Consider the following 57,306-nt stretch of genomic DNA (forward strand, 5'->3'; position numbering starts at 1 on the left):
CATTAATTGAAGAGTTAGCTCCATGGTTTATACCTGAAACCACTAAATCTGGTTTTCGAGTGAGAATCTGGTTCAATGCGAATTTTATGCAGTCTACAGGCGTACCGCTAAGAGAATAATCCTTTTGTGGTCCTTCGAGATTAATTTCTTCAAATGTAAGGGTAGAGTTTATTGTAATGGCGTGACCTTTGCCACTTTGAGGAGAATTGGGTGCGACCACCACCACTTCGCCAATTTCGTTCATAAATTCAACCAGGTTGCGAATTCCAGGTGCTGTAATACCGTCATCATTGGTCACCAAAATGAGCGGTTTTTGAGTTGTCGTATTCATTTTCACAAAATTAATCAAAAATTAGATGACATTTTGTAAATAAGGTATTAAATTTGATTCCTTGTTTCGGTCATGTAACAAATGACAAGGCCATTCAACCAATTATACAAACGAACGTTCAATATGTTTAAAAATTTCAAGTTCAATACTTTACTTCTTTTCATCCCTTTGACTTCTTTGGTGTTTTGTTTTAACTCACCTAAGAATGACGATGAAAAGATGCAAACGATAATGGTCAGTGTAAAAAATACACTTAGCTATTTACATTATACACCTACGCCGATCAACGATGCATATTCTCAAAACGTTTTCGACACCTACATAGGTATGATTGACCCTGCAAAGCGGTACTTTTTGAAGTCCGATACGGAAGAGTTTGCAAAGCATCGAACTCTACTCGATGACTATTTGAATCAAGGGGATCTTACCTTCTATAATTTGACTTATAATCGATTGTTTCAACGCATTGACAAAATTGATCAAGCGACGCAGGAAATCTTCAAGAACCCTATTAACCTAAAAGAAGACGAGGTTCTGATCCTTGAACCTGAAAAGAAAGAATTTCCAGAAACGGAAAAAGAGCTCTATAACGAGTGGAAAAAGTACATCAAATACAATATTTTACAAGAAATAGAATCTCTTAATGCAAAAGAGGAGTCTCAGAAAAAGAAAAAAGATTCGGTGATCAAACACAAGTTAGTGGATACGATCAAAGTTGAGATTTTAACTCCGGAACAAAAGCAGGTAAAAGCGACTGAGGAGGTGAAAGACCTAGTGACCGAATCCTTTAAGCGATTTAAGAAAAGAAAAAAAATGGATTGGTTTACTGTATATATGAATGCATATACAGAAGTATTTGATCCTCATACGAACTATTACTCTCCAAAGGACAAGGACGATTTTGATCTGATGTTTAAAGGGAAAGTGATTGGAATTGGAGCTCTAATTCAAGAAAAGAAAGGCTATTTGTACCTTGGACAATTAACCATTGGTGCACCGGCTTGGAAATCTAAACAACTTAGTGACGGTGACAAAATTCTTAAGGTAAGATCCAAACCAAGCGAAGAGCCTGTTAATGTGGTTGGAATGCTCGCAGATGAAGCGGTACGCTTAATTCGCGGGGAGAAAGGAACGAAAGTGACCCTTACCGTGGAGAAGAAGGACAAAACAATTAGAGAAGTAACCATGGTTCGGGAAGAAGTCGCCATTGAAGATACATTTGCCCGTAGTATTCTTGTAGATGCACCGGACGGTAAGAAATATGGATTTATAAACTTACCAAGTTTCAATGCAGATTTCGAGGATGCGAAAGGACGAAATGCTTCTGATGACATCAAGAACGAGATCATAAAACTTAAGGCACAAGGCATCTCGGGGATTATTCTTGATTTAAGAAATAATGGGGGAGGATCGCTTACAGAAGTAGGGGATATCATGAGCTTATTTATGAATGAGGGAGCCTATGTTCAAGTGAAAAATAGCAATGGAAAAATTCAAACGCTAACCACCAAGGCAAACGATCCTCTTTGGACCGGTCCGCTAGTGATCATGCAAAATGAATTATCCGCTTCTGCTTCTGAAATTTTATCAGGTGTAATGCAAGATTACGGTAGAGCCGTACTTGTTGGTTCGCCACAAACCTATGGGAAAGGAACTGTACAAACCTTTGTCGATCTCAACCGATTTTTAAGTACGAACGATGATTTTGGATCTCTAAAGCTGACCATTCAGAAGTTTTATAGAGTGACAGGAGAGTCCACGCAGAAGAAAGGGATTGAATCCGACATCGTAATGAACGATTTCTTTACGCACGCTGAAATTGGGGAACGTTATGAAGATTTTGTTCTCGCTTGGGATAAGATTCCAGCGGCTCAAAACATTAAAAAAGAGAATCGATTTGACCTTGTGAAATTGAAGCAGAATAGTGCTTCGCGTTTAGCAAAGGATGACATTTACCAACTTGTTCAAGAATCCGCTAAGTGGAAAGAGAAGCTAGACAAGGAAGATACAATCACCTTAAATATTGATAAATTCAGTGCCCTTATGCAAGAGCGAAAAGCTCAGATTAAGCGTTTTGAAGCGCTCGAAAAAAGCGAAAATGGATTGAAATTTATTCGCTATGAAGACGAGCTAAAGCGTGAAAAAACAGACGAGGCATTTCAGAAGAAATCAGAAAACTGGATTAAGAACTTACAACGTGATATTTATCTAAAAGAAGCGGTTCATGTAATATCTGAACTGCCGTCCTAAATTCCCACACAAATTTCTAATTGTCATTGACAAAGCTAAATGCTCAGTTAATGACGATTTTTTTTAATGAAATAAGGATATGAAAACAATTTTTATAACGGGCGCAAGCTCTGGAATAGGCAAAGCAGTAGCCACTTATTTTGCACAGATGAAGCATCGATTAATCCTCTGTGGAAGACGAGAAGAGAAGCTACACGAACTACAAAAACAGTTCTCTGAGTGTGAAGTGCATGTTCTTGTTTTTGACGTTAGGGATCGTGAGAGTGTACAAAAAGCTGTAGACTCGATACCGGTCGCATTTCGCAAAATAGATGTCCTGGTGAACAATGCTGGGAATGCGCATGGAATAGACAGTCTACTAACGGCGAACCTAGATGATTGGGATGCCATGCTCGATGGAAATGTAAAGGGACTACTGTACGTTTCTAAAGCAATTCTACCTTTATTGACAGAGAAAGGACACATTGTGAATGTAAGTTCTGTAGCTGCAAGACAGACCTATGCGGGCGGAGTCGTTTACTGTGCAAGCAAGCGAGCAGTGGATGTGATTTCAGAAGGTATGCGCCTTGAATTAACCCAAATGGGTATCAAAGTAACGAATATTCAGCCAGGGGCAGTCGAGACTGAGTTCTCAGACGTCCGATTTAAAGGGGATAGAGAAAGGGCTAGCAAAGTTTATCAGGGTTTTCAGGCCCTAAAGGCCGAAGATGTCGCGGATGCGATTGGATACTGTGTGGAAGCTCCCGCGCATGTCACCATTTCTGATCTTACAATTTATCCGTCCGCTCAAAGCGAACCTAGGACTATTCATAAAAATGAGTAATTTTGCAGCATGACGATTTTACACATTGAGTCTTCTTCAAAAAATTGTTCCGTGGCCGTTTCCAAAGGGGAGGAACTGTTATGTTTATGTGAAGAGCGATCTGAGAATTATAAGCAAAGTGAAAACTTGCACCCATTCGTTTCTTGGGCGCTTGAAGGAGCGGGTCTTACACTGGAGGACATTGAGGCTGTTTGTCTGGGTATGGGACCGGGTTCCTACACAGGCCTACGTATAGGTGCATCTAGTGCAAAAGGATTTTGCTTTGCACTCAATATTCCCCTAATTGCAGTCAATTCAATGGATACCCTCGTAGAACCTTTTTTAAACAGAATTTACGAGGTTATAATCCCTTTAATCGATGCAAGACGAATGGAAGTATATACCGCAGCGTATGACGGTACTACTGGAGAACTGCTCGATACAAGTCAGAACCTTATTTTAGATGAGGACAGCTTTTCAAAATATGGGGGCAAGAAGATTCTTTTTGTCGGCGATGGTGCACTTAAAGCCCAATCCATCCTGAATTTATCCAATGCCAATTACAAGGATGAAATTCTTCCTTCTGCGCAGTACCTAATTCGGAAAGCAAAAGCAAAATTTGAAGCTAAAATGTTTGAAGACATTGCTTATTTTGAACCGTTCTATCTGAAAGATTTCCAGGGAGTCAAAAAATCGGAAACAAAAAAATAGCCTTCACGAATTGGAGGCTATTTTATCCTTTTTAAAAAGGCATTCTTATTTTTTCGAGACTTTAAAGAGTTTTCCACTATCGGTCACAGCATAAAGATGGCCGTCATGTCCACTGAGGACATCTCTAAATCTCTCATTGTATTCCGTGAGTAGCCATTCTTCTCCAATTACCTTATTATTTTCAATCAATAATCGGATGATTTTTTGTCCACTTAAGCTTCCAATAAATAGGTTGTTTTTCCATTCTTCGATCGAACCCGTGTAGAAATCAATTCCACTGGGAGAAATTGAAGGATCCCAATAATAGACAGGCTGCTCATACCCTTGTTTTTGCCCAATTCCTTCTCCAATGACAGCGCCGCTGTATTCTCTTCCGTAGGTAATAATAGGCCAGCCGTAATTAATTCCAGGTTTTATTAAATTGACTTCGTCTCCCCCTCGAGGTCCGAATTCCGTTTCCCAAAGTTCTTTTGTTTCAGGGTGAAATACGAGGCCTTGTGGATTCCGATGTCCGATGGAATAGATCTCAGGTTTCCAACCTAAGGTATTCGTGGAGGCGGCTTTCCCATCTTTCGTTAGTTTAAGAATTTTGCCAAGATAGGCATTGCCGTCTTGTGCGAGTGGCCGTGTAGGTAGATCAGATCGTTCACCGGTCGTTACATAAAGTGATCCACTCGAATCAAAGGCAAGACGACTCCCGTAATGCAGTTTGCCATCGTACACAGGAGTAGCCCTGAAAATGACTTGTATGTTTTCAATTGATTTTTCATCTGCGGAGAGTACTCCTTTGGCCACTGAGGTATGGTTTCCGCCTTTAACGGGTTCCGAATAAGACCAATACAGTGTTTTGTTGTTTTTAAAATCTGGATCCAGCGCCACATCTAATAGACCGCCTTGTGCCTTGGAATCCACAGACGGAAGTCCCTGAATTTTATGACTTGATTTACCATCCATACTCACGAGATTCATCCATCCGTTCTTATCTGTGGTTAAAAACCGAGAGTCAGGTAGTTGAATCACTGCCCAAGGGCTACCTAGGTTTTCATTGAGAATCTCAACGGAATAAGGAGTGGAAGTATGGACTCCTTTGATTCGGGTTTGGCCTTCAAAAGCAGCTGCAATATCTGTGTTGGGCTTTTCCGTTTCCGGATTCGCGCCCTCAGTGGCGGTCGTATTTGAAGTGCTCGAAGATGATGAAGTGCCGTTTTGGCAGGAAAATAAAAGTGTACCCAACAGAGGTAAACACAAAATCGCTAACTTTTTCATAAGATTTGGAGATTAAACACTCTAAATTTAAGAAAAAATATATTAGCAAATTACGTTCGCCCAGGGACCTATAAAAAGGGGCTGAGGTTGAATTTTACACGAGAACCTCACGGGGAATACTTCGTTCAAAACCTTACAATTTCTTGAGTCGAATCGAGATGATTACTTTTCGATCAATTGAAAAGGAACCTCTTTGAAAATTTCAGTAGAGTCCTTTTGGAACAGAATGCCGTTCGGCTTATCGACCATTTTAGGCCTAAATCCTAACAATGTACGGGATTCTGCTAGTATTCTTAGGTGGTAAACAAGACCTTTTTTATCGCTTGGAAGCACTTGGTGTTCTAGACTATTGATGACCACTGCACTCGGCAATGCGTTCTCGTTAGACAATTCAAAATCAACAAGATACCCCTTCTCAGTTCCTTCATTAAACGATTGATACGTCGGGTTTTTCACCTCTGGAATATCTGAGGTTTTACAAGCAATGCTCACGAGTGAGAGAATAATTAGTAGAAAAGACTTCTTTATTTTAGTTATTTTCATATTTTTACGATCTAGCTTTTGACATTTCACAAAACTAGTAAAAATTAGATATGAAAACTATGAGATTTAGCAAAATTGCATTGACCTCTTATATGGCACTTATTCTATTGGCAAGTTGTTCAAGAGAAGACGATCCGAAACCAGATCCAACGCCTGAACCTCCTGTGACCACCATTACTCCAGATAAAGTTAATGATTTTGTATGGAAGGCAATGAATTCCTGGTATTACTGGCAAAAGGAATCAACCAATCTGGGAGATGCGAAATTTGCGACCCCTAACGATTATGCAACTTTTATTAATGGAAAGAGTCCAGACAAACTCTTTTATGAGTTGCTTTTTGAATATGGGAAAACTGACTTTTTCTCTTGGATAGAAAACGATAATGAGATTGTTTCCAAGGCTCAGTATGTAGCAGAGGAACAATCGACCACAGGATTAGAGATTGCCGTGTTAGGAAAAGGAGACGGATCAGGACGATATGTTGCCTTAGTGAATTATATTATTCCAAATTCAAGTGCAGACAAAGCGGGTCTTAAAAGGGGTGATGTCATTACGAAAGTAAATGGACAGTTTTTAGTTGGGTCTAATTATTCGCAGCTATTCGGAGACTCGTTTAGCCTTACACGAGCGAATACAGCTTCTTACAATGATGAAAGCGGAGTGATTTCCACGACCGACAAAGTCGAATCGATTGCGATTGTCAAAACCATGGTGGAAGAGAATCCGATTGCGCACTACCAAGTCTTTAAAGAAGGGGGCAGAACAATCGGATATCTGGTATTCAATGGATTTAAAATTGATTATAATGATGAGTTAAACGCCCAATTTGCTCAAATGAAGGCAGACGGAGTGAATGAGCTAATTTTAGATTTGCGTTATAATGGAGGAGGTTCATTAGACACAGCCGTAGGACTTGCACAGATGATTAACGGTTCGTTTACAGGAGGAGATTATGTCTACTTAGATTTTAATGACAAGCACAATCAGTACGATGAGTTTGATAAGCTAAGTGACAAGATTGATATCTACAATATTGTGGACGGTCATCAGGAAAAAACAGGAGAAGTACAGCAAGTTAATAGCTTGACCCTACCAAAAATTTATGCGTTGGTTTCTTTCCAAACCGCATCCGCAAGTGAGCTTACTGTCACGAGTTTAAAGAAATACATCGACGTAGAGGTGATTGGATATCTTACTGTAGGGAAGTTTGTGGGATCGCATACGCTATACGATTCTCCTACCTCCGACTTCTTAAATTATGAGAACCGAAACAAAGACCACAAATGGCAATTGCAACCGATCACCTTTGCTTATTACAACAAAGATATGGATCCCCATCCAATGGTAAGACTAAACGACGGAAGCGTTGTGCCTGGAATCATTCCAAGCAAACAAGAAAATTTCATTTCTCCTTTTCAGTGGGTTGGAAAGGTCAAGGAGTTTGGCAATCCAAGCGATCCTGAATTAGGACGCGCTTTAGAGATTATCACGGGAAATACGGTAAGTACAACTGCAACGATGAGAAATCGTGCTATTTTAAGTAGTAGAGGCGGGGCTAAATTATTGTCCAAGCCGATGAGTGCAGCAAAAGGATTGTATATATCTGATGTGACACAATTCCGTAAACCTTCAAATTAAGGTTAAACCTATTTTTGGCGAAGAGGAGCTTACCTACCCGGGTTTGCTCCTCTTCGCCTTTTCAAAGGAGCTTTAGGGCAGTGCAAGGGTTCCTTTTTCACCTCTCAAAAATACAAAGCAGCCGCTTACTTTTTTCGTACTTTTGTAGGAAAGAGGGAGTATCAACTTCTATTTAAAATCGATAGCGAACCATTATATGAACTTTCAATTACAATCCGAATTTAAACCCACGGGCGATCAACCGCAAGCCATTGAGAAATTAACAAGGGGTATAGAGGAGGGTGAAAAATACCAAACGCTGCTTGGAGTTACCGGTTCTGGAAAAACGTTTACCATCGCCAATCTTGTGCAGAACGTCCAAAGACCGACCATCGTTCTTGCCCATAACAAAACTTTGGCTGCGCAGCTCTACATGGAGTTTAAGGAGTTTTTTCCTGAGAATGCAGTCGAATACTTTGTCTCTTACTATGACTACTACCAGCCCGAGGCTTATATCGCTAGAACAGGCACCTATATTGAGAAAGATTTAAGCATTAACGAAGAAGTGGAGAAACTTCGACTTGCGGCGACAGCGAGCCTGTTGTCGGGACGAAGGGATGTGCTCATCGTGGCTTCGGTTTCGTGTATCTACGGGATCGGAAATCCAAGTGAATTTCACAAATCCCTAATTACCCTTGCCGTCGGTGAGAAATTAACCCGTACTTCACTCCTTCATTCCTTAGTTAATGCACTTTATGCCAGAACGCTAAATGAGTTTCAAAGAGGAATGTTCCGTGTAAAAGGGGATGTAGTCGATGTGTTTCCCGCGTACGCTGACAACGGAATTCGAATTCAATTTTATGGAGATGAAATTGAGAAAATTCAAGCCTTTGATCCGGTAACAGGAAGTGTGACTTCAAATTTTGAAAAAGTCCAGATTTATCCAGCCAACTTATTTGTTACCTCAAAAGAAACGCTCAATGGAGCCGTGCGACAAATACAGGATGACCTTGTGGACCAAGTCAGTTTCTTTGAGAAAATTGATAAGCCTCTTGAGGCCAAAAGACTAAAAGAAAGAACCGAACTAGATCTCGAGATGATTAAAGAGCTCGGGTATTGCTCGGGTATTGAAAACTATTCTCGGTATTTAGACGGGAGGCTTCCGGGCACTCGGCCCTTCTGTTTGCTTGATTATTTCCCTGAGGACTATTTAATGGTCATTGATGAAAGTCACGCTACGATTCCCCAAGTGCATGCGATGTTTGGGGGAGACAGGAGCCGCAAAGAATCGCTTGTAGAATTCGGTTTTCGACTTCCTGCTGCCATGGACAATAGACCTCTAAAATTTGAAGAGTTTGAAGGCATGCAGAATCAGGTTGTGTATGTCTCGGCCACACCGGCGGATTACGAGCTAGAGAGAACCGGAGGAGAGTATATCGAACAAATTATTCGCCCTACGGGCCTTTTAGACCCCATTATTGAAGTGAGACCTACGGAGAATCAGATTGATGATTTGATGGAGGAAATTCACAAGAGAACGGAACTAGACGAACGAGTTTTGGTTACCACACTTACTAAGAAAATGGCGGAGGAGCTAAGTAAGTACTTTACGAAGTTTGGAGTGCGATGCCGCTACATTCATTCCGATGTGGAAACCTTAGAGAGAATTCAAATTATGCAGGACCTAAGAACAGGCGTTTTTGATGTGTTAATAGGCGTGAATTTGCTGAGAGAAGGTCTAGATCTACCTGAAGTATCGCTTGTGGCGATTTTGGATGCAGACAAAGAAGGAATGCTTCGTTCTCGTCGCTCCATGATTCAAACCGTAGGTAGGGCTGCCCGAAACTTAAATGGGATGGCGATTCTCTATGCCGATAAGATGACTAAGAGTATGCAAGCTACCATTGACGAGACGAATTACCGCCGTGAAAAACAAAGACACTACAATGAAATTAACGGTCTAGAGCCTAAACAAATCAACAAGAAGATTTCATCAGCACTTGTGGGTAGTGCCCGCGATTTCCCAGAGGAAAAATACACGCAACGTGAAGTGTTAAAGCAAGTCGATAAAATCAAGACGAACTTAACGAAGGAAGAATTAAGTGAATTACTCGATCGCAAACAAACGGAAATGGAAGCGGCAGCCAAGAATCTAGATTTCATTCTAGCAGCCTCGATTCGAGACGAGATTAAAGCATTGAAAGGGGAATAGTACTTAAGAAAACTCTCCTGACTTTAGTTTTGCCTTAATAGGAATTAATAATTCTGAGAGACCATTTAGCTTAATTTCATAAATGGTTGAGAGTTGCATCCCTAGTTTTCCAGCGGGCATTCCCTTGCGGTAAAACCATTCCAAATACGAGATAGGTAAATCGCAGATAAGGCTTTCTTTGTATTTGCCGAACGGCATCTTCGTGCGACAAATTTCAATAAGTATAGTAGGGTCCATAAAGGTCTAGATGCTTAAATCGATTTTCTTTTCAAGTTCTTCATCGTCCTCGAGGATGAGCTCGTTGTCATCTTCGCTAAATTCATTGTGGTAAACTTGGATCAGTAATACAGTCATGGAGACTAAGATAGGTCCAAAAACAAGACCCATAAATCCAAAAAGATTCATCCCCATGATGATTCCAAATACCGTGTTAAGTGGGTGAATGTTTTCAAGTTTTCGAAGCAGAGTAAAACGCAAAATGTTATCTGTGAGACCCACTGCGATCAAGCAGTACAAAAGAATTCCAATTCCTCCAGTACTATTGCCCTCGGCAATCATGAAAATTCCGACCGGTACATAGATAATAGCAGCGCCTACAATTGGGATCATCGAAGCAATGGCGGTTAGCGCAAAGAGCAAAATAGGACTTGGTGCCCCGAAAATAATGTACCCTATTAAGGCCACGATCCCTTGACCTAATGCTACCACAGGAATTCCAACTGCATTCGCAACGACTAGTTTTCTGAATTTTTCGCCGATTAAGTCAATGTTAGCACGCTTTAGAGGTACTGCATTTCGCACGATTTTTTCAAATCGACGGGGCTGTTCTAGCATGAAATAGAGCATGAAAAAGAGTGAAGCTACCACTGAAAGGGTATTAAATGTACCACTTAATGCGGAGGTTGAAAACTTCGCCGCACTGGCTTTAATTCCATCTAAATTGGTGGAACTGAGTAAATCAATCTTGGTTTTAGATAAAACAAATGTGTGAATTTTGTCAATAAACACATTGAATTTTTCCAAATATACTTCTGAATCCCCAAGCTTAGCAATCAGCATATCCCCAAGCAAGTAAATGGGGATTATAAGAATAATTAACGACAAAAAGATAATCAAAAAGGATGACCACATCGGTTTCCATCCTCTTTTTTCTTGAAGGTAGAAATTAAACTCTCTGCAGACGATATACAAAGTCAGTGCCCCTAATAGAGCAGGAATAAAAAGAGCAAGATTAAAAACGATGAGGGCAACTAAGGCCGTGATAATCAGAATTAAAAATACCTGCTTAATTTTGACTCCGCTAATGATTTGATTGCGATTCGGCATAGTAAACAATTTAAAATCCTCCCGATAGGACTATCGAGAGTTGTAAATTAGAAATTAATTCTCGATTAATTCTCTTGGCTTCCCTAAATAAGCACAGTAAGCGCAGTACATGACCACATAAATAAAAGGCAACGTAATTAAAATACCTACACCACAAAAGATAATACCCGCAAAGCTAATGAGTCCTCCTAGAAGAGTGGTTCCTAAGAAAGTGCCATAATTATCTTTTGCAATCGAATAGCTTTTTTTGATAGCCTGAATCGCATTTGCATTTTCAAAGAGCAAAATTGGATATCCTAGTAAAAATAAGGGCGCAACAAAAAGACCCGGTAGAAAACAAAGTGCAAATGCAATCCCAACGATAAGAGAAGATAGGATTGAGTATAAAAATATATTTAGGAAATTCTGTCTGTACGCGATGAAAAGATCGTTGAAGCGAAGAGGTTTTTGGTTGTCGTACCGGCTAGTGATGTAGATTAACCCTACAAAGAGTGGCCCTGCGAGCCAACTAAAAAGGCCTGAGAATGCATAATAGGACTTTACTCCTTCAATTTCTAATAGGTCTTGGGTTTTAAAATCATCGCCAGCATTCATGATTTCCGAGTAAAGAGCTTCAGAATCAAAATTAAAAATGGCTTCAAGCAAAAGAGTTCCTGCAATATAAACTGCCATGGCGAGCAAGGCAAACCAAAAGACACCTTTATACATATCAAATGCATAGGAGATAAGACTACTTGTGTTTTTTTCGGGAGGTGTTGAATTTCTGAATTCGCTTAAATTTTCCATAGTTTAATGTATAAATCAAAAATAGCTTATTTTACCGACACTATCATTAATTAATTGATAAATTTAATGAACTTCATTGAAAACTCGACGATATAGAGCATAAATCATTGCATTCCAAAAAGGATAAGTGAATACTGCTCCGACGATCGTAAAAAGCCCTATGTATTTAAAAAGGAGGGCCACAATACAGCATACAAAGATCTCGAGGGGGTATCGCTTTAATCCCTTAAAATTCAAAGGGATGGTTTCAAAGAGCTTTCGGCTCATGAAAAACATCAGTGGTGCGGTAAATAGAGTTAGTAGCACCCAGGCAAACCCTAAGATCACGGTTGGAATAGTATAGAGATAAATTAGAATCCAAAATAGAAAATAACTCGTGAAAATAAAGAAATTGATACCCTGGTAGCCTGCAAATAAATCTTGCAGTGCCGGTTTTTCTCCCAAGTCCATTTTTCGGTACATTTTGAAAAATCCGAGGTTTAAGGGATATAAGAAAACTGCCGTGGCAATCATAATCCAATAAAAAGTCATGAAATTCGGAAGTAGAGTCATTTCTTGAACCCCTTGTTGATAGGACTCCATGCTTTCAGAAAGTCGAGCAGAAAGAGAAAGGTAATGATCCATGATACCGTACTTAACGGCAAAATAATATCCAACAACAATATAGACGCTAAAAGTAATCAAACTGAAAAGCACCTGGTATAAAAGAGTGCGGCTCCAGTAGGAAAATGCTTGTTTTAAGATCGATTCAATCCCTGGTTTTTGAGGATACAATTGGGGCATTTAAAATGTTTTTGCAAAAATAGGGTTAAATAATTTACTTTTGTGAAATGAGTCAAGATTTCGACGCGAAATTCAATAGGATGGATATTCTATCTCTACGAAAGGAGCCTTTTTTCTTTATGGTCGATTTCGAAGGGACAGAGCTCGTGGTATATTCTTTAGAGGAAGTTGTAGAGGGTGGAATTTACTTTGATTTCCCCACTTTGAAATTGGAGAAAGTTCAAAAGGAGGTTTTGAAGGATCTCTCCATCAAAGCAATGCCAGAATCGATTCATTCCTACAAAGAGGGTTTCGATCATGTTCACAGAAATTTGATGCTTGGGAACTCTTACTTAGCTAATTACACGTGCAGAACCCGCATTGAGAGTTCTTCGACTTTGGAAGATTTCTACTACGGTTCGAAAGCGAAATATAAAGTGTATTTCCAGAATCAGTTTTGCTCGTTCTCACCCGAAACCTTTGTAGAGATCTCGGGAGATAAAATGTATACGTATCCCATGAAGGGGACGATTGAAGCCTCGGTAGAGAATGCGGAGGAAATACTTAGAGAAGATCCTAAGGAAAAAGCTGAGCATTACACAGTAGTAGATCTACTTCGCAATGACTTAAGTAGGGTTTGTGATGAAGTACAAGTGGATGAGTTCCAAAGAATTGATTATTTAAAAACAAACCAGAAGGATTTGCTGGCCATGAGTTCTCAAATATCGGGTCGGATCAAACCGGAGTTTTCTGGAAAAATTGGCAGTATACTGAAAACATTGCTGCCGGCCGGCTCCATTTTAGGTGCGCCTAAGGCAAAAACGATGGAAATTATTCTCGAGGCGGAAAAGCAGACTCGAGGTTGGTATACGGGAGTGGCCGGTGTCTTTGACGGTGAATCTCTCGACTCGTGCGTTTTAATTCGGTTTATTGAACAAGAGGAGAATTCACTTTTTTTCAGGAGCGGAGGAGGAATTACGCATCAGAGTGTGATGGAGCAGGAATACCAAGAAATGATAAATAAGATTTATGTCCCGATTCATTGAAAGTATAAAGATCACGGCCACAGGAGCCCATCTTCTCTCTTATCATCAAAAGAGGGTAGAAGACACTTTTCAATTTTTTGGCAAGACATGCCCTATAAATCTTGAGCAAATCGCTTCTTTTCATGGGAGCGTAGATTCAGGCGTACATAAATTAAGGGTAGTCTATGATTTAGAAGGTAGATTCGAATCGAGGATTACCACTTACTCTTCCCCGGTCATTCCTTCCTTTCAACTTGTTGAATGCCCAAAGATTTCCTATCGTTTCAAAAAAGAGGACCGCGCAGCATTAGAACAAACTCTTCAAAAGATCCATCCATCTCAAGCTCTAATCACACAAAATGGCCTTTTGACCGATTCGACGTTTTCCAATTTAGTATTTTTGAAAGAAGATTCCTGGTATACGCCAGAAAGCTATTTACTGAATGGAGTTCAACGCCAATATTTGTTGGAGCGTAAAAGAATACAAGAGGCTCACATTGGGGTAGGCGATCTTCAGAACTATAGTCATTTTGCACTAATCAACGCCTTGAACCCCTTAGAGGATTGCACTTGCTACCCGCTTGATCTTATTCAAAATATTCCGATTTAAATTTTAGCGTACTTTCTTAAAATCAATTAGTTGTGTCGGTCTTTAGGTCGCTCGCTAAGGAAGTGAAGTAATTTCTTAAGATCTGCGCATTTGCGATTTCTTTCGTGTTTACTTCTAAGATTTTAGGTTTTGTCGAAGAGGCAAAAAACAGATCTAGTACCCTCACGAGGGTTTGGTCGTCGTCCACTTCGGTATACTCCATTTCAAAATGAGCCGCAAGGTGCTCTGCGGTCTTGGTGTGGCGTGTAGAGATAAACTCCTCTAATATGTCGGTGTTTGCGCGGTCGGGCCCTGGAATGATCTTGAAAATGCTCCCTTCCCCATTATTAAAAATAATGATTCGGGTATAGGGAGGGATGTATTGGTTCCAAAGGGCATTAATGTCGTAGAAAAATCCTAAGTCTCCGGTCACGAGAAGGGTCGGGTTTTCAGACTTCATCGCGTATCCCATGGCGGTAGAAGTACAGCCGTCTATCCCACTGGTTCCCCGGTTGCAATGTACACGATGCGCACTGAAATCGAACAACTGCGCATAACGAATGGCTGAACTATTGGAAAAGTGTATGTCGTAATGGCTAGGCACTTTTTGTGCTAACAGCGAAAAAAGTCGAAAATCCGAGTAGCCGGTGGTAAGTTCATAGCTCTCATGTTTAATGTCTTTCTTCCTTCTTAAATGATCCCATAGATTGTAGTAGGCACTAGGTTCTAAGTTCACGACATTTAAAAGTTTTTGAAGGAATTTCTCAGGGGCTACTTTCAGAGACTGTGTAAGGGAGAAATAGGTGTCTGGATGCCAAAATTCATCTACGTGCCAATGGTGAGCTATGTTCGCTTGTCGAAGGAACTGTTTGACTCGTTTGGAAACGACATTTTGTCCAAGCGTAATAAGTAGATCCGGTGCAAACGTTTGGTAATCCTGCGCATCAAAATTGTAAAGATAGCGGTCGATATGGTGGAAGAATTTGGGATTTTCTAGATTTGAGTTCACTTCACAAAGAACCACAACCGAATGATTTTTAACCAATTGAGAAAGGCTACTCTCAAGCGATTCACTAAGAGGCTGCGTACCTACCAAGATCATAATTCGTTTGGAAGTGTTCCACTGGGCTACTAAAGGCGAAGACAATTCGAATTTTCGGGCAGGAGCAAGTTTCTCGACGGAAGGGAACACAGGGATTTCTCCCACGAGGTCGTATAGAGGCTCGTTTAAGGGAATGTTGAGGTGTACAGGACCTTGCTTTTCAAGACAGAGTTCAATGGCTGTTTTGATCGTGGCAAAATTTTGTTCCTCTGAGCCCTCGATTTCGTCTTCAAGAAGTTGAAAGTCACCATAAGAATGGGAAGAGAACAAATCCTTTTGTCGAATGGTTTGGCCGTCAAAAAGATCCACGTAATCTGAAGGACGGTCTGCAGAAAGGATTAGGAGGGGAACGTTTTGATAAAAGGCCTCCGTGACTGCAGGGTAGTAGTTGGCTGCGGCGGAGCCGGAGGTACATGTAATTGCTACGGGTTTTTGCTGCACTTTAGCCATGCCTAGCGCAACGAATGCAGCGCTTCGTTCGTCCACAATGCTATAGGAATTAAACTCCTCAATTTCTCCGAAATGAATAGCAAGGGGTGCGTTACGTGACCCTGGAGAGACCACTACGTCTAGGATTCCATATTCTTTTAGTAAATGGGCTAATAATTGAACACTGCGTTTCGAAGAATACTTTTTCATGGAGGCAAAGGTAGGCGTTTTTGTGAATTGAAAAAATTATTTTCCTTCCGTGGGTCTGCCTTTTCACGCTCGTTTCTATACAAATAGAGCTGCCTTTAAAAAGACAGCTCCATACTATTCCATGGAAACAAGGATTAAACTTTTTGCTTTTTCGATTTGGACTCGGGAAGCTTTTTGATTAATCCGTCGCCAGTTTCATTTAACTCTAAGACGAGAGTTTCCTTGTCTTTAATTTGCTTGTTTACCAGCAGATCCGCAAGCAGATCTTCAATATATTTTTGAATGGCTCTTTTCAGCGGTCTTGCGCCAAAGTCTTTGTCCCATCCCTTTTCGGCGATAAAATCTTTAGCCTCTTGGGTAAGTTCTACTTTATAACCAAGTTTTTCAATTCGCTCGTAAAGTTTTCCTAATTCAAGATCAATAATCTTCGCAATGTCTTCTTTTTGTAGAGAGTTGAACACTACGATGTCATCAATTCGGTTTAGGAATTCAGGGGCAAATGCTTTTTTGAGGGCACTTTCTATAGTAGATCGAGCTCTCGCATCCGAGTTGGACTTCTTCGCAGAGGTTCCAAACCCAACGCCATCACCAAAATCTTTAAGATCTCTTGTTCCAATATTGGAAGTGAGAATAATGATGGTATTTCTAAAGTCTATTTTCCGTCCTAAACTGTCCGTGACGTGTCCTTCGTCTAAAATTTGCAGTAAGATGTTGAACACATCGGGATGCGCTTTTTCAATTTCATCTAGAAGCAAAACCGCGTAAGGTTTACGACGAACGGCTTCGGTCAATTGACCCCCTTCTTCGTATCCTACGTAGCCTGGAGGCGCTCCCACAAGTCGAGAAACCGCGAATTTTTCCATGTATTCACTCATGTCAATTCGAATAAGCGCTTCGTCAGAATCAAATAGCTCACGAGCCATCACTTTAGCGAGTTCCGTTTTCCCAACTCCAGTGGTTCCTAAGAAAATAAAGGTTCCAATGGGTCTATTAGGGTCTTTTAGCCCTGTTCGGTTCCTTTGAATGGCTTTTACTACCTTTTGTACCGCCTCGTGTTGTCCAATTACTTTTCCATTGAGCTTCTCGTCCATATGAGCCAATTTGTCAAGCTCATTTTTTCCTACTTTGGTCACAGGAATGCCACTCATCATGGAGACTACTTCTGCAACATTTTCTTCGGTAACGACTTCTTTTTTCTCCTTGACATCTTTGTCCCATTGTTCCTGCGCAGCGGCAAGCTCCATGGCTAGGCGCTCTTCCTCGTCTTTCAATTTTCTTGCTTCAAGATAGTCCTGCGCTTGTACGGCCTTTTGTTTCAAAAGCTTAATCTCTTCGATTTTTTCTTCGTTTTGAATAATGGCAGTAGGCACTTTCATGTTTTTGATGTAAACCCTTGATCCCGCTTCGTCCATTGCATCGATGGCTTTGTCCGGTAAGAAACGATCGGTGATGTAGCGCGCACTTAAATTGACACAAGCATTAATGGCTTCGTCCGTATACGTTACGTTATGGTGGTCTTCGTATTTGTCTTTAATCTGATTTAAGATCAATATCGTCTCTTCAATTGAGGTAGGTTCCACCATTACTTTCTGGAATCTACGTTCCAGAGCACCATCTTTTTCAATGTATTGACGATACTCATCAAGTGTAGTGGCTCCAATGCATTGGATCTCTCCTCGAGCTAAGGCTGGTTTAAACATGTTAGAAGCATCCAAACTTCCAGTAGAACTTCCCGCACCTACAATGGTATGGAGTTCGTCAATGAATAAGATGACATCGCGATTCTTTTCCAGTTCGGTCATAATCGCTTTCATTCTTTCTTCAAATTGGCCACGGTATTTGGTTCCTGCAACTAAACTTGCAAGATCAAGCGTGATGACACGTTTTCCATAAAGAACTCGAGAAACTTTTTTCTGGTGGATACGAAGGGCAAGTCCTTCTGCAATTGCAGATTTACCCACTCCGGGCTCACCAATAAGCAAAGGGTTGTTCTTTTTGCGTCGAGAGAGAATCTGTGAAACTCTTTCAATTTCTTTTTCCCTTCCAATCACGGGGTCTAATTTCCCGTCTCTTGCCAAGGAGGTTAAATCCCGTCCAAAATTATCGAGAGTAGGCGTTTTGCTTTTGCCACTTCCTAGGTTTCCGGTAGGCTTACGCATTTGGCCGTATTCTTCTCTTTCTTCATCGTCTTCGTAAGCACTCATTTTGGGAGCCTGACCCGAGTTTTTCAATAGGGTTTGGTACTCACGCGATACTCTTTCATAGTCGACGTCGTATGCCTGCAAAATGTTACTAGTGGGGTCTTCGAATTTATAAAGGATGCCCAACAGTAAATGCACGGTGTTGATTTCTGCACTTTTGTACTGTCTACATTCTAGTTCCGCTCTTTTAAGAGCCTGATCTGCCATTTTTGTAAACGATATTTGCTTAACCTCTTCTGCAAGTGGACTTACAGAAGCTAAGTTCATTGTTTCAATCTTCCTTCTAATTTGCGCTAGATCGGCATCCAAATTCTGAAGAATTTGTCTCGCAGAACTATCTGTTTTTAGAATGCCAAGCAAAAGATGCTCGGTGTTGAGGAATTCACTTTTCAGTCTTCGTGTTTCACTTTTGCTCTGTTTGAACACTTTATCCAAACCGGCTGAAAATTTATAATCCATAATTTGGTCTCGTATTAATTTAAGGAGGTCTTTTCCTCCTAGGTTAAGTAAAGTTACAAATACTTTACCAAAAATGGTTTAATGACTTTCTGTCAGTGTTATAAATTTTTTACCAGGGAAAATATATACCTTTGTATACAGATTAAAAAAACTATGAGCCCAGAGATTGCAACTTATATCGGCTATGCCGCCTCCGTTTTCATTGTCCTTAGTTTTGTTTTAAAAGAGCTTCGAAAAATTCGGTTTGTAAACCTATTTGGTTGCATCTGTTTTGTAGTTTATGGCGTTTATAGCGGTATGCTATGGCCCATTATAATCCCTAATTTACTACTGTGTTTCATCCAAATTTACCATTTGGTAAAGAAGGATTAACCTATAGAGAAGAGAGAAAAGTTCCTATTTCTCAAACTTTGCTTAATTTTGCCATATGACCATTAAAGAGAAACAACAAGAAATTGTTAATGATTTCAATTTCCTAGAGGATTGGGAACAGAAATACGAGTATATAATTGATCTGGGAAAAGAATTAAGGGGCCTTTCGGAGGATAAAAAGACGCCTGAGAATTTAATTAAGGGTTGTCAGAGTCAGGTTTGGATCGATGCTAGCTACGAAAACGGGATTTTAACTTTTAATGCAGACAGTGACGGCATCCTTCCCAAGGGTATTGTTTCTTTGCTTGTCTCAATTTACAGTGGACACAGTACCCAAGAAATTTTAGACTCGGATTTTGACTTTATCTCTCAAATTGGTTTGCAAGAGTTTTTGTCACCCTCTCGAGCAAACGGTTTGATGGCAATGACCAAACAGATCAAATTTTATGCGGTGGCATTTCAATTAAAATCTTGATACGAATTCTCGCATATCGATTTTCTGCCTTCGGGGATGTTGCCATGTGCGTGCCTGTCGTCAGAGAATTTCTAGAACAGAATCCGGAAGTAGAGGTCATCTTTGTTTCAAGACAGAACTTTAAACCCTTGTTTTTTGATTTGCCGCGTTTCACTTTTGTGGGGGTGAATTTCGATGAATACAAAGGCGTATTCGGACTAAGGAAACTCGCAAAACAATTAAGACTAGACTATAGACCAGATTTTGTCGCGGATCTTCACGATGTACTGCGAAGTAAATTACTTGATCGGTACTTTCGGGCAAAGCGATTTAAAATTGCGGTATTGGACAAGGGGAAGGAGGAAAAAGAACGGTTAACGGACATTTGGCAGTTAGATAAAAAACCTTTAAAACGTACGGTGGAGAGGTATGCCGATGTTTTTAGAGCCTTAGGATTCTCCCTTACGTTATCCCATAAGTACCGAGGTATAAACCACCCTAAAGAAGGGATTGGAATCGCTCCCTTTGCTCAGCATCACGGAAAGATGCTACCTCTAGAAAAATCATTTGAGCTTGCACGCCTATTGTCGGCGCACCATAAAGTTTATTTTTTTGGAGGAGGAAAGAAAGAAGTAGAGATATTGGAACAGTGGGAATCCAAGATACCCAATTGTAAATCGGTGGCCGGTAAGTTTTCTCTTGAACAGGAGCTTGAGGCGATTTCAAGTCTTTCTGTCATGGTTTCTATGGATTCTGCAAACATGCACCTAGCAAGTCTAATGGGGACGCGCTGCGTTTCAATTTGGGGATCTACACATCCCTATGCAGGCTTTCTTGGCTATGGACAAAGTCCGTTGGATGTTGTCCAAGTTGACGATTTAACTTGTAGACCTTGTTCAGTCTTTGGAGACAAAAGATGTTACCGTGGAGATTACGCCTGCTTAGAGGAATTGCAAATTCAAAAAGCGTATGATAAAGTGATGGGGGTATTTGATATTTCTTGATAGGAAAGGTATTCACTTTTTTACCATAAACTAAAAACTTCTCAATTGCTTGAGAAGTTTTTTTGTGGGCGGTACTGGGCTCGAACCAGCGACCTCTGCGATGTCAACGCAACGCTCTGAACCAACTGAGCTAACCGCCCAAAAAAAAACTTCAACATTTGTTGAAGTTTTGTGGGTCCTGAGGGATTCGAACCCCCGACCCTCTGGGTGTAAACCAGATGCTCTGAACCAACTGAGCTAAGAACCCTTATTTTTGGTTCGGCAAATATACGACCTTTTTTTATTTCTCCAAATTTATTTCTAAAAATTCTCCTACTACAAAGTTGCTACCGCCAATGAATACAATATCAGAATTTTTAACATTTTGTTTTGCAGCAAGATATCCCTCTTGCACGGAGTTAAAAATTTTGTAATTTATTTTCGCTTTTTTTAGCAAGGTCTCGTATTCTTGGGGGTTTCGACCTCTTTCGATCGCGGGCTTTACAAAATAGTATTGGGTATTCAAGGGAAGGATTTCCATGACCTGCTCAATCTTTTTATCCTTGACAAAGCCAAGCACGATATGCTTATAGACAGCTAAGGATTCAAGTTGGGCAAATACTTCGATTAAACCTGCATGATTGTGCCCTGTATCGCACAAAACGAGAGGGTCGTGAGAGAACTCATACCATCGGCCTAGAAACTGCGTATTTTCTTGCACCTTGAGTAAGCCTTGTCTTATTTGGTCATCAGAAATCTGAGCGCCCATTTTCCGTAGCTCATGTAGGACGCTAAGCGCGACTTTACTATTCTTTTTTTGATAGTTTCCTTTTAAGTCTGTGCTTGGGACTGTTTTAAGTTCTGTAGCGTCTATAAATGGTGAATTTAGTTCGATAGCTCTGTTCTGAAGGACTAAGGCGATGGCGGGGTTTAATTCTCCGGATACAATCGGAACCCCAGGTTTTATGATGCCCGCTTTTTCCCCGGCAATTTCTTCTAAGGTCTCTCCGAGAAGATCGGTATGGTCCAGGGCAATGTTGGTGATGGCGCTCACCAAAGGAGTGATCGTATTTGTCGAATCTAGCCTTCCTCCTAAACCCACTTCTATAAGGGCATAGTCCACTTTGGAATGTGCAAAATAGCAATAGGCTAAAAGAGTCGTATATTCAAAGAAAGAGGGTTGAAAATCAAGTGGTAAGGTTTGTATTTTTCGTAGAAATTGAAAGACAAAGCCTTTGTCAACATTCTCCCCATTGAGTTTAATTCTTTCTGTGAAATCAATAAGATGAGGGGAGGTGTAAAGCCCTACTTTGTATCCCGCTTCTTGCAAAACGGAGGCGATCATACTGCTTGTGGATCCTTTTCCGTTTGTGCCTCCAACATGGATGCATTTTAATTTTTTCTCAGGGTTTCCAAAAAGTTGAGTGAGTGTTTTGATGGACTCTAGTCCAGGTTTGTACGCGCTCTTTCCCTGTTTCTGATAATTCGGAATTTGACTAAATAGCCATTGAAGTAATTCATCGTACTCCTCTTGCTTAAATTCAGTTGGGTCTGAGGAAGAAAAGTTTGTGTCCATTAGAAGGTGATGCGATAGGTTCCCGTGGATGAGCTTGTGCTTTTCTCGGCTTTTACATACTGTTTGACCCAGGAGACTGAAGTCGAGCTTACACAGGGGTCAGAAACACCTCCCGTGCGTCGTGCACTCGTCACGTTACCCGATTTGTCTACGGAATAACTGATGGTGATGGTTCCTGAGGCATTGCACTTATGCGAGGGCTGATTTCCTCCTCGTCCCATGGTGCCTGGAATGTAGGCGATTAACTTACGATCCACTCCGATTTTGCTGTCTCCACTAGAACTACCTCCTAATGGATCTCCTTGGTTTCCAGAACCGGTTGTGCTTCCTTGAGAGCCGTTTGCGGTACCGCGTCCTCGGATTAAATTTCCAATGGCAGCGGTTCCTTTTGCGTCTCCTTTTTCAGTTGTGGCCGCTTTCTTCTTAGGCGTGGAAGTGGATTTAGTCGGCGTCGTCTTTGCTGCTGTTTTTGATTTGGTCGCTGTGCTTTTGTCCACTTTTGCCACCGCCATATTTTTATTGGTTCCCACAATTACTTTTTGTTCTACAGGAATTGCGGGCTCTACTTTAGGTTGAGGGTCTTCAGTGGGCTCTTGAATGCTACTAGACTCCGATCCGTCTTGTGTTGCAGGTTCCTCTAGAGATTCTCCCGTGGTGTTGTCACCAAAATTCATAAGCATTGTGGTAAAGACCTGTTCGTGAGGAATAAGTTTCGAGAATTTGTAGAAATAAAGTGCAATGAGAGTTCCTACGGAAAGAAGTACCGTAAGAATTATACTTTTAAGTCTGTCTTGCTTTTCTTTATTACTATGTTCTAGCGTCCTGTTCATTATTCTTTTTGAAGCGTGGCAATGGCCAAATTAAATTTATGTTTTTCTGCAATCTCCATGGCGTATACCACATCTCCATGCTTTGTGTTTTGATCTGCTCTAATGGTAAACGTAGGGTTTTCTTGTCCTTTTAATGCGCTTACGAGAAGGGGCTCTAGTTCTTCTTTTTGAATCACTTTGTCATTTACATAATAGTTTCCATCCGCGTTAATAGTGACCGTGGTGGGGTCTTGAGCAGAAGTGCTCTGGGTAGAGGCCTGCGGCAATTTTACTTCGATAGAACTCTGGGCAATGGCCGAGCTAGTGATCATAAAAAATATGAGCAAAAGGAAAATGATGTCCGTCATCGAGGCCATGCTGAATTCGGCACTGACACGATTTCTTCTTTTTAGTTCCATTAGATCGGTTGGTTTAATGTGTCAAGAAAATCATTGACATGCGTTTGAATTTTTAATACCATACGGTCGACTTGCGTGACTAGAAAATTGTAGAAAAAGTAGGCAGGGATTCCTATGAATAAACCCGCTGCTGTAGTTGCCATTGCGGTATAAATACCCGAGGCAAGTAGTTTTGGACTTACGGCTCCAGTCACGGTTGATATCTCAAAGAATGCCATAATCATTCCAATTACGGTTCCAAGGAATCCTAGCATTGGCGCGGCACCCGCAGCAGAAGCAAGAAGGTTTAAATTCTTCTCAAATTTAGAAACCTCTAGTTGTCCTTGATTTTGCATGGCATTGGAAATGTCAGAAATGGGTCTTCCCACACGGGCGAGTCCTTTTTCGATCATGCGAGACTCAGGCGAGTCAACGGATTTGCAATAGTCGATTGCGGTTTGAATCTTTCCTTCTTCAACAAAGTCTTTGATGTTCTCAAGAAAATTGGGTGTCGTTTTGGAAGATCTTTTCAAAAAGAAGTATCTCTCCAGAAAGATATAAAGAGCAAGTACCCCTAGGAGGAAGATAAGAACCATAATTAAGTTTCCGATAAACCCTCCTGAGGTTAAAATCTCCCATAATGAAAACACGTGTACTTCGCTTGGAGCGGGTTGAATCAACTGGGTGGTAGGCTCTACGGGAGCGCTGGTAACGGTTTGTACAAGGGTAGTGCTGTCCTGCATGTTATTTTTCTTTTAAATACCACCTGAATTTCTATAATCACGGGTGGAAAGTGTGTAAGTTAATAAATTATAAAAAGACCTATTGTTCCTCGATGAACTCAGGATCGAGTTCTTCAAAATGACATTTGAGTTTAAAGGGAATAGGTGCGCCTGAGTCCGTATAAAAATCATCAATTTGACCTGACCATACAAGTTCCATACGCTCGGAGGGATCCGAGGTGAATTCGAGACGATTTTCATAAAGGAAAGCGTCCTGATCTGTATATAGATCTACTTCACTATAGACAAGCTCCTCATTTTCTTCGATTTCAAAAGTTTGTCCCGGAAGCTCATTCTGCTCTAAAGGATAATCAAAAATACGAAGTGCAATCTGAGGAAATGGGTATTGAAGGGAATCATCCTCCACATGATCTTGGTTCTCGTCTGTAATGATTTCGACTTCTAAGAAATGTTCATTGTTCAGGTAGACCGCTTTGGAATAGGAATTTTTAATATGGTACTTTAAGGTCTCCTCTGGATGGTAAATTTTTAGAACCCCTTTCATGGCTTTGATGTCACAATTAATTTGTTAAAGATTATTTTATACGATTGACAAAGATAGAAAATTGATTGAAAGACCGAAGTGTTTTGTTTCAATATTTAAAAGGTGAAATATCCTAATCTGGTATCGCGTAGCAAACGATTTAAAGTAAATAATTGCTAATTTAGCCTCTCAAATTTGACTTATGAAAACTCTATACCTAAAAATCTTCATATCGTTACTTTTCCTTGCCTTTGTTGGAAGTTGCAAGAAGAAAGACATGCCATTAACCAAAAGCACTCCTGTGGAAATAGATTCCATTGCAGCGCATTATTATGAGCAATATCTAAAAATGTACCCGCTAGAGGCTACCATGCAAGGAGACTCGAGGTACAACGATCTTCTGCCCATAGACATCGACAAAGATTTTATTTCGGGAGAGATTGCATTCTATAACGATGTGCAAATCCAGCTTGATCAGGTGTCGTATGAGGAACTGTCGGAGGAAAAGAAAGTCGTATTTGATGTGCTGGATACTCTTTTGAAAGACAAGATTGAACGCTATGCCTACCATCCGGAATACATCCCCTTTACACAGTTTTCAGGTCTTCCTTTGGATTTTCCTATGCTAGGAAGCGGGCAGGGCGCGCAGCCCTTTGAAACGCAAAAAGATTACGAAAATTGGTTGAAACGAATGAATCAGTTTCCCAATTGGATGGACGCTGCAGAGGAAAACTTTAGATTGGGAATGAAGTCGGGAATGGTTTTGCCGAAAGTTCTTGTATTAAGAATGATTCCGCAGCTCCGTGCCGCAGAGATCACCTCTACGGACTTCGCCACCAATATTTTCTACGGTCCATTACGCGATATGCCTAAGTCGTTCTCCGAAAAGGAGGCTGCCAAATGGCGCAAGGCCTACAAAAGCGTGATCAATGGAAAGATAATTCCTGCTTATATCCGGATGGCTGAGTTCTTAGAAAAAGAATATCTGCCAAAAGCTAGACTTACCGATGGATACAACTCCCTCGCGAAAGGAAATGACATTTACTCCTATTATGTAAAGAGCTGGACTACGACAGACAAGACTCCGAATGAAATTCATGAGATTGGACTTAAAGAAGTTAGCAGACTTCGCTCTGAGATGGAAAAAGTGAAAGCAAGCGTGGGGTTCGAAGGGAGTTTAGAGGAGTTTTTGACGTTTGTGAAAACGGATAAAAAGGCAATGCCTTACACCAGCGCAAAGGAAATTCTAAAAGGTTTTAATTCCATCCTGGAGAAAATCACCCCTAAATTAGGTACGATGTTTCATCACACACCGAAAACCCCTTTCGAGATTCGTCAAACTGAAAAGTATCGAGAGGCTTCTGCGAGTGCTGAATATAGACAAGGAACTCCGGACGGAGAAAGACCTGGAATCTTTTATATTCCCATTCCCGATCCCACCCGATTTAATGTGACCTCGGGAATGGAGTCCCTCTTTTTGCACGAAGCGATTCCAGGGCACCATTACCAGGTTTCTCTACAGCAAGAAAACGAATCCCTTCCAAAATTCATGCGGTTTGGATGGTTGGGTGCGTACGGAGAAGGTTGGGCCCTCTACGCAGAGTCTTTAGGTCCTGAACTGGGGCTTTATACGGATCCTTATCAAAAGTTAGGTTCATTAAGTGATGAAATGCTTCGAGCTGTACGACTCGTCATTGATACGGGTCTGCATACAGGGACAATGAATCGAGAAGAGGCGATCAAATATTTCTTAAGCAATGTAGCTTACGATGCTGCCGGTGCAACGGCAGAAGTGGAGCGCTACATGGCAATGCCAGGTCAGGCACTCAGTTATAAAATGGGATCTATGAAGATTCAAGAACTACGTGCCCGTTTTGAAAAAGAGTTAGGAGCCAAATTCAATCTGGCCGATTTCCATGACCAGATTCTGAATCAAGGTTGTCTCCCATTGAATGTATTAGAGCGAAAACTAGAATCCTACTATTCGAATCTTTAGCAGTAAAGTGTAGCAACTATTCGATTTTTTCAACATGAATATATTTCGGTTCAATTCCAGATATATTTTTTGATTGACATCCATAATATATAAATCTTTAGTTATATATAATTATTTCAATCATTCGTGAAAAAAGTGTAAATTTGTAGTCTTAACACCGTTGCTCGCATTTAGCGGGCAAGATGTAAAACAAATTAGAAAATGAGTATAATTGTCGTAGAAGACAACGTAGAGATTTGTTCCATGATAGAGGAGATTCTACGTGAGGAAGGGCATAAGGTTAGAAGCTGTACCAATCCAATGATCGTCTTCGAGATGATTAAACAAATGAAACCTAAGTTAATCGTCACCGATATGCTAATGTCGGGAATAGACGGTCGTGAGATCTGCCGACAACTTAAATCGGATTCAGAAACTAGCTCGATAAAGATCCTATTAATGTCTGCTCATCCTAATTCCTTTGCATTAAGTGAGGCGGTAGGAGCGGATGGACACATTTCCAAACCTTTTGAAATAGACGAATTTGCTACACTTGTGAAGCAAATGCTCGTTTAAGATTCGAAAAGCAATTTCGTTAAAAAATCTTTTTCTAAACTTCCTCGTGCAGGGGAATATTCTCTACCGTAGTATATGATTTGTAGGTGCAGTTTGTTCCATGTGTGTTTTGGGAAGAGACTTTTTGCATCTTTTTCCGTTTGGACGACATTGATTCCTGAACTTAACTTCCAACGGAATAAGAGTCGGTGAATGTGCGTATCTACCGGAAAGGCAGGCACTCCAAAAGCTTGACTCATCACGACAGATGCGGTTTTATGACCTACGCCAGCTAAAGCTTCTAGTGCTTCGAAGGAGTCGGGAACAATACCCTGATGACGTTCGAGCAATTGCTCTGCCATTAAACGCAGGTTTTTTGCTTTGGTATTAGAGAGTCCGATTTGTTTTATGAATTCTTTGATTTCCCAAACTTCTAATTGAACCATTTTCTCTGGTGTGTCTGCGATTTCAAATAAGGCGGGCGTAATTTGATTTACTTTTTTATCTGTACTCTGTGCGGATAGGGCTACCGCAACAAGCAGTGTATAGGGATCTTTGTGGTCTAATGCGATGGGTGGATTCGGGTAGAGCTTTTCCAATTCTTGTTGGATAAGAAGAGCTCTTTGCTTTTTTGTCATAATAGCGCTAAATTTGAACAAATTTAAGAATTATGCTGCAAGTAGGAGATAAGTTTCCATTATTAGAAGGGAAAAACCAAGAAGGGGAAATCGTAAAATTGAAAAATTTTTTAGGGGGCCCGTTTGTGGTGTTCTTTTATCCTCGAGCAAGCACACCGACGTGTACCGTGGAGGCGAAAAGTCTTCGGGATGGATATAGTGATTTAAAAGCCCAAGGGTACGAAGTGATTGGCGTTTCGAGCGACAGCGTGGCAAAGCAAAAAAACTTTCATTCAAAAAATGAATTGCCTTACGATTTGATTGCCGACGAAAATAAGAAGTTTGTCGAGGCCTTCGGCGTTTGGAAAGAAAAAAAGAATTTTGGAAAAACCTATATGGGCATTGTTCGTACCACTTTTGTTTTTGATAAATCTGGCGTATGTATTAGAGTGATTGAGAAAGTGAAAAGTCAGGAAGCAGCAGCTCAAATTCTTGAAAATTCTTAACTCTCGTAATACAGAAGTTCTTCCTCCTCGTCAGGTAAAATTACAGTCCTTTTGAACTTTAATCCCAGTTTTTGAATTAACTTCTGAGAAGGTAGATTGGTTTTTGATGTGATGGCCGAGACTTTTTCTAAATCAAACTCCTCAGAAAGTTTATCGATTAAATACTTCGCAGATTCGTATCCGAAGCCTTGATTTTCGTACGCTTCAAAGAGAGCAAAGCCAATATCAGGAACCTCTAACCCCGGACGAACATACAGTCCACAGGTGCCTATTTTTTCCTGTGTATCCTTTTCAATTAACGTATAATTACCAAAGCCGTATTGACTGTATTGAGGCTCTATTCTCTCTTGGATATAGCGCATCGCTTCTTCGCGAGTCTTAACACCCCGATCACCAATGTTCTGAATGAACTTAGGTGAGTTTAAGAGGTTAAGCATCATATCGGCATCGTCAATGCTCGTGGGGCGTAGTATGAGTCGCTCTGTTGTGTATTCTTTCATAATATCGTTTCAAATTTAGCCTTATAGTCAGGTGTAATCTTTCGCACTAAATCGTTTGAAAAAGACAATAGCCGACTCTAGGAGGCGGCTATTGTGATTTAGTAAGGCGTAGAAAAACTCTACTGTTCTATTTTACAATAGTCATTTCCTTAATAAGGTGACCTGCACCTGCATATTTGTCAATGATCCAAAGTACGTAACGTGCGTCAACGCTAATGGTTTTTTGCCATTCTTTTTCGAAAACAATATCCCCAGAAAGTGCTTCTGAGTTTCCGTCAAAGGCAAGTCCAATTAACTCTCCGTTACCGTTTAGCACCGGCGAACCTGAGTTCCCCCCTGTGATGTCATGGTCAGATAGGAAGTTCACAGGTAAGTATCCCGCAGGATCTGCATACTGCCCGTAATCTTTTTGTGCATTCAGATCGATCAGTCTTTGTGGAAGATCGAATTCTTCATCTCCTTTTTTGTATTTCGCAACGGTACCGTCAAGATCCGTATAGAAGTTGTTCGTGATTCCGTTGTAGTTGCGATCGTCTCTCATGGGAAGAGTTGAGATTTTACCAAAGGTAATTCTCATAGTCGAATTTGCATCAGGATAGAATTCTTTTCCTGGGTGCGATTTTCTAAGACCATCAAAATAGAGTCGGTTGCTGTCTGCAAACTTGTCGTCTTGTTCTGTGTATTTTGCTGCACTTTCTCTTGAACTTTCAAGGTAGGCATTTACCAATCGGTAAACAGGATCTTGATCTAATCTAGGTCCGTATGCGAATGTAAGAAAATGCATTGCAGATTCTTTAGTTGCAAAGATTGAATTCTTTGCTAGTTCATCTAGAATCGAAGTGTTTAGATTTCTAAATGCAGGCGACGCAGCTGCGAAAGGAACTTTTTTCTTGTAAAGAACAATCATTTCTTCAAACATTTGTTGTTCGAGTTCAGGATTGAACTTCTCGTATAGAGATTCGATACGTTCTGCAGTTGATTTTTTAAGTTCCGCTTTTTTTGCAGGATCTGTCTCTGCAAGATAAGCTTTGTACATAGAGCCTAGCGTTACGGCATAACGGAAGTATTTCGCATTACGTGTCATTTGCGAGGCATAGTTTCTTTCAATACCACGGGCAGCCGTCGCATTGTAATAGCTTTGCATGTTGCTAAGTACATCTCCATAAAGAGCCTTGTTTTCGTCTTGGTTTGCCCAAGTCTGGAACACTTGCTCTACTTTTTGCTTGTCTTCAATTGTACCGTTCTTTTTTACAGACTCAATGGTACCTTGTCTGTTTTTCCAGTAATTCGCCACGCTCGCGTACTGAGATGCGTAGTTAAGTTTGGTTGCTTGGTCTTTGTCCATGTAAGATTTCATTACATCCATGGCAACTTTGGAAGCATCCACCCAGGCTGGATAGTCTTTGTTAACCAATTGGTCAATCCCGTAAGAGGTCATGTAACGATTGGTACGTCCAGGATATCCAACGATCATTGAAAAATCACCTGGCTTAAAGGATTTAAGAGAAACCGGTAAGTGGTGCTTTGGTTTCAAGGGAACATTCTTTGCTGAAAAATCAGCTGGATTGTTAGTTTTATCTGCATAAACTCTGAAGACAGAAAAGTCACCGGTATGTCTTGGCCATTCCCAGTTGTCTGTGTCTCCTCCGAATTTACCGATGGAGTTTGGAGGAGTACCCACCAAACGAACGTCGTTATAGTCTTGGTAAACGAAATAATAAAATTCATTTCCATTGTAGAAATCTTTCACAGACACTACATATTTCCCGTTTTCGGAGTTTTCCGCTTGAATAGCTTTGTATTCCGCGTTAATAATAGACTGTCTTTCCTCTTGAGACATCTGGTTGTTTAGTTTGGAATTGATTCGTTCTGTTACGTCATCCATTCTTACTAAGAATCGAACCGAAAGTCCTTTTGCAGGAAGCTCTTCGCTTCTTTTCATGGCCCAGAAGCCGTTTGTAAGGTAATCGTGTTCAGGGGTTGATAGAGCTGCAATTTGTCCATATCCACAATGGTGGTTAGTAAACAAAAGCCCTTCTTGGGAGACCATCTCTGCAGTACAACCTCCACCGAATTGAACAATCGCGTCTTTAAGGCTTGAATTGTTTACAGAGTAAATTTCCTCTGGAGTTAATTTTAGTCCTTGCTTTTGAAGATCCTGACCGTTCAATCTTTTTACAAGCATCATTAGCCACATTCCTTCGTCCGCTCTCATTTGAACGAAACTTAAAAGAAATGTACATAGTAAAAATAGTTTTTTCATTTCTAGATTTAATTTTTAATTGGACGCAATTTAAGTATTTTTTGTGGGAATCAAAATGGGATTTATCGAGAATTATACGTGGAGAGCCTTAAAATTGACAAAATCCGCGAGGATAAAGTCAATTTGAGAGTCCTTTGGTCTCTTCACGATGCAAAGGAATGAGGCTGTGTCTTTTAGAAAGGCTAGGATGCAAACGAGTCAATTATGGAATGGGATTCCGAAGTGCATTTTTATTTTTTTCCTCCAGTCTATTGAAGTGATTGGGCCTATGTAGGATGTGGATGGCGACTTGAATCAACAAATCCTGGTAACGCAGTATAGAGACCAACGGATTTTTCATTAAATTTGTACTCGACGAGAATAAATTATGCTTGAAAAGAAAGAACATACTTATGAACAGGCCGTTTTGGTCGGTTTAGTTACAAAGGATCAGGACGAAGAGAAGTTAACTGAATACATGGATGAGTTAGAGTTTCTAGCGTATACAGCGGGAGCTACTATCGAAAAACGATTCACCCAAAAACTTTCAAAGCCGGATCCAAAAACCTTTGTGGGTTCTGGAAAGGCAGAGGAGATTAAGGAATTTATCAAGGAGCATGAGATTGGAACTGTGATTTTTGATGATGAACTCTCACCCTCCCAGTTAAAAAACTTGGAAAGAGATTTAGAGGTTAAAATCTTGGATAGAACCAATCTTATACTTGATATTTTTGCGCAACGAGCGCAGACTTCCTACGCAAGGACGCAGGTGGAATTAGCTCAATATGAATATTTACTACCTCGATTAACGAGAATGTGGACTCACCTTGAGAGACAGCGAGGAGGTATTGGGATGAGAGGACCAGGAGAGACCGAAATTGAAACCGACCGAAGGATAATTCGCGATCGAATTTCCCTCTTAAAAGAGAAACTAAAAACGATTGATAAGCAGATGCATACGCAGCGTCAAAACCGTGGAAAAACGGTTAGAGTCGCACTTGTAGGGTACACCAATGTTGGAAAATCCACGTTAATGAATGCGCTTTCTAAATCCGAGGTTTTTGCGGAAAATAAGCTATTTGCAACGCTTGATACAACGGTACGAAAAGTGGTGATAGGAAATCTTCCTTTTTTACTAACCGATACGGTTGGATTTATTAGAAAGTTGCCGACTCAACTAGTAGAGAGTTTTAAGTCCACATTAGACGAGGTGAGAGAAGCGGACCTTCTAGTGCATGTGGTTGATATTTCACACGAAAGTTTTGAAGATCATATTGATTCGGTCAATAAAATTCTTACTGAAATTGGAGCTAGGCAAAAGCCCACGATTATGGTGTTTAATAAAATAGATGCCTTTGCTTACGAACCGAAAGAAGGGGACGATTTAACCCCATCCTCCAGAAAAAACATTTCCCTTGAGGAATGGAAAAAGACTTGGATGGCAAAATCTGAGGTTCCTACTGTCTTTATTTCTGCGCTCAACAAAGAAAACTTCCCAGAGCTTAAAAAGCTTCTTTATGACGAAGTGTACCGATTGCATATCGCTCGTTTTCCATACAATGATTTACTCTTTGAATATTTCGAAGACGACGAGTCGCTTGAGGATTAAAGTTTGAAAATGTGGAGTATACCGCAAAGGATTTGCAGGAGGCTTTAGCCCTGCTAGCACAGGAGGATCGAAGAATAAAAAATACTCGATTTTTTAAAACGGGGGTAGGAGACTATGGTTTTGGTGATGAGTTTTTGGGCGTGACGGTTCCTGATCAACGAAAAATTGCGAGTTCTCTTTATTCCCTATCCCTAGAGGAGCTTCAGAAGGTACTGCGCTCCTCAATTCACGAACACAGAAGTTGCGCGTTGTTTATTCTTGTGCTAAAATTCGAAAAAGAAAACAAGAGTGAAGAACGAATGGAGATCGTTAGGTTCTACTTAGAGAACCTCTCCTGGGTCAATAATTGGGATTTGGTTGATAGTTCATGCTATAAAATCTTAGGCAGACATTGTTACGAAACGAACTCAGCGGCGATCCTTCATGAACTTGCCCAACGGAATGATCTCTGGGCTAATCGTATTGCAATTGTATCCACCATGTTTCACCTCAAGAAAGACGTGTACGAATTAACCAAAGAACTTGTGTTAAAGAATAAAAATCATTCTCATGATTTGATGCACAAAGCCAATGGTTGGCTTTTGCGCGAAATGGGCAAGCGTAACGAGGACGAACTGATTGAATTTTTGAAATTGCATTCGAAGGGGATGCCTCGAACAACCCTTCGGTATGCTATTGAGAAATTGGATCCAATCTGCAGAGCAAATTTTCTAAATGCAAAATTTTGATGGAAGCACTGCCAATTGTAAAGAATTTTGTTCATTATTTCCTTCATTTTGGACTTCCCCTTCTAATCGCATTTTTCTTCTATCGATCGGAGTGGAAAAAGGCATATCTTGTCTTACTGTTAACTATGCTAGTGGATTTGGATCATTTGCTTGCCACGCCTATTTTCGATCCTAACCGAAATAGCATTGGATTTCATCTGCTTCATTCGTATCCCGTAATTGCTGTGTACGCAGTATGTGCCCTTTTCACAAAAGGATATTACCGTCTTTTCTTTCTTGGACTTTTGCTTCATATGTGTACCGATTTCCAAGACTTTTATCTCTGGCAATAGGCTGAAAATGTTATTAGTTTTTTAGATTGAATAACCTACTTTTAATAGATTATTTGTATTTTGCAAAAAAAATAAAATGAAGCTCAAAAGATTCCTGAAATGGTATACTTTAGTTCCCTTAGTCGCTACTTTATTTTATTTGAGTGGAGCACTAAACGGCGCCGCCATAATGAATGTGATAGGAGCGGCACTACTGTTTATTTGTGTTTTAGCGGCAGTACACCATGCCGAGGTAATCGCGCATAAAGTGGGAGAACCCTACGGAACCATCATTCTAGCCATCTGTATTACGATTTTGGAGGTGGGTCTTATCATCTCGTTTATGCTCTCGGGAGGTGATGGCGCACTCACTTATGCGAGAGACACTGTTTTTGCAGCGGTCATGCTAATACTAAATGGAATCTTGGGCGTGTGCATTTTGATTGGTGGATTTAAATTCAAAGAGCAGAATTTCATGCAAAGTTCCGCTACTACCTACCTAGTTAGTTTGGTCGCAATCGTTGTTCTTACTTTGATCCTTCCAAATTACACCTCGAGTGCGAGAGGTCCCTTTTATACGAACGCGCAACTTATTTTTGTATCCATCGCTTGTCTCGTTATTTATGGTACTTTTTTGATGGTACAAACGGTTCGTCACCGTAACTTTTTTATAGTGGAAGGGGAAGGCGAAGTTATTCATGAAGCGGATCCTCCGACAACGGGGACCACTCTTAGAAGTCTTGTTCTACTCTTAGTTTGCCTTGCCGTTGTGATTTTTATGGCCAAAGGATTGTCACCCGTGATTGAATCGTTTGTTCAATCCATTGGGGCGCCACATGCACTGGTCGGAGTAATTATTGCGGTCGTAGTATTGCTACCGGAATGCGTGGCGGCCATTCGTGCTGCGAAGAACAATCAAATACAGTCTTCTATTAACTTGGGACTAGGTTCTGCGCTAGCCAGTGTTGGGCTTACAATTCCTGCTGTTTCCGTTGTATGTATATTATACGATATTCCTTTCGTGCTCGGACTGGACCTCAAATCGATTATCCTTCTAGCTCTGTCGTTTTGCGTGGTGATGTTATCACTAAGTAGAGGAAAGACTAATATATTGTATGGAACCGTTTTGCTTGTGATTCTAGCTGCTTACGTGTTCACAGTAATCGTGCCTTAATCCTAGCGCAATTTTCTTGCAATTTCCATTTTATGGGCCATTAAACGAGCAATGTTAGTGGCTTTGTAGATGGCTTGATCTGCCATTTCACCCGCGAAGTGCTCATTAACGGTGTCAGTCCATAATTTTAACCAATGTTCAAAGTGGTCTTTTTCGATGGCCACAACCTCATTGATAGGGAAGTGTTTTGCCATTGGATTTCCTTTGTAGGAAGCCTGTCCGAAGAGTAAAGTTTCCCAAAAGCTATACATTTTAGGTAAGTGATATTCCCAATCAACTTTAGCAATGTCCGTGAAGAAATAACCAATGGTGGGATCCACAGCTACCTTTTTATAGAATGTATTGACGAGAAGTTCAATGTCTCCTCTGGTTTCTAGCTTGTTCATACTTGCAAAATTAGGCAATTGCAAGGAGATAGGAAATTTTGGTTATACGGAGGCAGACTAATTACAAAGAGCTAAAAGTGGAATCCCGCAAGAATGCCGTATTTTTGCAACTGTAGTTTACAGGATTACCATTTATTATGGATATAGAGCAAAATCGCAAGGCCGCACTTTTAAAATCAAAGGACCATAAAAAATTCTTGGAGGGACTTAAGCGCAAACCTCCCAAAGACTTGGATTCTCATGTTCAAGAAATTCACGAAAAGGTCTTTTCGAAGATAGATTGTCTAAGTTGTGCTAACTGTTGCAAGACCACAGGGCCACTTTTTACCTCTAAGGATGTCGAACGGATTTCAAAGCATCTGCGGATGAAAGCATCGGATTTTGAATCTAGGTATCTTCGTGTGGATGAGGATAAGGATATGGTTCTGCAAAATTTGCCTTGTCACTTTTTAGCAAGTGACAATACATGCTTGATTTATGACGTACGTCCAAAAGCGTGTCGTGAATTTCCACACACAGACCGAAAAAAGATCTACCAAATCAATTCTCTGACATTGCAAAATACTTTGATTTGTCCTGCAGCCTTTGCCGTTGTGGAAGAGCTCAAAGTGAAATACTCATCGGGTAAAGACAAATGAGCTTTGGTTTTCACAGACTTGTGATTTTCGATAGAAGTCTTATGTGATTCTCTACCCATGCGATCGAACGGCCAAGCCGATATTATTTCATTAAGAATATTCTTTGATTAGATCACGCTCTAATTGTGACCATTTTTGCAAGTGCATTCTCTTATTTCCATAAGAATTCTATACTTGTGGATGCTTTGTAAACCCTTGTCCCACCGCGCGATGCGGTTTTCTCTTGTCATCTGTTTTGGTATATATTTTCATTACATTTTCTTTGATGTAATTTTACTAAATTCTGAACACGCTTCCTTTTTCTCCTCTGTTTTTGTAATAATTTCAGAATATTGACATCCAATTGATAGCTACAAGAAAAAAGCAATTTCATTATCAGCCAATTTATTTAAAAATGAAAAATCATTATCAACAGATTGATCATCACCAAATATTCAAAAAATGACTTACAATTTTGATCAACTTTACCAAGAGTTTTCACCTAGAATTTACAAGCTATGTCTGAGCTATTCAGGTGATAGATTATTTGCAGATGACCTTCATCAAGAAACATGGATTGCTGTTTGGAACAGTTTACCAAAATTCCGAAACGAAAGCAAAATTGGAACTTGGATTTATAGAATCGCGATTAATACGTGTTTGGTTGGACTAAAAAAAGAAAAAAACAAAGATCAAAATTCCGAAATTATTCTTTCGAAATTAATGTACGAAGAAACTTATGATAACTCCAAAGAAATCAACCTTTTGTTTGAATGCATTAGTAAACTAAGAGAAAGCGAAAGAATTATTATCACTTTGGTTTTGGAAGAAAAACCGTACGAAGAAATTGCTGAAATTACAGGAATAACAGAAAATAATCTGCGCGTAAAAATCCATAGAATCAAAAAAGAACTTCACGAAATATATACCCATCATGGAAGAATTTAAAGAACTTGAAAATCTTTGGAATCAATCTGAAACAAAGATTCCAACAAAAAATACTAATATTTCAAAAATCAATAATAATCGTATGAAACTGAGAAAAACGTATTCAAAAGGCGCAATTTTGCTTTTGGTTACTGGGATTTTAATTTTGGGATTAATGACCACTTTCGATACCGAAATAAAGACTACTGCACTTATTTTCTCAATGGTTATGGTTTCGGTAATTTGTTTTCTACAGGCAATTTTAATGCTTTATACTGCTAAAAAAATTGGAGATATTGATGACAGCTCGACGCCCAGTTTTCATCTTCAACAATGGCAAGATTTCCGAATTTTTCAAAAAAAACAAAGACATTGGAATATGCCTATTTACTACGTTTTACTAAGCGCGACATTAGGAATTTATCTTTATGAAATATTGAAAGATGTGGATTTATGGAAGATCGTTTTGACCTTCTTAGTTACTTATTCTTGGATGTTATTTGCGTATTTTTATTTAGGTAAAAAAGAGATTAAAAAACAGGATGCAAAATTAGATAGCATCATTTCGGACCTGAGAAACCTTGAAAGCCAATTTCATTAGTTTGGCAATTCGATTCTCAATTGGGGTTAGTAGTTTGCATCACACAAGCTAAAGACACGCGAGTTTTAGGTTTATTCTTTAAAGTTGAATAAAGAAAGCAGATAAAAATTAAAAAGAGCGCCTCTATTGGGGCGCTCCTACTTTTTAATGGAATTTCACATATCGTACAATGCCTCCGCCTATACAACACCTTGGGCAAGCATCGCTTCTGCAACTTTTACAAAGCCTGCAATGTTCGCTCCCTTCACATAATTTACATATCCATTCTCTTCTTTTCCATAATCACGGCAAGCCTTATGGATCCCGATCATAATTTCTTTTAGTCTTGCATCGACCTCTTCTGAAGTCCAATTTAATCGAATTGAATTTTGAGTCATTTCTAACCCTGAGGTTGCAACTCCCCCTGCGTTAGAAGCTTTTCCTGGACTAAAGAGTATTTTGTTATCAACGAAATGGTTGATTGCCTCAAGCGTGGAAGGCATGTTTGCTGCCTCAGTAACACATAACACACCGTTGGAAACCAAAAGTTCGGCGTCTTCTAACAAAAGTTCATTCTGGGTGGCTGCAGGAATTGCAACATCGCATTTTACTTCCCAAGGACGTTTTCCCGCATGAAATACAGCGGAAGGAAATTGAGTAGAAAAGTCCTCTGCACGGTTCGTTCCTGAAGCTCTCATTGAGAGCATGAAATCTACTTTCTCTCCGGAAATTCCATCTTTATCGTAAATGTACCCATCCGGTCCTGAAATCGTAAGTACTTTTCCGCCTAATTCATTAATCTTTTTCACGACTCCCCATGCCACATTTCCAAATCCAGAAACAGCAAAGGTTTTCCCAGGAATTGTTTCGCCGATGGTTTTTAGCATCTGTTCACAAAAATAAACGACTCCATATCCAGTGGCTTCCGGTCTAATTAAGGAGCCTCCATAGGCTAGTCCTTTTCCCGTAAGTACTCCACTAAATTCATTTCTGATTTTCTTGTATTGTCCGAATAAGTATCCAATTTCTCTAGCTCCCACTCCAATGTCTCCTGCAGGAACGTCGGTTTCTGGGCCTATGTGTTTGCACATTTCCGTCATAAAGGCCTGGCAGAATCTCATGATTTCCATGTCGGTTTTGCCTTGTGGGTCAAAGTCCGCACCTCCCTTACCTCCTCCCATGGGAAGGGTTGTCAAAGAATTCTTAAAGACCTGTTCAAAGGCTAAGAATTTAAGTACGGAAAGATTTACAGTTGGGTGGAAACGAATTCCTCCTTTGTATGGGCCAATGGCAGAATTCATTTGAATTCGGTAGCCTCTGTTTACATGGATTTCTCCTTTGTCGTCCATCCATGGGACCCTGAAAATGATGATCCGCTCTGCTTCCGCCATGCGTTCCAAAAGCTTTTTGCCGCTATATTCCTTTCGGGTTTCGATAAAAGGTAGAACCGTGATGGCTACCTCTTTGACCGCCTGTAGGAATTCGGGTTCGTTCGGGTTTCTGGCTTCTATTCTCGCAATAAAGTCTTGGATTTTTTGCTCAATGTTAGGGTTCTCCATAATGATGAAAATTATAATAAACAAATTTAATTTTATTTTTAAACCTCACAAGCAATCAATTTCTATTTGCAAAAAATTCATTTAAATGAGGTTAAGCACTCGGTTTTGTGCGATTTTAGCCATCGGTTCCTTCTATTTATTTTGGTTTTTGCTGAAATTCGTGCAGAGTTAAAAATCGAAATCTGATACAAGAAGCCAATGTAAGCACCAAAATGTATTGCGAAAATCGCAATCTGAACCTGAATTTGAGTAAAACCTAAAATTTCCAGTCCGATTCAGAGCTTTTCGAATGAGTTCACTATTTTAATTGAATTCTTTCTTATCGCTTTCAGAAAAGTAGCCCAAAACGCTATTTGTTGCGAAGTTCTTCTAGCCTATCCCATACAGGGTCCTTCTTTTTTTGTGGCATTTCATTAAAGTCCTCTGGATGCTTTAGGATATATTCTTGCCAGAGACGATCGTCTTTCTCACTGTAATAATTAGGGTATTGCCATAAAAACTTCTTTTTTCGTTCGCCCGATCGTCTCATGAGGAATGCAAGAACGAGGCCCACGACCGCACCTGCTAAGTGAGATTGCCAAGAAACTCGGCTAGGAGCCTCTAGCTGCTGAAAATATTCCTCAGGAAATATTCCCCAAATAAGACTACCGTAATAAAATGCAACGGCAAGACTCACGGCCAATAATTTTAGATCCCAACGAAAAACTCCACTAAAGAAGAGAAAGAATGCGAGTAAATAGACAAGTCCACTCGCCCCAATAATGCAGGCGTAGCTTGAGCGCAATCCTGTATAAAAATCAACTGGGGGCAAGAGCCATACCACGAGACCTGTCGTAATCCATCCAATAAGCAGCGTGCGGTGTGCAATTTTTGGGTAAAATTGATAGAGTAAAAAGGTGAGAATTAGAATGGGAAAAGAGTTGCTCAATAAGTGGTCCAAGCTTCCGTGTAGCAAAGGACTAAGGAAAACTCCCTTTAAGCCTTCAGGCAATAGAGGGATAATTGCACCAAAACAATCTGGCACTAGATTTAAATATTGTAATAAATACCCCACCCACATCCCAAGGAGCAGTAACACTGGGAACACCAATGCATCGATTTGAAGGGGAGAGTTATTTTGCATGAAGCGATAGAGTCAAAAAGAGTGCTAAATTTATTTCCTGACTAATTTACGACTAAAAATCAGTTCAATTTCTTTAAAATTGAGACAAAAAGGCAATATTTTTTATTTTTCTTAAGATTTTCAATAAATTGCAAGCTCAAAGTATATAATTTCTAACAACCGTACCCTTGAAGCGAATAGTTTTATTGGTGATTCTTTTCACTACCACAGGTTTTCATGCACAACGCACAGAAACACAGAAGAAATTGGATTCCATTTCCCACTCAAACTGGCTAAAGATGCAACCGAATTTAGATTCTCTCGCCAATCCCGTGTTGGAGGGCATCGAGGTCATTGAAACCGATACTCTGGTCATTCGTGATGAGATTATCATTCCTCAAGTTTCCACAGAAATTCCAATGACTCCCTTTAATTTGATTAATTATGAGCAGGAAAAACGTTGGTTCTTCTTTGGGCAAAACAATTTGCACTTTAACCAAGCCTCTTTTTCAAATTGGAATTCAGGAGGGAATAACAACATGGGAGTTCTTGGAAAAGTGAATTATAATCTCAGTTATAAAAACAACCGACATTATTTGGAGAATTTATTTTCCTTTGGTTTTGGATTTGTGGCAACGGACGGACAAAGTACTCGCAAGACGGAAGACTTCATCAACATTGCCTCCAACTACGGATATGAATTAGGACGGAACTACTACCTTTCTGCAGGGTATCAATTGCTTTCTCAATTTACACCAGGGTATAATTATTCTGCTACACCGGATCCAAATTACGAAGATCGAATCTCTCGCTTCATGGCACCAGGCTATTTAAACCTAGGGATCGGGCTCTCGTATAACCCCAGTGAAAATTTCCAAGTAATAGTTAGACCCATCAATGGCAAGTTTACGTTCGTTCTGGATCCTGATTTGCAAGTGGCCGGAAAATACGGTTTAGAGGAAGACGGCCAGAGTGTACGTAGTGAGCTTGGTACCAACGTCAACTTCCTATATCGACTTAAGATTTACAAGGATATATACCTAAACAACCAACTGAATTTCTTTGCCAATTATCTTAGTCATTTTGAGAGGGTCGATGTGAATTATTCGGGAGTACTAAACCTAAAGTTCAATCAATTCGTTTCCGCCATTGTAGGACTTGATATCCTTTACGACCATGACCAAATTCAAAAAACCCAGCTTAAACAAACCTTGGGAATTGGATTCACATACAGTCTGGGAGAGAAAGGAGTTCCAAAGAACACAAGCAAAAAACAGATTAAGCCTTTTCTCAATTAGGAAAGAGCTTTACATAAATCGATCCCCCTTTTTCAGATTTTTCAGGTCTTGAACATAGTCTTTGATTAACTGATCGTGGTCTCGAGGACAAATAAGTAGGGCTTTGTCGGTGTCTACCACAATGTAATTTTTTAGTCCGTCAATGATGGCCGCTTTGTTTTTGCTTTTTAGGCGTACCACATTTCCTTTGGAGTTGTAGCTTAAGATATTCTTCGAATTCACAGCATTGTTTTGATCGTCCTTTATTGCATTTTGGTAGACGGACGTCCATGTACCCAGATCACTCCATCCGAGATCGGCAGGGATCACATGCACATTTTGTGCTTTTTCTAAAATTCCATTGTCAATGGAGATTTTTGTCAGTTTTGGATAAATCTCTTCAATGCAGTGTTCCTCCTTTTGTGAATTGTACTCACAATAATTGAACTGCTGAACCATCTCAGGTAGATACTTTTCAAAGGCATTGATAATAGATTTGACGCTCCAAATAAAGATTCCCGCATTCCATAGAAAATCACCGCTTTCTAGAAAGGCTTTTGCAATTTCCAAATTGGGTTTTTCTGTGAAAGTTTTTACTTTGAAAATCGATTTATTTTCTTCGCTTAGGTATTGAATATACCCATAACCTGTATCGGGCCTCGTAGGCTTAATTCCTAAGGTTATGAGGTAATCGTTCTGCTCCACTAGGGAAAGAGCCAGATTGATTTTTTCTTGGAAACGAGCTTCCTTTAAGATTAGGTGATCCGCTGGAAGTACTACAAGTTTTGCCTCCGGATTGATCTCTGAAATTTTGTTAGCCATGTAAAGATTACACGCTGCGGTATTTTTCATCATAGGCTCTCCCACAATATGCTCGGGGTTAATCTCCGGCAATTGAGAGTAGGTGAGCTCTAGGTATTCCTTACTGGTGACAACAAATATGTTTTCCGCAGGAAATAGTTCACTAATTCGGTCATAGGTCTGTTGAATCATAGTGCGACCTGTTCCTAAAATGTCTTGAAATTGTTTTGGATATTTGGTTGTACTCATAGGCCAGAATCGACTTCCGATTCCTCCTGCCATAATCACGCAGTACAAGTTTGACTTATTCATGTATTTTTAATTTTTCCACCTTGGCTAAGGCGCTGAAATTATAGAGTCGTCCCGTACCAAGTTGTTCACAAAGATAATTCTTTTTCATCTTCTTCTTAAGTAGGTAGGTCTGGCCTTTAAATTCAAACTGATCTTGAGGCTGAAGGTTTTCAATATACGTTTTTGTACTGGTGGGATCCGGGGTTTCAAAATACTTCACTAGATCGGGTGAAGCCATGAAATTTGCTTTCGGACTCCTTGAGAAGGGAAGGAGAATGCGCTGAAGATCGAGAGGGTAGAGATCAATGGATTCCAAAATCATTTGACCAAAAGTGATTTTCCATTCGATGCCGTGGGGTGCGATGCGTCGAGAATAACGTTCAAAAGCGAGCAAGTGTGCAATTTCATGAGTGAGGACCAGAAAAAAGAGGTTAGGCTCTAGGTTCCCATTGATGGAAATTTGATGTTGTCCATTTTGAACCTTACGGTAATCTCCTAATTTTGTTAATCGTTTTTTTGTAACTGTGAGGAGAAGAGGATATCCGTCTACCCATTTTTGTAGAATGGGAATGGCTCCTGAAGGAAGTCTGGGTTGTAAAGGAACAAGCGACATTTCTTATTGTTTCGTTTTGACAAATTTAGGAATTGTTTTGCAGTCTCTAAATCTTTGTTTGAAACGGCATAAGTGCGGGCTGTAGTTCTCTAATTCAAATTGGATTAAAGAACTACAGCCAGTCTTAAGAAAATAAGGTTTTATGGAACCTTCAAAGTTTGAAAATTGTCGAACTTAAAGGGTGATAGGAATCCCTTGGTAGAAATTCAGAAGTTTAAGGCTAAATAAGTAATTGTATTTGGCCTGAGCTACTGATCCTTTTGCATTAGCACTGCTGTTTCTTGCGTTGTTCAGATCGTATATGGTGCTTTTCCCCGCTTCATAGCTTTTTTCTGCAAAATCCAAAGCCAGTGTAGAGCTTCTTTCCGCTTCCAAGGCTGCAAGGTAACTTTCATAATTGCTTTCTGCATCAAATTGAGCAAGTTGCACATTTTGTTTTACCGTTTGCTTTTGTTGTAAAAGCGTGTTTTGAGCAATGCTTTCGTTGATTTTAGCTTGTTCTACTTGCAATTTGGTAATCCCTTTGTTAAAGATTGGGATGTTTGCACTAAGACCAATCTGTTGTCCAAAGTTCTCTGAATATTGCTTAAAGAAGCTCGTATCTCTTCCTTGGTTTAACTGATTGAAATAGAAGCTACCCACACCTGCACTTAGACTTACGGTAGGATAGAATGCGGTTTTGGTTATTTCGGTTTGTTCCTCCGCGGCCTGGATTCTGTACTGAGCTGCTTTGATCTCAGGTTGGTTTTCATAGGCCGTTTCAACAATCGTCTCTCCTGCAATCAAAGGAGCATTTAAATCGCTGTCTAAAATCACATTCTCAATGTCAAAATCTTTATAGTTTTCTAACTGTAGGAGCTGAGCCAGATTAAATAACCCGCGATCTACGTTTACTTCGGCAGTAATTACATTTTGCTTTTCCCTTGCCATGGAAGCTTGGGCTTCGGCAAGAACAATTTGCGCCGTCGTACCGACCTCCGTGGTTATTTTTGCGCGCTCAAACAAGTACCTCGCGTTTTCAAGTGCACTTTGGCTAATGGCTACAATTTCCTTGTTTAGAAGGATGGTTAAGTATTGCTCTGCGATTTGCAAAGAGATGTTGTTCTTAATGGTTTCTACATCGTACCGACTAGCATCGAGTTCATAGGAAGCTTTCTGCACAGCTTTCTCGAGTCGATTGTGATTGTACAAAAGAACATCAGCACTAAGGTTCGCACTGTTATTGAAGTTGTCATTTCTCTGCACTAAATTTACATAACGTTGCTGACCAAAACTAAGATTGTTTGATAGCGAACCCGAAACACCGGGAAGCTTTTGCTTTTTGGTGGTTTCTAAAGTAAGTGCCTGAATATCTTGGTTGTATTGGTTGCTGAGTACTTGCAGATTATTCTCCAAGGCATAAGTGACGCACTCTTGTAGAGACCATTTTTTTTGGCCAAAACTATAGGTTGCGATAAGGGCCATGGTGGCGAGGAGCAGTTTTCTCATGTTTGCTTTTATACAAATTAGACGCATAGTTCTTTTTTTTGTTACAAATTTCATTTAAGGATTTCATTAGACTTAAAAATTTTCTATTTTTGTTACCTATGGCAACGAAGGCTTTATTCAATTCTTTAGTGAACTGGTTCATTAAACAAAGAATTGATAACATTCAAAATTTCATAAAGGATCCCATTGAAACTCAAAGTGGAGTTTTGTTTTCTCAGTTGTATTTGGCTGAGGACACAGTCTATGGAAAAGAGTATGGATTTAACCGGATTGGAAGTATTGAGGATTTTCAAAAACGAGTTCCAATTGTATCCTATGAAGAAATAGAGCCCTATATTGAACGAGCCAGAAGAGGAGAAAAGAATGTGCTGTGGCCAGGCGGTGTAAGGCATTTTGCCAAGTCTTCTGGGACCACCAATGCAAAGAGTAAATACATCCCGATTACGGAGGAAAGTTTAGAGCATTGCCATTTTAAAGCAGGAAAGGATTTGATTTCAATTTATGCAAACAACCATCCTGAAAATCAACTCTTTTCCAACAAGAATCTAAAACTAGGAGGAAGTGCCGAGCGATACGAAGATTTTAACTCGAAGTACGGAGATCTTTCTGCCATATTAATTGAGAATTTACCCATGTGGGTGGACATCACCACTGTACCGAGTCGAAAGGTTTCGTTAATGTCCGAATGGGAAACGAAATTGGAAGCGATAATTTCGGAAGTTAAACACCAAGATGTGGGAAGCCTCACAGGGGTGCCTAGTTGGATGATGGTGCTTCTAAAACGAATTTTGAAAGAAACGGGCGCACAAAACATGGCAGAGCTATGGCCCAACTTGGAAGTCTTTTTTCACGGAGGAATTAGTTTTAAACCGTATCGTGAGCAGTACAATCAGATTGTTGGACGCCAAGTGAATTACTACGAAATATACAATGCGTCCGAAGGGTTTTTTGCCATTCAAGATCGTCCCAATAGCGATGAAATGCTCCTTATGCTCGATTACGGTATATTCTATGAGTTTATTCCCATGGAGGAGTTTGGAAAACCAGATCCGGTGGTGCTAACCCTTCCTCAGGTCGAGATTGGAAAGAATTATGCATTAGTGATTTCAACCAATGGGGGACTTTGGCGCTATTTAATTGGCGATACAGTACGATTCACCTCTTTAAGTCCATTTCGAATCCAAGTTTCGGGAAGAACCAAGCATTATATCAATGCCTTTGGGGAAGAGCTAATGATCGATAACGTGGAGACGGCATTAAGCCGAGTTTGCGAGGCTTGTGGAGCCCAAGTGAAGGAATTCACTGGAGCGCCCATTTACATGACAGATCAGGGATCAGGAGCCCATGAATGGATTATTGAATTTGCAGTAAAACCAACAGATCTGTCTTACTTCACAGACTATTTTGATAAACAATTGCAGTCGTTAAATTCAGATTATGAAGCGAAGCGGTACAAAGACATTACCTTAAAAGCTCCCGTTGTTCACGTAGCAAAGGAGGGACTCTTTTATGAGTGGATGTCCAACCGCGGCAAATTGGGAGGACAGAACAAAGTGCCTCGTTTAAGTAATGAGAGAGAGTATATGGAAACCTTACTAGAACTCAACGTGTAATTTCTTATAAAACAAACCTAACAAAAAGGGCGACTTTGATCATTCAAAGTCGCCCTTTTTTAATTTATAGTATGAATTACTTGTTGTAAAGTTCTTCTACTTTGTCCCAATTGATCACATTGAAGAATGCAGATACATAATCAGGTCTCTTGTTTTGGTAGTTAAGGTAATACGCATGTTCCCAAACGTCTAATCCTAACACAGGCGTCCCTTTGCAGTCGGCTTGTGGCATTAAAGGATTGTCTTGGTTCGGAGTAGAGCACACTTGAAGTGAACCGTCCTCTTTTTTGCATACCCATGCCCAACCTGATCCGAATCTAGTTTTTGCAGCTTCTGAAAAATCGGTTTTTAATTTTTCAAATCCACCGTACGCTTCGATTTGACTTTTTACGTTTCCAACAGGCTCACTACTTCCTCCAGGAGTAAGAACTTCCCAGAATAAGGAGTGGTTAAAATGACCACCTCCGTTATTTCTAACAGCGGTTTTATCAGATCCTGACATGCATACTTCCTCAATTGTCTTTCCTTCCAAGTCAGTTCCGGCAATGGCTTTGTTTAAATTGTCCACATACCCTTGGTGGTGTTTCGTATAGTGAATTTCCATTGTTTTTGCATCAATGGTAGGTTCTAAAGCGTCGTAAGCATAGCTTAATTTTGGTAACTCGAATGACATAATTGTATTTTTTAGTTAATGGTCTAATTTAAGCAAAAATTATGCAGATCCCTAATCTATGCTATGGTTTTAATAAATCTTTAACATCGAAAAGATGGATAATGACAGTCAGATTGATGGCCTTATTTAGTCTTAACGATTCATTGACATTAAGAACTCTTCGTTCGATAAGGTGCCTTTGATGTTCTTTTCAACAAAGTCCATCGCTTCTAGAGGGTTCATATCAGACAAGTATTTTCGTAAAATCCACATACGCTGAGTGGTGGTTTCTGATAAGAGTAAATCGTCCTTTCTCGTACTAGAGGATACCAAATCAATGGCGGGGTAAATTCTCTTGTTCGCAATTTTACGATCCAGTTGCAGTTCCATATTCCCTGTTCCTTTGAATTCTTCAAAAATAACCTCGTCCATTTTTGAACCAGTATCAATAAGTGCCGTTGCAATGATGGTTAACGAACCGCCTCCCTCAATGTTTCTAGCAGCTCCGAAGAATCGTTTAGGTTTGTGAAGAGCGTTGGCATCCACACCACCAGAGAGAACTTTACCTGAAGCAGGTGTGACGGTATTGTATGCTCTTGCAAGCCTTGTAATAGAGTCTAAAAGAATTACAACATCATGCCCGCATTCCACTAGTCTTTGTGCTTTTGCAAGAACAAGGTTGGCTACTTTCACGTGTTTGTCTGCGGCTTCGTCAAAGGTAGAGGCAATCACTTCCGCATTGACGCTACGCTCCATATCCGTCACTTCTTCAGGACGCTCATCAATTAAAAGAACCATCATGTAGGCTTCCGGGTGATTTGCTGAAATTGCATTTGCAATGTCCTTTAAAAGCATGGTTTTACCGGTTTTAGGTTGTGCGACAATCATCGCTCTTTGGCCTTTTCCGATCGGGGCAAAAAGGTCTACAATTCGAGTAGATATGGTAGATCCTTTTCCCGCCAAGTTGAATTTTTCTTCTGGAAATAAAGGAGTTAAATATTCAAAAGCAACACGGTCTTTGATGAAATCTAGATCTCTACCGTTCACTTCTAAAGGCTTTTTCAAAGAGAAATACTTTTCTCCTTCCTTAGGAAGTCTAACAATCCCTTTCACCGTATCTCCCGTTTTTAAACCGTAATTACGAATTTGAGTCGTAGATACGTAAACATCGTCTGGAGAAGAAATATAGGAGAAATCTGAAGAGCGAAGGAATCCGTAGTTGTCTGGAAGAATCTCAAGAACTCCTTCAATGGTAACGAGTCCATCGAAATTAAATTCTTTTTTAGATTCCGCTGGTTCCTGCGTTCCTTTGTTGGAATGGTTATTATTATTGTTGTTGTTGTTGTTGTTGTTGTTGTTGTTGTTGTTGTTGGCTCTTTGAGAATTTCCTGAGTGAGCCGGTCTTTTCTGACCTTGTGGAGTAGCAGAGTTTTGTGGTCTTCTCTCTCTAGCTTCTTCCTGGTTTTGTGAAGTTTCAGTCTTCACAAGGTTAGGTTTTTCCGTAGGTGTCGCCATCTCGGTTTCCTTTGCCGTTTCTCCCTCGATTGCTGGTTCAGCGGAAGAAGGGTTCACTTCTTCTGTCTTACGCTTTGCTTTGGGTTGATTAGCCGGTTTTCTTACCGGCTTGTTTTGCTTTGCGGCGGGAATTTCTTTCGCCTCTACCTCAGACTTTTCGTCTAAGATGGCTACAGCCTCTTGAGAGGTCTCTTCGACTTGGGTTGGTTTTTTCACGGCCGGTGCCTTTTTCGCTGTTCTTGCCGGTGCCTTCTTTGCAACGGGTTTATCAGCTACGGTTTGGGTCGTATCGCTAGGTTCTTTCGCAGGTTGCGAAGGGGTGGTAGAAGTGTAATAGTCTTTTGCAATTTTAGGATTAGAAGCCTGGAAGTCAAGTATTGCAAATATTTTGTCGTTTTCGGTTGCAGCTTTCGCAATTTTAATACCGAATTCTTTTAGTATAAGTGCCAATTCCGAGTCGGATTTTGACCTTAACATTTCAATGTTGAACATAAAGTGTTGAGTAAAATGTGTTTGTAAGTGGGTTTGTGTATAAAAGAATAAAGCCAGGATGGCTTAGAAATAGAATCAATTATTGTGCAAATCTACATTTTTTTTTAAAAAATGCAAAAAAAATTACTATTTTTGCCATATGTTACAGCGAATTCAATCGGTTTGGATGTTACTCTCCGTACTTGGCAGCGTGTTTTTATACGTAACTAGCCAAGATTTGAATACTTTATTATTTGAGGGGTTTGTTAGTGGGGCTGCCATCGTGCTAGTTCTTCTAGGAGCATTTTCAATCTTTAATTTTAAGTCGAGATTAAGACAATTGCTGCTGAATTATATCAGCATCATTATAAACGTTTTGTTGATCGGTGTACTTGTGTACGGTTTACTCAATTTATCTGGAGGAATGTCATTTCCTGAGAAAGGTATTGAGCCTATTTTCCCTTTACTGAGTTTAATTTGTTTGCTTATTGCAAACCATTACATACGTAAAGACGAGAAGCTCGTAAAATCTGTAGATCGACTTAGGTAGCCAAACAACGATTTTTTTTAGAGTGTAAGAAACTGTCTCCAATGCGGAGGCAGTTTTTTCTTTGCAATTTGCGGGGACTTTCGCCTTTTTCTTTGTGAGGAACTAAACTCCTTAGAATTGTGTATTTTTGTAGCTTAATTTCAAGTATGAAGCCACTCCAAAGAATCTTGTATTTCGCAGGTCCGCATAAGCGTTTTCTATACCTAAGTATCTTCTTTAACATCCTTTATTCAGTTCTGAATATTTTTTCGGTGGCCACGATGCTTCCTATTTTAGGTCTTATGTTTGGCACAATGGACCGTGTGGATGTGAGTACAAAGCCCGTATACAACGGAGAATTTGGAGATTATTTCAGTTATTTAAAAGATATAGCGTATTACCATATTCAAGTGCAGATCGACCAAAACGGAGCCGTCCAAGTACTAGCCATTCTTTGCGCCGTGACAGCATTTGCATTTTTGCTTCGTAATATTTTCCGCTACTTAGGGGCTTTTTTGCTGGTGAATTATAGGGTAGGGATCACGAAAGATTTGCGCTCAGCAATGTATCGTAAATTTTTGAAGCTTCCAGTTTCTTTCTTTACGGAGAAAAGGAAAGGGGATATGATGTCGCGAATTTCGAATGACATTGGAGCTGTAGAGAGTGGAGTGATGGGTAGTTTAGTGGACGTGGTGAACGCTCCTTTTATGATCATTACTTCCCTTATCACTTTGTTCTTACTTTCTCCCAATTTGACACTGTTTTCCCTTTTGGTCTTTCCAATTATGGGTTGGATTATCTCTAGTGTGGGCAAAAGTTTGAAAAGGAAGGCGACCGCAGCCCAAGAAGAGTTGGGAAATTTGTTTTCTTTGGTCGATGAGACGCTCAAATCCTCCAAAGTGATTAAAATTTTCAACGCAGATAAAATTTTAAATCGACGCTTTGATAAAACGACACTCAACTGGCAGACGCATACCATTGGAATGAGTCGAAGAAGAGAACTTGCCTCGCCTATGAGTGAATTTTTAGGCTCAGTAACCATCTTACTTATTACCTGGTTTGCAGGGTATCAAATTCTAAATCAAGACTCAATGGATCCGGAAACATTTTTGGTTTTCATTGCGATTTTTTTCCAAATTTTAGAACCTGCTAAGAAGCTTTCAAATGCGTATTCTAACATCCAAGGGGGGATGGCCAGTTTGGACCGAGTCTCGGAAGTTCTCGATTACGATTTGAGAGTAGAAGAGTCTGTGAATGCACAACCTATTGAGGAGTTGAAAGACAAAATTGAGTTTCAAAATGTATCCTTTTATTACGATTCAATTCATCCCATCTTGGAAGACTTTAACTTGGTTTTAGAAAAAGGGAGTACCGTAGCCCTTGTGGGGCAGTCTGGAAGCGGTAAAACGACCGTTGCCAATTTGCTTGCTCGTTTCTACGACGTGCAGGAAGGCTCTATTCTAGTGGATGGAGTGAATGTAAAGGAACTTCAGTTAGAACCCTTCCGCAACTTGCTAGGAATGGTTACTCAAGAATCGGTTCTTTTTAATGATAGCGTTTACAATAATATTCTAATGGGAAAACCGGAAGCAAGTGAGCAGGAAGTTATTGCGGCGGCAAAAATTGCCAATGCGGATTCTTTCATTACTCAATTTGCCGAAGGCTATCAAACCAATATTGGAGACGACGGATCGAAACTCTCTGGAGGGCAAAAGCAAAGAGTATCCATTGCGAGGGCAGTACTTAAAAATCCGCCGATTATGATTCTTGATGAGGCAACCAGTGCACTGGATACCGAAAGTGAGCGTATGGTTCAAGATGCTTTAGACAAAATGATGGAGAACAGAACCTCGCTTATTATTGCCCATCGACTTTCCACCATCCAAAAAGCAGACTCTATTGTGGTAATGGAAAAGGGCAGAATTGTGGAGACAGGGACTCACCAGGAATTACTAGAAAGGAAAGGGGTTTATTACAAACTGGTAGAATTGCAGAATTTTACAAGTTAAAAAATCTTTACTTAAATAGTTTTCCAATCAAATTCCCAATCTCACTATAATCTTCTAAATTGTTGTGGCTTCTCCGATTCGTGTACGATCGAAGTGTAGTCGGTTGATCAGATTCCGTCGAAGGGTAGAGTACCAGATAATTCGTCTTCGTGAAGTTCTCATGAAGGAAGTTTGGCACCTTGGCCATTTCCTTGATATAGGAAGCCTGTCCTCTTTTGCTCATCATTAGAATAAGTCCTTCGTCCGCCTTCATTTTTTCTGCTATTTTTGGCAGGTCATTCCAATTGGTGAAGATGATAAACTCGGATTCAATCGTTGCTTTTTTCTGAATCTTTTCTAGAAGTTTGATCGTACTCTCACTGGTATAGAAAACCATTTGTGCACCGGAATGTCGAGCCAAGTTCCATATTTTGAGCAATGATTTGAAAAAGCCTGGTTCCTTAGGTGCTTGGTCTGGAATCACGGTGTGATACGTATGAATGGTGGCGGTAGGCTGTGCACTATGGTACACCAGAACATTGGTCGTGGAATTGCTTAAATACCCGTTGTAAAGATTGTAAACGAAAGACGAACTAAATCCTTTCGCTTGGTCCACACCGATTAGTAGATCCGTAATCTTATGCTCTTTTATTTCATTGTTAATCCCATTGATTACATCCGAGTCGTGCCTCTTTAAAGTAGTAATTAGAATCTCAGCTCCGGCCGCAACGTTTGCCGCTGTATGCAACAGCTTGTCTGCATGCTTGTCCGAGGATTCATTCCTTCCTTCATTAATCACATTAAGTGCATAGAGATGGTCTTTGTTTGAGCTCGATTTTACGAGCAGAGCTAGGTTGGTCATTGGTTCAACCGTTTCTGGATAATTAAGAGCTAGTAGAATTCTCTCTTCGCCTGCATTTTCATCTGATATGTTTTTCTCGCTTTCCCGTTCAAAGATATTGGTGGCGCTTTTAAGCGATACAAAAGAGGAAATGGTACAAGAAATTAAGATCAGTAAAATACTTCCGTTCAGGATGCTTTCGTTCAAAAGTCGAATGGGTTCGCCAGAATCCGTTTCGCCTAAGATTACATTGTATCCTACCATTACTGCGGCCAGTGTTGCCGCAGCGGAAGCGGAGGAAAGTCCAAATACTAAATTGCCTTCATCGTCGGTCATCTTGAACGTTTTTTTCGTAGCCATTGCGGCCAAGTATTTTCCACCGATGGCAAGTATGGTCATAACCAGAGCGACTTTTATCGTTTCAAAGTCTTTAATAAAGGCTTGGAAATCGATAATCATACCCACAGAAATAAGGAAAAAGGGAATAAATAAAGCGTTTCCGACAAAGTCGATACGATTCATAAGGGTTGAGGTATGAGGAATTAGGCGGTTCAAGGCGAGTCCGGCCAAGAAAGCACCAATGATCGCTTCTACCCCGGCTAGTTCAGCGAACAGTCCCGCTAGATAGATCATCACCATGACGAAAATGAAATGGGAGACCTTGTCGTCTACTTTTTTGAAAAACCAACGGCCTATAATCGGGAATCCAATTATTACCACGGCTCCAAAAACCGCGATTGAGATTCCGAGTCGTATCCAAAAGGCGTTGTTTACTTCGCCTTGGGACATGCCTACAATGACCGCAAGCACTAAAAGGGCAAGCACGTCCGTAATCATCGTTCCTCCTACGGTAATGTTGACTGCTTTATTTTTTGTAATCCCTAATTTACTGACAATAGGATAGGATATTAGGGTATGAGAGGAGAATATACTCGCAAATAAGATGGAAGTAATCCAATCAAAACCTAGAAAATAATGGCCCGCAAACATTCCCAGAGTAAGAGGAATGACGAATGTGTATCCACCAAACCCCAGACTTTTCCATTTGTTTTTTTTGAATTCTGTGAGGTCGATTTCAAGACCGGCCATAAACATGATAAATAGAAGACCTGTGGTTCCTATGACCACAACGCTAGCGTCCCGGGGAAGCACCCCAAATCCATTGGGGCCTATGAGAGCTCCCGCAATAATCAGTCCTATTAAATGGGGCACCTTGATCTTATTTAAAAGAAGAGGCGCAGCCAATATAATGACAAGAATTACTAAAAACTTGAGTAGAGGATCCTCAATGGGAATACTGAAGTGTCCTGCACTTAAAATTGTGAGCATAAAAAATCAGCTTATCGTGAAAGTTCAATGGTGTATTTACTTTGGCATTTCCCGTCGATTTGAACGTTACGAGAACCCGAAAGTTTGTTTGCGGATAGATCCGGAAATACGATGCCTATGTTTAAGACCGTGGTCGCATCTGCAGGGCTGTTGTAGTAGAGTTTTAATTGGTTGTTTTCGATGGTCCCTTTGTAAACGCGAATAAAGCCCGATTTATTCAAGTTTTTAGCCGTTACAATCCCGGCGACGACCTCAAGTTGCCAATCGTCAATTCGCGTGTCTCCCACAACGTACTCAGGACAGCTACTTTCGGTACAAACAATCTTTCCTTTCCATTTTCCTGCAATGAGGTCTAATTTAGGGTGAATGTCAAGAGAATCCACGGAGCTCACAATAGAGTCCCGCATTTGGGAAAGCAGTTGGTAATCCGCTTGTTTTAACGCAAATGCGCTTTCTTTTTCCTGCAAAGCGGCCTCGCGCTTTTCAAGCTCGATTTTTTGTTGGTTAATATCCTGCGTACAGGAAACAAGTAGAAAAAGAAGGGCGGCGCTGAAGCCAAAAAGTCTTAACAATGTCATAAAGGAAGAATTTTGGTTTAAAAGGTACAAAAAAAAACTAAAATAATTTTTTGCAAAGCCAAAATTTGATTTTTAGGTCGCTAGACTTTTTTTCGAGATTAAAAGGGAGCTAGGGACTAAGACCCTAGAAATTGTCTATTAAGAATCGGATTTGGATAGTTGTGCAATTAGATCCACTCCGCCTTTAGTTTTGTCTCCAATTTTACAGAGTATTTCCGAGTCTAAAGGTAAAAACACATCCATTCTTGATCCGAATTTGATAAACCCAAATTCTTCTCCCGCTTTTGCCTCGTCACCAGGTTCACAATAGAAGACAATTCTTCGAGCGACATACCCTGCAATTTGACGAAATACAATCTGATGCTTTGCCGGAGTTTCCACCGCAACGGTGGTTCTTTCGTTTTCGGTCGATGATTTCTCATGCCATGCGACGAGGTATTTTCCCGGATGGTACTTTTTATAAATTACCTTTCCGGAAACAGGGTAGCGGCAAATATGCACATTAAGAGGGGACATGAAAATGGAGATTTGAATCGCTTTTTGATTCAAAAACTCCGATTCATCCACTTCTTTAATCATGACCACTTTGCCATCGACAGGAGCCACAATGGATAGTTCCTGCTCCGATAAAATACGATGAGGTACTCGGAAGAACCAAAACACCAGCCCATAGAGAATGAGAAGGGGAACGATAATAAGCAGGGACCACTGCTTTAGAAAATAAATCGTGAGTATCGCGACGATCACGAAAAGTAACGTGGCAACTAGAAGAGTGCCTTTAGATTCTTTATGCAGTTTCATAGTCGATTTTATAAAAGTTGATTGAGTAGGAAGTAAAGATACACAACGGGAGCACAAATAATAAAGCTATCGAGCCGATCGAGCACTCCGCCATGACCTGGAATAAGGAATCCACTATCCTTTACATTGAAATTTCGTTTTAATTGGCTTTCTACGAGATCCCCTAATGGGGCGAAGATAGAAACTAAAAGACCGACTATAATCCAGTTTCCTCTTAGTTGAGGCAAATTAGATTCAATGAAGTAGGCTAAAATCAAAGTAAGAAGGACTCCTCCTGCAAACCCTTCCCAGGTTTTCTTAGGAGAGATGGTGGGGGCCATTTTATGTTTGCCAAACAGTTTACCTGAAAAGTATGCAAAGGAATCGCTTGACCAAATCAGAACAAAAAGCCAAAACGCTTCCCATGTAAACTGATCGTTTTCGAATTGAACGAGACCTAAAGCAAACCCAAAGGGAAGAGCCGTATAGAGAACGGTAAAAACTAATTTTCCAGAATTGTTGCTAAGTTCTTTCTTGAAAAAGAACAGCGTAAGACAGGCGACAAGGATCAGAAAGAGCGCCATCCATTCAGAGGAATTCGCTTCATAAGAAAACCCCTGTTCAAAATATCGTTTTGCAAAGATGTAAAAGACGGCTAAGCTTAAGGGAAGGGCAAAGATTCGTTGCCACCCTTCTGTGATTTTGAGAATTCGAATGCATTCCCACACACTGGCCAATAGAAGAAAGGCAATAAGGCCAAAATACAAATGATGTTGACGAAGTTTAGGGGCGATGGGCTCTAGTAGACTCTGCCCAAGAGAAGTTGTGCAGAGTATGATAATTAAGCCGTACACTAGTCCTGAGATTAGCCTTTGAATTAAATTTTTATCCAATTTTGTTCTGATTAGAGAGTAAACATACCAGGGGTTTAATCTTCGAGTAAAAGTAAGAAAAGTTTTGTATTGTCTTTCCCTGTATGATCCAATTTCGAGTGCCCGCCACTAATGGAGGTAAGATTTTTAAGGGTGCCTCTTCTTTTTACCTTCATCATGGCATCCCCCAAATTGGTCACAATTTGCGAGACGTTCGCCATAATAATAATCTTTTCAGGAAGTCGAGAAGAATGGTAATGAAGAATGTTGTTGTGTGAGAGCATAATTCGACCGTCGTACGCGATGAGATACTCACAAGTGATAAAGGCCGCATCGTGGAACGATTCTAACGTTTTGTCATAAGGAATCTTAACGACATCCAAAAAATTCTTTAGGTCCTGATCGCAGCAAAAAACGGATCGTATATCCTCGAGCTTTAAAATCTGGTTGAGGACTTGCAAGGCCTCCGCTTCGTCTTGGCAATAATTAAAGTAGCCTCCCGAGTGCGTGAAAAGCTGGGCGAACTTGTAATCCAAATCCGCATGCTTTAACTGGTCTCCTAATTTTACCAGATCGTTCTCGTCATCAACTTCAGGCTGATTAAGAATTTTTCCTACAAATTTCCTAAATAAGCTCACGTATACAGTATGGATTTATCAATTATAGAATACAAAAATAGAAATTATATTTTATTGAATCGCATAAATAGCAAAATCCTGACCGAAAGTAAATTCTTAGGTCAGGATTTTGTATTTAATTAAGAGGGTAGCTCCGAGGAGGGAGCCTCTGGTTGCAGCGGCTCTGCTTCGCTAGGAGGGGTAGATATAGGCTCTACATCCTCTTTCTTATTTTCTTCTGCAACCTGCAGGGGTTGTTCCGTAAGTTCTGGATCCCAGGCTCTTTTGCCAAAAATCTCTTCTAAATCTTCTCGGAAAATAACCTCCTTCTCTAACAGCTTACTAGCGAGTGCATCTAGCTTGTCGCGGTTGTCAGTTAAGATCTGGAGTGCACGGGTGTACTGAAGTTCAATGATTTTAGAAATTTCTTCGTCAATGGTTTTTGCGGTATGTTCTGAGTAGGGTTTTCCAAGGGAATATTCACTCTGTCCTGAACTATCGTAATAAGAGATGTTTCCTACTCGATCGTTAAGACCATACACGGTTACCATGGCTTGTGCTTGCTTGGTTACTCTTTCTAGGTCGGAAAGGGCTCCGGTAGAAATGTTTCCGAACACAGTTTGCTCTGCAGCTCTACCTCCCAGGGTTGCACAAATCTCATCGTACATCTGCTCGGTTGTGGTAAGTGAACGTTCTTCAGGCAAGTACCATGCGGCGCCTAAAGATCGGCCTCTTGGTACAATAGTCACTTTAAGAAGAGGCGCCGCGTGCTCTACGAGCCATGAAATGGCAGCATGTCCTGCTTCGTGGAAGGCCACTCGCTTCTTTTCGGAAGGTTTAATGGCTTTGTTTTTCTTCTCTAATCCTCCAATAATACGGTCTACTGCATCGAGGAAGTCCTGTTTGGTTACCGTATCGTGGTTGTTTCTTGCTGCAATAAGCGCCGCTTCGTTACATACGTTTGCAATGTCTGCACCGCTAAACCCAGGGGTTTGTTTTGCTAAGAAATCACGATCTACGTTGGGATCCAGTTTGATTTTCGCCAAATGCACATCAAAGATTTGTCTTCTTTCGTGAAGTTCGGGAAGGTCTACATAGATGGAACGGTCAAAACGTCCCGCTCTCATAAGTGCTTTGTCTAGAATGTCCGCACGGTTGGTTGCCGCCATCACGATCACGTTG

Annotated in this window: 55 protein-coding genes and 2 tRNA genes (2 of these 57 running past the window's edge); 24 read left to right on the forward strand and 33 right to left on the reverse strand. The window is 40.4% G+C overall.

The features are described 5' to 3' along the window. Positions 1-331 carry the beginning of a 5'/3'-nucleotidase SurE gene (gene surE, locus ACX3PZ_RS03025; protein WP_459111957.1) on the reverse strand. The gene continues 449 nt to the left of window position 1, outside the view, so 331 of the gene's 780 nt are visible here — the first part of the coding sequence; it begins with the start codon at positions 329-331; its stop codon lies off the left edge, out of view. Between the two features lie 123 nt (positions 332-454). On the opposite strand from surE, the gene ACX3PZ_RS03030 reads away from it, so the two are divergent. The 3 genes from ACX3PZ_RS03030 (at position 455) to tsaB (ending at position 4,094) form a co-directional block, all read left to right on the forward strand. Beyond that, entirely contained in the window at positions 455-2,581 is a 2,127-nt protein-coding gene (locus ACX3PZ_RS03030; protein ID WP_459082994.1) for a carboxy terminal-processing peptidase, read from the forward strand. Positions 2,582-2,660: 79 nt separating this feature from the next. Continuing rightward, positions 2,661-3,404 (forward strand): SDR family NAD(P)-dependent oxidoreductase, encoded by a 744-nt coding sequence (locus tag ACX3PZ_RS03035; protein ID WP_459082996.1) that lies wholly within the window; start codon positions 2,661-2,663, stop codon positions 3,402-3,404. Positions 3,405-3,413: 9 nt separating this feature from the next. Next, positions 3,414-4,094 (forward strand): tRNA (adenosine(37)-N6)-threonylcarbamoyltransferase complex dimerization subunit type 1 TsaB, encoded by a 681-nt coding sequence (tsaB, locus tag ACX3PZ_RS03040; RefSeq protein WP_459082998.1) that lies wholly within the window; start codon positions 3,414-3,416, stop codon positions 4,092-4,094. 45 nt (positions 4,095-4,139) lie between these two features. Here the strand turns inward: tsaB and ACX3PZ_RS03045 are convergent, their stop codons facing one another. Together ACX3PZ_RS03045 and ACX3PZ_RS03050 are read right to left on the reverse strand one after the other, a co-directional pair. Then, positions 4,140-5,360, reverse strand: coding sequence for a PQQ-dependent sugar dehydrogenase (locus ACX3PZ_RS03045; RefSeq protein WP_459083000.1), 1,221 nt, complete (start codon positions 5,358-5,360; stop codon positions 4,140-4,142). Positions 5,361-5,522: 162 nt separating this feature from the next. Next, entirely contained in the window at positions 5,523-5,903 is a 381-nt protein-coding gene (locus tag ACX3PZ_RS03050; protein WP_459083002.1) for a hypothetical protein, read from the reverse strand. Positions 5,904-5,953: 50 nt separating this feature from the next. Here ACX3PZ_RS03050 and ACX3PZ_RS03055 point away from each other — a divergent pair, with 50 nt between their 5' ends. Both ACX3PZ_RS03055 and uvrB read left to right on the forward strand, forming a co-directional pair. Further along, the gene (locus ACX3PZ_RS03055; protein ID WP_459083004.1) at positions 5,954-7,543 is read left to right on the forward strand and encodes a S41 family peptidase; all 1,590 of its coding nucleotides are present in this window, start codon (positions 5,954-5,956) and stop codon (positions 7,541-7,543) included. Between the two features lie 196 nt (positions 7,544-7,739). Then, positions 7,740-9,734 (forward strand): excinuclease ABC subunit UvrB, encoded by a 1,995-nt coding sequence (uvrB, locus tag ACX3PZ_RS03060; protein WP_459083006.1) that lies wholly within the window; start codon positions 7,740-7,742, stop codon positions 9,732-9,734. Between the two features lie 3 nt (positions 9,735-9,737). Here uvrB and ACX3PZ_RS03065 read toward each other — a convergent pair whose 3' ends face one another. The 4 genes from ACX3PZ_RS03065 to ACX3PZ_RS03080 all read right to left on the reverse strand — a co-directional run bounded on the left by ACX3PZ_RS03065 (position 9,738) and on the right by ACX3PZ_RS03080 (position 12,629). Then, positions 9,738-9,971, reverse strand: coding sequence for a DUF3820 family protein (locus ACX3PZ_RS03065; protein WP_459083008.1), 234 nt, complete (start codon positions 9,969-9,971; stop codon positions 9,738-9,740). A 6-nt stretch (positions 9,972-9,977) separates the two neighbouring features. Further along, positions 9,978-11,060: an AI-2E family transporter gene (locus ACX3PZ_RS03070; RefSeq protein ID WP_459083010.1), complete on the reverse strand. Its 1,083-nt coding sequence runs from the start codon at positions 11,058-11,060 to the stop codon at positions 9,978-9,980. 54 nt (positions 11,061-11,114) lie between these two features. After that, positions 11,115-11,846 carry a beta-carotene 15,15'-monooxygenase gene (locus tag ACX3PZ_RS03075; protein ID WP_459083012.1) on the reverse strand — a complete coding sequence of 244 codons (732 nt, stop codon included), beginning with the start codon at positions 11,844-11,846 and terminating at the stop codon, positions 11,115-11,117. Between the two features lie 63 nt (positions 11,847-11,909). Then, positions 11,910-12,629, reverse strand: a complete 720-nt coding sequence (locus ACX3PZ_RS03080; protein ID WP_459083014.1) for a hypothetical protein — start codon at positions 12,627-12,629, stop codon at positions 11,910-11,912. Positions 12,630-12,676: 47 nt separating this feature from the next. Between ACX3PZ_RS03080 and ACX3PZ_RS03085 the strand changes: the two genes are divergently transcribed. Further along, positions 12,677-13,654 (forward strand): aminodeoxychorismate synthase component I, encoded by a 978-nt coding sequence (locus tag ACX3PZ_RS03085; protein ID WP_459083016.1) that lies wholly within the window; start codon positions 12,677-12,679, stop codon positions 13,652-13,654. Beyond that, positions 13,638-14,243 (forward strand): aminotransferase class IV, encoded by a 606-nt coding sequence (locus ACX3PZ_RS03090; protein ID WP_459083018.1) that lies wholly within the window; start codon positions 13,638-13,640, stop codon positions 14,241-14,243. Before ACX3PZ_RS03085 ends, ACX3PZ_RS03090 begins: the two co-directional genes overlap by 17 nt. 22 nt (positions 14,244-14,265) lie before the next feature. Here ACX3PZ_RS03090 and menD read toward each other — a convergent pair whose 3' ends face one another. Both menD and ACX3PZ_RS03100 read right to left on the reverse strand, forming a co-directional pair. Continuing rightward, positions 14,266-15,963, reverse strand: a complete 1,698-nt coding sequence (menD, locus tag ACX3PZ_RS03095; RefSeq protein ID WP_459083020.1) for a 2-succinyl-5-enolpyruvyl-6-hydroxy-3-cyclohexene-1-carboxylic-acid synthase — start codon at positions 15,961-15,963, stop codon at positions 14,266-14,268. Between the two features lie 134 nt (positions 15,964-16,097). Continuing rightward, entirely contained in the window at positions 16,098-18,623 is a 2,526-nt protein-coding gene (locus ACX3PZ_RS03100; protein ID WP_459083022.1) for an ATP-dependent Clp protease ATP-binding subunit, read from the reverse strand. Positions 18,624-18,776: 153 nt separating this feature from the next. Between ACX3PZ_RS03100 and ACX3PZ_RS03105 the strand changes: the two genes are divergently transcribed. The 3 genes from ACX3PZ_RS03105 to ACX3PZ_RS03115 are packed head-to-tail and all read left to right on the forward strand — an operon-like array spanning position 18,777 to position 20,453. Beyond that, positions 18,777-18,995, forward strand: a complete 219-nt coding sequence (locus ACX3PZ_RS03105; protein ID WP_459083024.1) for a uroporphyrinogen decarboxylase — start codon at positions 18,777-18,779, stop codon at positions 18,993-18,995. 55 nt (positions 18,996-19,050) lie between these two features. Further along, positions 19,051-19,470, forward strand: coding sequence for a SufE family protein (locus tag ACX3PZ_RS03110; protein WP_459083026.1), 420 nt, complete (start codon positions 19,051-19,053; stop codon positions 19,468-19,470). Then, positions 19,470-20,453 (forward strand): glycosyltransferase family 9 protein, encoded by a 984-nt coding sequence (locus tag ACX3PZ_RS03115; protein WP_459083484.1) that lies wholly within the window; start codon positions 19,470-19,472, stop codon positions 20,451-20,453. The genes ACX3PZ_RS03110 and ACX3PZ_RS03115 overlap by 1 nt, the downstream gene beginning before the upstream one ends. A gap of 65 nt (positions 20,454-20,518) precedes the next feature. On the opposite strand, the gene ACX3PZ_RS03120 is transcribed toward ACX3PZ_RS03115, so the two are convergent. The 7 genes from ACX3PZ_RS03120 to ACX3PZ_RS03150 form a co-directional block, all read right to left on the reverse strand. Then, positions 20,519-20,593, reverse strand: a tRNA-Val gene (locus tag ACX3PZ_RS03120). A gap of 32 nt (positions 20,594-20,625) precedes the next feature. Further along, positions 20,626-20,700 (reverse strand) — tRNA-Val (locus tag ACX3PZ_RS03125). Positions 20,701-20,733: 33 nt separating this feature from the next. Beyond that, on the reverse strand, positions 20,734-22,008 hold the full coding sequence (locus tag ACX3PZ_RS03130; RefSeq protein ID WP_459083028.1) for a bifunctional folylpolyglutamate synthase/dihydrofolate synthase: 1,275 nt from the start codon (positions 22,006-22,008) through the stop codon (positions 20,734-20,736). Further along, on the reverse strand, positions 22,008-22,838 hold the full coding sequence (locus ACX3PZ_RS03135) for a ferric siderophore ABC transporter substrate-binding protein (RefSeq protein WP_459083030.1): 831 nt from the start codon (positions 22,836-22,838) through the stop codon (positions 22,008-22,010). The genes ACX3PZ_RS03130 and ACX3PZ_RS03135 overlap by 1 nt, the downstream gene beginning before the upstream one ends. Beyond that, on the reverse strand, positions 22,838-23,236 hold the full coding sequence (locus ACX3PZ_RS03140) for an ExbD/TolR family protein (RefSeq protein WP_459111958.1): 399 nt from the start codon (positions 23,234-23,236) through the stop codon (positions 22,838-22,840). Before ACX3PZ_RS03140 ends, ACX3PZ_RS03135 begins: the two co-directional genes overlap by 1 nt. After that, the gene (locus ACX3PZ_RS03145; protein ID WP_459083034.1) at positions 23,236-23,958 is read right to left on the reverse strand and encodes a MotA/TolQ/ExbB proton channel family protein; all 723 of its coding nucleotides are present in this window, start codon (positions 23,956-23,958) and stop codon (positions 23,236-23,238) included. The genes ACX3PZ_RS03140 and ACX3PZ_RS03145 overlap by 1 nt, the downstream gene beginning before the upstream one ends. A 79-nt stretch (positions 23,959-24,037) precedes the next feature. Then, positions 24,038-24,502 (reverse strand): hypothetical protein, encoded by a 465-nt coding sequence (locus tag ACX3PZ_RS03150; RefSeq protein ID WP_459083036.1) that lies wholly within the window; start codon positions 24,500-24,502, stop codon positions 24,038-24,040. 181 nt (positions 24,503-24,683) lie between these two features. On the opposite strand from ACX3PZ_RS03150, the gene ACX3PZ_RS03155 reads away from it, so the two are divergent. Then, on the forward strand, positions 24,684-26,477 hold the full coding sequence (locus ACX3PZ_RS03155) for a DUF885 domain-containing protein (RefSeq protein ID WP_459083038.1): 1,794 nt from the start codon (positions 24,684-24,686) through the stop codon (positions 26,475-26,477). A 201-nt stretch (positions 26,478-26,678) separates the two neighbouring features. Continuing rightward, positions 26,679-27,032, forward strand: a complete 354-nt coding sequence (locus ACX3PZ_RS03160; RefSeq protein ID WP_459083040.1) for a response regulator — start codon at positions 26,679-26,681, stop codon at positions 27,030-27,032. On the opposite strand, the gene ACX3PZ_RS03165 is transcribed toward ACX3PZ_RS03160, so the two are convergent. Next, positions 27,029-27,649, reverse strand: coding sequence for an endonuclease III domain-containing protein (locus tag ACX3PZ_RS03165; RefSeq protein WP_459083042.1), 621 nt, complete (start codon positions 27,647-27,649; stop codon positions 27,029-27,031). The genes ACX3PZ_RS03160 and ACX3PZ_RS03165 overlap by 4 nt on opposite strands. A 32-nt stretch (positions 27,650-27,681) precedes the next feature. Here ACX3PZ_RS03165 and bcp point away from each other — a divergent pair, with 32 nt between their 5' ends. After that, a complete protein-coding gene (gene bcp / locus ACX3PZ_RS03170) occupies positions 27,682-28,134 on the forward strand; it encodes a thioredoxin-dependent thiol peroxidase (protein WP_459083044.1) in 453 nt (150 codons plus the stop codon). On the opposite strand, the gene ACX3PZ_RS03175 is transcribed toward bcp, so the two are convergent. Together ACX3PZ_RS03175 and ACX3PZ_RS03180 are read right to left on the reverse strand one after the other, a co-directional pair. After that, complete coding sequence (locus ACX3PZ_RS03175; RefSeq protein ID WP_459083046.1) at positions 28,131-28,634, reverse strand: GNAT family N-acetyltransferase; 504 nt, start codon at positions 28,632-28,634, stop codon at positions 28,131-28,133. The two genes, bcp and ACX3PZ_RS03175, sit on opposite strands and share 4 nt — an antisense overlap. A 127-nt stretch (positions 28,635-28,761) precedes the next feature. Next, a complete protein-coding gene (locus ACX3PZ_RS03180; protein ID WP_459083048.1) occupies positions 28,762-30,897 on the reverse strand; it encodes a S46 family peptidase in 2,136 nt (711 codons plus the stop codon). A 367-nt stretch (positions 30,898-31,264) separates the two neighbouring features. Between ACX3PZ_RS03180 and hflX the strand changes: the two genes are divergently transcribed. The 4 genes from hflX (at position 31,265) to ACX3PZ_RS03200 (ending at position 34,698) form a co-directional block, all read left to right on the forward strand. Beyond that, positions 31,265-32,485, forward strand: a complete 1,221-nt coding sequence (gene hflX / locus ACX3PZ_RS03185) for a GTPase HflX (protein ID WP_459083050.1) — start codon at positions 31,265-31,267, stop codon at positions 32,483-32,485. A gap of 11 nt (positions 32,486-32,496) precedes the next feature. Beyond that, positions 32,497-33,213 (forward strand): DNA alkylation repair protein, encoded by a 717-nt coding sequence (locus tag ACX3PZ_RS03190; protein WP_459083052.1) that lies wholly within the window; start codon positions 32,497-32,499, stop codon positions 33,211-33,213. Continuing rightward, positions 33,213-33,545, forward strand: a complete 333-nt coding sequence (locus ACX3PZ_RS03195) for a DUF6122 family protein (RefSeq protein ID WP_459083054.1) — start codon at positions 33,213-33,215, stop codon at positions 33,543-33,545. Before ACX3PZ_RS03190 ends, ACX3PZ_RS03195 begins: the two co-directional genes overlap by 1 nt. A gap of 76 nt (positions 33,546-33,621) precedes the next feature. Beyond that, positions 33,622-34,698 carry a calcium:cation antiporter gene (locus tag ACX3PZ_RS03200; protein WP_459083056.1) on the forward strand — a complete coding sequence of 359 codons (1,077 nt, stop codon included), beginning with the start codon at positions 33,622-33,624 and terminating at the stop codon, positions 34,696-34,698. A 2-nt stretch (positions 34,699-34,700) separates the two neighbouring features. On the opposite strand, the gene ACX3PZ_RS03205 is transcribed toward ACX3PZ_RS03200, so the two are convergent. Beyond that, positions 34,701-35,084, reverse strand: a complete 384-nt coding sequence (locus ACX3PZ_RS03205; RefSeq protein ID WP_459083058.1) for a group III truncated hemoglobin — start codon at positions 35,082-35,084, stop codon at positions 34,701-34,703. 137 nt (positions 35,085-35,221) lie between these two features. Here ACX3PZ_RS03205 and ACX3PZ_RS03210 point away from each other — a divergent pair, with 137 nt between their 5' ends. The 3 genes from ACX3PZ_RS03210 (at position 35,222) to ACX3PZ_RS03220 (ending at position 37,229) form a co-directional block, all read left to right on the forward strand. After that, positions 35,222-35,722, forward strand: coding sequence for a YkgJ family cysteine cluster protein (locus ACX3PZ_RS03210; protein WP_459083060.1), 501 nt, complete (start codon positions 35,222-35,224; stop codon positions 35,720-35,722). A 441-nt stretch (positions 35,723-36,163) separates the two neighbouring features. Continuing rightward, entirely contained in the window at positions 36,164-36,649 is a 486-nt protein-coding gene (locus tag ACX3PZ_RS03215) for an RNA polymerase sigma factor (RefSeq protein WP_459083062.1), read from the forward strand. Beyond that, positions 36,636-37,229 carry a hypothetical protein gene (locus ACX3PZ_RS03220; RefSeq protein ID WP_459083064.1) on the forward strand — a complete coding sequence of 198 codons (594 nt, stop codon included), beginning with the start codon at positions 36,636-36,638 and terminating at the stop codon, positions 37,227-37,229. Before ACX3PZ_RS03215 ends, ACX3PZ_RS03220 begins: the two co-directional genes overlap by 14 nt. A 179-nt stretch (positions 37,230-37,408) precedes the next feature. Here ACX3PZ_RS03220 and gdhA read toward each other — a convergent pair whose 3' ends face one another. Next, complete coding sequence (gdhA, locus tag ACX3PZ_RS03225; protein ID WP_459083066.1) at positions 37,409-38,767, reverse strand: NADP-specific glutamate dehydrogenase; 1,359 nt, start codon at positions 38,765-38,767, stop codon at positions 37,409-37,411. A 349-nt stretch (positions 38,768-39,116) separates the two neighbouring features. Next, positions 39,117-39,890 (reverse strand): rhomboid family intramembrane serine protease, encoded by a 774-nt coding sequence (locus ACX3PZ_RS03230; protein ID WP_459083068.1) that lies wholly within the window; start codon positions 39,888-39,890, stop codon positions 39,117-39,119. A 278-nt stretch (positions 39,891-40,168) separates the two neighbouring features. On the opposite strand from ACX3PZ_RS03230, the gene ACX3PZ_RS03235 reads away from it, so the two are divergent. Beyond that, positions 40,169-41,167: a DUF3078 domain-containing protein gene (locus tag ACX3PZ_RS03235; RefSeq protein WP_459111959.1), complete on the forward strand. Its 999-nt coding sequence runs from the start codon at positions 40,169-40,171 to the stop codon at positions 41,165-41,167. 9 nt (positions 41,168-41,176) lie between these two features. Here the strand turns inward: ACX3PZ_RS03235 and ACX3PZ_RS03240 are convergent, their stop codons facing one another. The 3 genes from ACX3PZ_RS03240 to ACX3PZ_RS03250 all read right to left on the reverse strand — a co-directional run bounded on the left by ACX3PZ_RS03240 (position 41,177) and on the right by ACX3PZ_RS03250 (position 44,339). After that, positions 41,177-42,259, reverse strand: coding sequence for a mannose-1-phosphate guanylyltransferase (locus ACX3PZ_RS03240; protein ID WP_459083072.1), 1,083 nt, complete (start codon positions 42,257-42,259; stop codon positions 41,177-41,179). Further along, positions 42,252-42,851, reverse strand: a complete 600-nt coding sequence (locus ACX3PZ_RS03245; protein ID WP_459083074.1) for a SprT-like domain-containing protein — start codon at positions 42,849-42,851, stop codon at positions 42,252-42,254. Before ACX3PZ_RS03245 ends, ACX3PZ_RS03240 begins: the two co-directional genes overlap by 8 nt. A 174-nt stretch (positions 42,852-43,025) precedes the next feature. After that, positions 43,026-44,339, reverse strand: coding sequence for a TolC family protein (locus ACX3PZ_RS03250; protein WP_459083076.1), 1,314 nt, complete (start codon positions 44,337-44,339; stop codon positions 43,026-43,028). Between the two features lie 98 nt (positions 44,340-44,437). On the opposite strand from ACX3PZ_RS03250, the gene ACX3PZ_RS03255 reads away from it, so the two are divergent. Beyond that, positions 44,438-45,952: a GH3 auxin-responsive promoter family protein gene (locus ACX3PZ_RS03255; protein WP_459083078.1), complete on the forward strand. Its 1,515-nt coding sequence runs from the start codon at positions 44,438-44,440 to the stop codon at positions 45,950-45,952. A 76-nt stretch (positions 45,953-46,028) separates the two neighbouring features. Here the strand turns inward: ACX3PZ_RS03255 and ACX3PZ_RS03260 are convergent, their stop codons facing one another. Further along, positions 46,029-46,625 carry a superoxide dismutase gene (locus ACX3PZ_RS03260; protein WP_459083080.1) on the reverse strand — a complete coding sequence of 199 codons (597 nt, stop codon included), beginning with the start codon at positions 46,623-46,625 and terminating at the stop codon, positions 46,029-46,031. Positions 46,626-46,757: 132 nt separating this feature from the next. After that, entirely contained in the window at positions 46,758-48,611 is a 1,854-nt protein-coding gene (gene rho, locus ACX3PZ_RS03265) for a transcription termination factor Rho (RefSeq protein WP_459111960.1), read from the reverse strand. Positions 48,612-48,750: 139 nt separating this feature from the next. On the opposite strand from rho, the gene ACX3PZ_RS03270 reads away from it, so the two are divergent. After that, positions 48,751-49,140, forward strand: a complete 390-nt coding sequence (locus tag ACX3PZ_RS03270; RefSeq protein WP_459083082.1) for a DUF4293 family protein — start codon at positions 48,751-48,753, stop codon at positions 49,138-49,140. Positions 49,141-49,286: 146 nt separating this feature from the next. After that, the gene (locus tag ACX3PZ_RS03275) at positions 49,287-51,128 is read left to right on the forward strand and encodes an ABC transporter ATP-binding protein (protein ID WP_459083084.1); all 1,842 of its coding nucleotides are present in this window, start codon (positions 49,287-49,289) and stop codon (positions 51,126-51,128) included. A 7-nt stretch (positions 51,129-51,135) separates the two neighbouring features. On the opposite strand, the gene ACX3PZ_RS03280 is transcribed toward ACX3PZ_RS03275, so the two are convergent. From ACX3PZ_RS03280 to ftsH, 6 genes are all read right to left on the reverse strand, one after another. Next, on the reverse strand, positions 51,136-53,277 hold the full coding sequence (locus ACX3PZ_RS03280) for a cation:proton antiporter (protein ID WP_459083086.1): 2,142 nt from the start codon (positions 53,275-53,277) through the stop codon (positions 51,136-51,138). A gap of 11 nt (positions 53,278-53,288) precedes the next feature. Further along, positions 53,289-53,855: a hypothetical protein gene (locus tag ACX3PZ_RS03285; RefSeq protein WP_459083088.1), complete on the reverse strand. Its 567-nt coding sequence runs from the start codon at positions 53,853-53,855 to the stop codon at positions 53,289-53,291. A 138-nt stretch (positions 53,856-53,993) separates the two neighbouring features. Next, entirely contained in the window at positions 53,994-54,656 is a 663-nt protein-coding gene (locus ACX3PZ_RS03290) for a phosphatidylserine decarboxylase family protein (RefSeq protein ID WP_459083090.1), read from the reverse strand. An 8-nt stretch (positions 54,657-54,664) separates the two neighbouring features. Beyond that, positions 54,665-55,528, reverse strand: coding sequence for a phosphatidate cytidylyltransferase (locus ACX3PZ_RS03295; protein WP_459083092.1), 864 nt, complete (start codon positions 55,526-55,528; stop codon positions 54,665-54,667). A gap of 35 nt (positions 55,529-55,563) precedes the next feature. Then, positions 55,564-56,145: an LUD domain-containing protein gene (locus ACX3PZ_RS03300; protein WP_459083094.1), complete on the reverse strand. Its 582-nt coding sequence runs from the start codon at positions 56,143-56,145 to the stop codon at positions 55,564-55,566. 119 nt (positions 56,146-56,264) lie between these two features. Then, a protein-coding gene (ftsH, locus tag ACX3PZ_RS03305) for an ATP-dependent zinc metalloprotease FtsH (RefSeq protein ID WP_459083096.1) crosses the window boundary here: on the reverse strand, positions 56,265-57,306 show its 3' portion. 983 nt of this gene lie beyond the right edge of the window; only the last 1,042 of its 2,025 coding nucleotides appear in the window; the start codon falls outside the window, past its right edge — the gene reads right to left on this strand; it ends in the stop codon at positions 56,265-56,267.

The sequence above is a fragment of the Chryseobacterium sp. A321 genome (assembly GCF_054489265.1).

Coding starts and splice junctions, on each gene's coding strand:
- ACX3PZ_RS03030 (WP_459082994.1), top strand. CDS start 455: ATGTTTAAAAATTTCAAGTTCAATACTTTACTTCTTTTCATCCCTTTG.
- ACX3PZ_RS03035 (WP_459082996.1), top strand. CDS start 2,661: ATGAAAACAATTTTTATAACGGGCGCAAGCTCTGGAATAGGCAAAGCA.
- tsaB (WP_459082998.1), top strand. CDS start 3,414: ATGACGATTTTACACATTGAGTCTTCTTCAAAAAATTGTTCCGTGGCC.
- ACX3PZ_RS03045 (WP_459083000.1), bottom strand. CDS start 5,360: ATGAAAAAGTTAGCGATTTTGTGTTTACCTCTGTTGGGTACACTTTTA.
- ACX3PZ_RS03050 (WP_459083002.1), bottom strand. CDS start 5,903: ATGAAAATAACTAAAATAAAGAAGTCTTTTCTACTAATTATTCTCTCA.
- ACX3PZ_RS03055 (WP_459083004.1), top strand. CDS start 5,954: ATGAAAACTATGAGATTTAGCAAAATTGCATTGACCTCTTATATGGCA.
- uvrB (WP_459083006.1), top strand. CDS start 7,740: ATGAACTTTCAATTACAATCCGAATTTAAACCCACGGGCGATCAACCG.
- ACX3PZ_RS03065 (WP_459083008.1), bottom strand. CDS start 9,971: ATGGACCCTACTATACTTATTGAAATTTGTCGCACGAAGATGCCGTTC.
- ACX3PZ_RS03070 (WP_459083010.1), bottom strand. CDS start 11,060: ATGCCGAATCGCAATCAAATCATTAGCGGAGTCAAAATTAAGCAGGTA.
- ACX3PZ_RS03075 (WP_459083012.1), bottom strand. CDS start 11,846: ATGGAAAATTTAAGCGAATTCAGAAATTCAACACCTCCCGAAAAAAAC.
- ACX3PZ_RS03080 (WP_459083014.1), bottom strand. CDS start 12,629: ATGCCCCAATTGTATCCTCAAAAACCAGGGATTGAATCGATCTTAAAA.
- ACX3PZ_RS03085 (WP_459083016.1), top strand. CDS start 12,677: ATGAGTCAAGATTTCGACGCGAAATTCAATAGGATGGATATTCTATCT.
- ACX3PZ_RS03090 (WP_459083018.1), top strand. CDS start 13,638: ATGTCCCGATTCATTGAAAGTATAAAGATCACGGCCACAGGAGCCCAT.
- menD (WP_459083020.1), bottom strand. CDS start 15,963: ATGAAAAAGTATTCTTCGAAACGCAGTGTTCAATTATTAGCCCATTTA.
- ACX3PZ_RS03100 (WP_459083022.1), bottom strand. CDS start 18,623: ATGGATTATAAATTTTCAGCCGGTTTGGATAAAGTGTTCAAACAGAGC.
- ACX3PZ_RS03105 (WP_459083024.1), top strand. CDS start 18,777: ATGAGCCCAGAGATTGCAACTTATATCGGCTATGCCGCCTCCGTTTTC.
- ACX3PZ_RS03110 (WP_459083026.1), top strand. CDS start 19,051: ATGACCATTAAAGAGAAACAACAAGAAATTGTTAATGATTTCAATTTC.
- ACX3PZ_RS03130 (WP_459083028.1), bottom strand. CDS start 22,008: ATGGACACAAACTTTTCTTCCTCAGACCCAACTGAATTTAAGCAAGAG.
- ACX3PZ_RS03135 (WP_459083030.1), bottom strand. CDS start 22,838: ATGAACAGGACGCTAGAACATAGTAATAAAGAAAAGCAAGACAGACTT.
- ACX3PZ_RS03140 (WP_459111958.1), bottom strand. CDS start 23,236: ATGGAACTAAAAAGAAGAAATCGTGTCAGTGCCGAATTCAGCATGGCC.
- ACX3PZ_RS03145 (WP_459083034.1), bottom strand. CDS start 23,958: ATGCAGGACAGCACTACCCTTGTACAAACCGTTACCAGCGCTCCCGTA.
- ACX3PZ_RS03150 (WP_459083036.1), bottom strand. CDS start 24,502: ATGAAAGGGGTTCTAAAAATTTACCATCCAGAGGAGACCTTAAAGTAC.
- ACX3PZ_RS03155 (WP_459083038.1), top strand. CDS start 24,684: ATGAAAACTCTATACCTAAAAATCTTCATATCGTTACTTTTCCTTGCC.
- ACX3PZ_RS03160 (WP_459083040.1), top strand. CDS start 26,679: ATGAGTATAATTGTCGTAGAAGACAACGTAGAGATTTGTTCCATGATA.
- ACX3PZ_RS03165 (WP_459083042.1), bottom strand. CDS start 27,649: ATGACAAAAAAGCAAAGAGCTCTTCTTATCCAACAAGAATTGGAAAAG.
- bcp (WP_459083044.1), top strand. CDS start 27,682: ATGCTGCAAGTAGGAGATAAGTTTCCATTATTAGAAGGGAAAAACCAA.
- ACX3PZ_RS03175 (WP_459083046.1), bottom strand. CDS start 28,634: ATGAAAGAATACACAACAGAGCGACTCATACTACGCCCCACGAGCATT.
- ACX3PZ_RS03180 (WP_459083048.1), bottom strand. CDS start 30,897: ATGAAAAAACTATTTTTACTATGTACATTTCTTTTAAGTTTCGTTCAA.
- hflX (WP_459083050.1), top strand. CDS start 31,265: ATGCTTGAAAAGAAAGAACATACTTATGAACAGGCCGTTTTGGTCGGT.
- ACX3PZ_RS03195 (WP_459083054.1), top strand. CDS start 33,213: ATGGAAGCACTGCCAATTGTAAAGAATTTTGTTCATTATTTCCTTCAT.
- ACX3PZ_RS03200 (WP_459083056.1), top strand. CDS start 33,622: ATGAAGCTCAAAAGATTCCTGAAATGGTATACTTTAGTTCCCTTAGTC.
- ACX3PZ_RS03205 (WP_459083058.1), bottom strand. CDS start 35,084: ATGAACAAGCTAGAAACCAGAGGAGACATTGAACTTCTCGTCAATACA.
- ACX3PZ_RS03210 (WP_459083060.1), top strand. CDS start 35,222: ATGGATATAGAGCAAAATCGCAAGGCCGCACTTTTAAAATCAAAGGAC.
- ACX3PZ_RS03215 (WP_459083062.1), top strand. CDS start 36,164: ATGACTTACAATTTTGATCAACTTTACCAAGAGTTTTCACCTAGAATT.
- ACX3PZ_RS03220 (WP_459083064.1), top strand. CDS start 36,636: ATGGAAGAATTTAAAGAACTTGAAAATCTTTGGAATCAATCTGAAACA.
- gdhA (WP_459083066.1), bottom strand. CDS start 38,767: ATGGAGAACCCTAACATTGAGCAAAAAATCCAAGACTTTATTGCGAGA.
- ACX3PZ_RS03230 (WP_459083068.1), bottom strand. CDS start 39,890: ATGCAAAATAACTCTCCCCTTCAAATCGATGCATTGGTGTTCCCAGTG.
- ACX3PZ_RS03235 (WP_459111959.1), top strand. CDS start 40,169: ATGCAACCGAATTTAGATTCTCTCGCCAATCCCGTGTTGGAGGGCATC.
- ACX3PZ_RS03240 (WP_459083072.1), bottom strand. CDS start 42,259: ATGAATAAGTCAAACTTGTACTGCGTGATTATGGCAGGAGGAATCGGA.
- ACX3PZ_RS03245 (WP_459083074.1), bottom strand. CDS start 42,851: ATGTCGCTTGTTCCTTTACAACCCAGACTTCCTTCAGGAGCCATTCCC.
- ACX3PZ_RS03250 (WP_459083076.1), bottom strand. CDS start 44,339: ATGAGAAAACTGCTCCTCGCCACCATGGCCCTTATCGCAACCTATAGT.
- ACX3PZ_RS03255 (WP_459083078.1), top strand. CDS start 44,438: ATGGCAACGAAGGCTTTATTCAATTCTTTAGTGAACTGGTTCATTAAA.
- ACX3PZ_RS03260 (WP_459083080.1), bottom strand. CDS start 46,625: ATGTCATTCGAGTTACCAAAATTAAGCTATGCTTACGACGCTTTAGAA.
- rho (WP_459111960.1), bottom strand. CDS start 48,611: ATGTTCAACATTGAAATGTTAAGGTCAAAATCCGACTCGGAATTGGCA.
- ACX3PZ_RS03270 (WP_459083082.1), top strand. CDS start 48,751: ATGTTACAGCGAATTCAATCGGTTTGGATGTTACTCTCCGTACTTGGC.
- ACX3PZ_RS03275 (WP_459083084.1), top strand. CDS start 49,287: ATGAAGCCACTCCAAAGAATCTTGTATTTCGCAGGTCCGCATAAGCGT.
- ACX3PZ_RS03280 (WP_459083086.1), bottom strand. CDS start 53,277: ATGCTCACAATTTTAAGTGCAGGACACTTCAGTATTCCCATTGAGGAT.
- ACX3PZ_RS03285 (WP_459083088.1), bottom strand. CDS start 53,855: ATGACATTGTTAAGACTTTTTGGCTTCAGCGCCGCCCTTCTTTTTCTA.
- ACX3PZ_RS03290 (WP_459083090.1), bottom strand. CDS start 54,656: ATGAAACTGCATAAAGAATCTAAAGGCACTCTTCTAGTTGCCACGTTA.